We start from the raw sequence: 57,671 nt of genomic DNA, 5'->3' as shown, positions 1-57,671 counted from the left end.
GCCGCGATGGCGGGCAGATCCTTCAGATCCAGCGGCACCACCTCGCAATAGCTGCCGCCGGTACGGGATTTCAGTTCGTCGGCGGTGCCCTCGGCGATGACGACACCGTGGTCGATGACGATGATCCGGTCGCACAGGGCGTCGGCCTCTTCCAGGTACTGGGTCGTCAGCAGGGTGGTGATGCCGTGTTTGCGGAATCCGGCGACCAGATCCCACACGCCCTGCCTGCTGCGCGGATCGAGTCCGGTGGTCGGTTCGTCGAGGAACACCACGTCGGGGCGCACCACGAGTCCGCACGCGATATCGATACGCCTGCGCATGCCGCCGGAGTAGGTGCCGACCCGGCGGCCCGCCGCGTTCTCCAGATCGAATTCGGCCAGCAGTTCGTCGGCGCGGGCGCGGGCGGGCTGTTTGCGCAGACCCATGAGCCTGCCGAACATCACCAGATTCTCGTAACCGGTGAGCATGTCGTCCAGGGCGGCGAACTGCCCGGTCAACATGATGGCGCGGCGCACGGCGGCCGGATCGGCGACCACGTCGTGGCCCGCGACCGTCGCCCGGCCCTTGTCCGGGGCGATCAGCGTCGACAGGATGTTCACCGTGGTGGTCTTGCCCGCGCCGTTCGGGCCGAGGATGCCGAGCACCTCCCCCTGCGCGGCCACGAAATCCACACCGCGCAGGGCGTGTACGGCCCCGAAGGACTTCTCGATGCCTTCGACCACTACTCCGGTCTCGCTCACTGCTCTGCCTCCTGTGTCTGGCGGGACTTCCGCGCCGTGAAATGCTCGTCGAGCACGCGCGCGATGATCGGCAGCACGTGTGGTGCGGTCAGTTCGTCGTGGCTGACGTCCACGTCGAAGTTGGTGATCTCCCCGGTGACATACGGTCGCCAGCCTTCCGGGCCGAAGATGTCCGAAGTGTCCACGGTGGCACTGAAATACAGCACGTCACCGTCGAAAATCGGTCGCTGGTAACCGGTTCTGGTCCTGGCCGAGGCGTTGTAGGAACCGGCCATCCTTTCCAGGGTGTCGGCGTCGACCAGTTCCACTCCGCCCGTTCGTTCCCGGATGAGGTCGGCGGCTTCCTGGGCCGTGGCCTCCTCCGGCACGTCCTCGATGCCGAAGACCGCGCCGAAGGTACTGATGAACGCGCCCGCGGTGAGTTTCTCGATGCTGTCGCCGTCGATATCGGCGGTGTCGGCGTCGAGCAGGGCGACGATGCCGACCTCGTGACCGGCCTCGGTCAGTCGGGTGGCGATGGCGTGGGCGATGAGCCCGCCGAACGACCAGCCGAGCAGGTGGTAGGGCCCCTGCGGCTGTACGGCGAGGATCTCGCGCACGTACCGGTCGGCGAATTCGTCGATACTGCGCGCCGACGGTTCCTTGCCGCTCAGATCCGGGGCCTGGAGACCGTAGACCGGACGGCCGGGAGCCAGCGCTTCGGCGAAGCCCAGGTAGGTCCAGGCCATTCCGGACGACGGATGGACGCAGAACAGCGCCGCTTCGTCGCCGCCGGGCCGGATCGGCAGCAGGACGTCGAGTCCGAGCGCGTTCCCCGGCTGCGCCGTCGCGGCGGCCGCCTGTGCCATGGCCAGTTCCTCCTCGGCGCCCGCCCGGAGTGCCTCGGGGGTGCGGGCGAAGGCCGCCGCCGCGCCGAGCGCGTCCACCCAGAGGCGGGCGAGTTCGGCGACGTCGTCGCGGTCGAACAGATTCGCGGAGAATCCGAAACCGGCGGTCAAGCGGTCACCGACCACGACGGCGTTCACGTCGATCTCCGATTGCAGTGGCACGTCGGGGTATTCGGCGGCCGGGAGTTCGCCGAGTTCGTCGGTGGGCAGCCAGCCGAGACCTTCCAATCCGGCCGGGATATCGCCGGTCGAGTACCGGCCCAGGTAGTTGAATCCGATCCGGCCGGGCAACGTGCCCGGCAGCTGCCTGGCGGTTTCGGCGTTGAGGTAACGCAGCAGGCCGAATCCGATGCCCTTGTCCGGCACCGCGAGCAGCCGGTGCTTGGCCGCGCGGATGGCGGTGCCGAGGTCGGGACCGTCCGCGGCGGCGGCGTCGATACGCACCGGGTAGATGGTGGTGAACCAGCCGAGGGTTCGCGAGAGGTCGGCGCCGGGCACGATCTCCTGCTGACGGCCGTGGCCTTCGAGTCGGATCAGGACGCTGTCGTCGTCGGTCGCCGCGTCCCTGCCCGCACGCCACCGGCGCACGGCGAGAGCGAGGGTGGCGAGCAGGGTGTCCTCCACACCGCCGTGGAACAGGCCGGGCAGCGTGGTCAGCAACGCGGCGGTGACCTCTTCGGACACCTCCACCTCGAGCTGACTCAGGGTGCCCGCCCGATCGAGCACCGGGTCCAGGTCGCGGGCGCCGAAACGCGGATCCGGTCCGTCGATCACCCCGCGCCAGTAGTCGAGTTCGGCGACCCGGCTCTCCCGGTGCGCCTCCTCGGTGAGCGCGTGCGACCAGCGACGCATGGAGGTGCCGGTCTCGGTGAGCACCGGCGTGCTACCCGCGGAGACCTGGGCCCAGGCCGCCATCAGGTCGGGTACCAGGATCCGCCACGACACACCGTCGACCACCAGGTGGTGGGCGATGACGATCAGGCGTCCGGCCCTGGTGCGGTCACCGGCTTCGCCCACCGGATCCAGCCACAGGAATCGCAGCACCCGCCCGGCGGCCGGATCCAGCCGGTTCATCGCCGAATCCAGTTCGGTGATCGCGAATTCGCGCAGATCGACGCTATCGGCGTCGGCGGCGAATTCGACGCGGCGGATCATCGCGGCGACATCGACCGAACCGGGTTCGGCGACTTCGAGCGCGTGGTCACCGTGCGGCCCGCCGTTACCCTCCGGACGTATCCGCTGGTAGAGGCGGGAGCGGAGCATATCGTGCTTGTCGACCACGGCCGTGAGCGTCGCGACGAGCTGATCGTGGCGGATGCCCGCGGGCAGTTCGAGTACCGCGGTCTGGGCGAAACGGCGGTAGTCGCCGCCGCGTTCGAGCATGTAGCCGACGATGGGTGTCAGCGGCATCTCGCCGACGCCGCCGCCGGGCAGTTCATCGAGGGTGACGGCCTCGCCCGCCGCGTCCGCCGCCGTGGCGAGGGCCGCCACGGTGCGATGTTCGAAAACCTGCAACGGGGTCACCGTGACGCCCTGCCCGCGAGCCCGCGACACCAGCTGGATCGCCAGGATGCTGTCGCCGCCGAGCGCGAAGAACGAATCGTGCACGCCGACCTTGTCGCGGCCGAGCAAGGCCGCGAACACGTCGGCCAGGATCTCCTCGGTGGCCGTTGCCGGCGCGACGTATTCGGTCTCCTCGGCGGCGAACACCGGTTCCGGCAATGCCTTTCGATCCAGTTTGCCGACCGCGTTGAGCGGGATCGCGTCCATGACCACGATCGAGGACGGCACCATGTACCCGGGCAGCGTGTCGGCGGCGTAGGCGCGCAACGCCGCGACATCGAGTTCCACTCCCGGCTCGTGCACGACGTAGGCCGCGAGCGCGGTGGATCCGGCCGGACCTCGGACACCGAGCGTCACCGCGAATTCCACACCGTCGGCGCGACCGAGCACCGCGTCGATCTCGCCGAGTTCGATGCGCTGACCGCGCACCTTCACCTGGAAATCGGTGCGCCCGATGTATTCGAGCCGCATACCGGCCGCCGTGCCCGTCGCGCGAATCCAGCGCACCAGGTCGCCGGTACGGTACATCCGCTCCCCCGGCGCGCCATGCGGATCGGCGACGAATCTGGCGGCGTCGAGATCGGGCCGAGCGTGATATCCGCGTGCCAGCGCGGGGCCGGTGAGATACAGCTCCCCCGCCACCCCGACCGGAACCGGCCGCAGTCGCTCGTCGAGGACGAGCACCGCCGCACCGCGGATCGGGCCGCCGATGGTCACCGGTTCGCCGACCTTCAGCGGAGCCGAACCCGTTGCCCAGATGGTGAATTCGGTGGGACCGTACAGGTTGACCATGGTGCGCCCGACCGCCCAGCGCTCCACGAGTTCCGCGCCGACCGCCTCACCGGCCACCGCGAGCACCCGCACACTCGACACCCGCTCCGGATCCACCGTCGCCAGCGCCGAGGGCGTGATGACCATATGGGTGACCCGCTGCGCCTCGATCAGCTCCGCGAGCGCGTCACCGCCGTAAACCTCCGGCGGTGCGACAACCGCCGCGCCACCCGATCCGAAGGCCATGATCGCCTCGAAGATCGAGGCGTCGAAACTCGGCGAGGCGACTTGGAGGACACGGGAATTCTCGTCCACCCGCAGCGATTCCTGTTGGGCCGCGACGAGATCTGCGAGACCGCGATGGGAGACCGTGACGCCCTTCGGTGTTCCGGTCGACCCCGAGGTGTAGATCATCCACGCGGCATGGTCGGGGCGGATCGGGGCGCGCAGATCGCGCGAACGCACCGTGTGAGCGTCGGCGCGGGACCAGGTCGCGACGAAGTCGGGGTCGTCGAGTACCAGCCAGCACGCCGAATCCGGCAGTCCCGACCGGTGCGCGCCGACCGTGAGGCCCAGTGCCGCACCGGAATCGGTGAGCATGTGCTCGATCCGGTCGAGCGGATGTTTCGGATCGACGGGCAGGAATGCCGCGCCCGCCTTGGCCGCCGCCCACACGCCGGTCAGCAGTTCCGCGCCCCGGGTGAGTCCGAGGGCGATCACGGTCTCCGGGCCCGCACCCGCCTCGATGAGCACCCGGGCCAACCGGTTCGACCGTGCGTCGAGCTCGCGGTAACTGGTGGTGACACCGTCGACCACCAGGGCCGCGCGATCGGGATGGGCGGCCGCCGACTCCGCCAGCAGCCAGGGCAGCGGCACGGTGCCGACGGTGCGCGGGCCGCGTACCGGGACCAGCGCGGCGCGTTCGCCCGCGGCGAGGATGTCGATATCGGCGATCGTCAGATCCGGGTCGGCGACCACGGCGGCGAGCACCCGCTGCCACCGCTGCGCGAAGGCGGCGACGGTGGCCGGGTCGAATAGGTCGGTGGCGTAGGTGAGAACGCCGTCGATACCGGCGACGTCCGTGCCCGCGAAACGTTCACGCAGGTCCAGCGCCAGATCGAATTGCGCGGCGTCGCGATCCAGATCCTCGACCTCGATGCGCAGGCCGGACAGTTCCAGCACCGGTTCCACGAAATTCTGCAACGACAGCGACACCTGGAAGATCGGGTGGTGCGCCGTGGACCTGGCCGGGTTCAGCACCTGCACCAGCCGTTCGAAGGGCACGTCGGCGTTGGCGAAAGCATCCAGATCCGACGTCCGCACGCCACGGAGGAATTCGCGGAATCCGGCATTCGGGTCGACCGGCGTCCGCAACGCCAGGGTGTTGACGAACATGCCGACCAGACCGTCGAGCGCCGCCTCGCCGCGTCCGGCCACCGCCGTGCCGACGACCACGTCGTCGGTGCCGCCGAGGCGTGCGAGCAGCACGGCGAGCGCGGCGTGGATCACCATGAACAGGCTGACATCGGCGGCGGTGGCGAGTTCGGCCATGCCTCGGTGCAGCGCCGGATCCACCGTGATCGCCACGTCGGCGCTGCGCATGGACTGCACCGCCGGACGCGGACGGTCGCCGGGAAGTTCCAGCAGATCCGGTGCGCCGGTGAGAGATTCGGTCCAGTGGTCGATCTGACGCGCGGCCAGCGATTCCGGATCGGATTCCGCGCCGAGCAGTTCGCGGTGCCAGAGCGCGAAATCGGCGTATTGCACCGGCAGCGCGGTCATTTCGGCCTCGACACCCATGGCGCGGGCCGCGTAGGCGGTCATGAGGTCGGTGGCGAGCGGGGCCATCGACGTACCGTCGGCGCTGATGTGGTGGACGACGAGGACCACGACGTGCACCGGGGCTCCCGACGCGTCGCCCCCGGTGTCGCCGGCGGCGATGCCGTCTGCGGTACCTGTGGTGCCCGCAGCGACTGCGAGGGCTTCGGTGCTCACGGCGGCTGCGAGGGCCTCCGTGTCCTCGGCCGCTACGGTGGCTTTCCTGTCCCCGGCGGCTACGGTGGCATTCCTGCCCCCGGCAACTTCGGGGGATGCGGTACCGGCGGTGTCGTGGACGCGGAACAGTCCGACCCGCAACGGTGGTTGGGTGGCGAGGTCGAATCCGACGCCGGCGAGTTCCGCGATCCGCTCACGCAGGGCAACCGCGCCGTCGGCGTCCACCGAGCGCAGGGCCGGTGCCGCCACCTCGACGCCGACCACGACCTGGCGGGGCCCGTCGGCGTCGGAGGGGTACATGGTCCGCAGACTCTCGTGCCTGGCGACCACGTCGGACAGCGCCAGTCTCATGGCCTCGACGTCCAGGTCACCGGTCAGGCGCAGCGCGACCGCGATGTTGTAGGCGGGCGAACCGGGGTCGAGCTGGTTGAGCACCCACATCCGCTGCTGCGCGGGCGAGAGCGGGATACGGTCGGGCCGGATCCGGGGCGCGAGGCCGAAGCGGGCCCGCGCGCCCGCGCCCGCCGGGACGACGCGGGCCGCCAACTGGGCGACGGTCGGCGCGTCGAACAGGTCGCGCAGGGCGATCGTCGAGCCGAGCGCCGCGTTGATCCTGGCGATCACCCGGGTGGCGCTGAGCGAATTGCCGCCCAGTTCGAAGAAGGAGCGGTCGACGCTGACCCGTTCGGCGTCGAGCACCTCGGCGAACACTTCGGCGACGGCGTGTTCGACCGGCGTGCGCGGTGCCAGGTAGCGGCGCTGGAAACTCTCGAAGTCCGGCATCGGCAGGGCCTTGCGGTCCAATTTGCCGACCGGGGTGAGCGGAACGTCGTCGAGCACGATGAGGTATCCGGGCACCATGTATCCGGGCAGCGCGCCCGCGATCCGGGCCCGCAGCCGCTCGGTTTCGAATCCGACGCCCGCGCCGACGGACGCGCGCCAGGCCTGGGTCGGCACCACGTAGGAGACCAGGACGGTCTCCCCGGCCGGGCCGGGGGTGCCGATGGTCGCGGCGTATTCGACCTCGTCGTCGGCGGACAGCACGGCGTCGATCTCGCCGAGTTCGATACGCAGGCCGCGGATCTTGACCTGGAAATCGCTGCGCCCCAGGTATTCCAGTTCCAGAGTGCCGTTCCAGTCGACCCAGCGCACCATATCGCCGGTGCGATACATCCGTTCCCCGGCCGCGCCGTGGGGGTTGGCGACGAACCGGCCCGCGGTCATCGCGAAACGGTTGAAGTACCCGCGGGCGATGGCCGGACCCGCCAGGTACAGCTCGCCTTCGACGCCGACCGGCACCGGACGCAACCAGCCGTCGAGCACCATCAGTTCGGCGCCGCGGATCGGCCCACCCATGGTGACCGGTTCGCCGGCCTTCAACTCACCGGGACCGCTCGCCCAGATACTGAATTCGGTGGGCCCGTACAGGTTCGCCATCCGCCGCCCGACCGACCACTGCGCGGTCAGTTCCGCACCGGCCGCCTCGCCCGCGACCGAGAGCACCCGCAGATCGGGCAGTCCCGTCGGATCCATGGTGGCCAGCACCGACGGCGTGATCACCGCGTGGGTGACGCGCTGGGCGCGCAACAGCTGTTCGAGTTCGGAGCCGCCGTACACCTCCGCCGGGGACAGCACCAGCCGCCCGCCGACGGCGTGCGCGGTCAGCAGTTCGAAGACCGACGCGTCGAAACTCGGCGAGGCGACCTGCAACGCGCTGGCCGTCGGGTCCAGATCCAGCGTTTCCCGCTGTGCCGTCACCAGATTCGCGATACCGCGGTGGCTGAGCAGCACGGCTTTGGGTTTGCCGGTGGAGCCGGAGGTGTAGATCAGGTACGCGGTCTGATCCATCCGGATCGCGCCGCCGCGTTCCTCGTCGGTGATGGGGGCGTCGGACACGGTCATCACGCGCCGGATGGTGTTGAGATCGTCCAGCAGCAACCAGTCGATGGTGCTCGGCAGCGTCTCGCCGGTGGCCCGGACGGTGACGCCGATCGGGGCCTTGGAATCGGTGAGGATGTGCTCGATCCGTTCCACCGGGTAGTTCGGGTCCAGCGGCGCGAAGGCGGCGCCGGTCTTGGCCAGCGCCCACACCGCGACCACCGACTCCACCGAACGGGTCAGCGCCAGGACGACGAAGACCTCGGCCCCGATACCCCGGCGCAGCAGGACCCGCGCGAACCGGTTCGACCACGCGTCGAGTTCGCCGTAGGTCATCCGGTCACCGCCCGCGTCGATCGCGACGGCGTCCGGATCGATCCGCGCCCCGGCGCCGAGCACCTCGGGCAGGGTGCGCTGGGGTACCGACTCCGGCCCGCGCACCGGCAGCAGCGCGGCACGTTCGGCGGGGTCGCAGTGGTGCAGTCGCGCGACGAGCGATTCCGGCCGGTCGGCGATCTGGGTGAGCAGCAGCACGAATCGGTCGAGCAGTCGCCGCGCCGAGGATTCCGTCAGATGGTCGGCCAGGAATTTCACGGTGATGCGCAGGGTGTCGTTGCTGCCTGGCATGCCGTGCAGCGGAATCACCATGAGGTTCAACGGATACGGGGTGGCGTCGGTGCCCTCGACATCGAGGATGCGCATACCGGCGATATCCATCGACCGCGACAGTGCCTCGCGGTCGATCGGATACGACTCGAAAACCGTGAGTGTGTCGAACAATTCGGCGAGACCGACGGCCTGGTGGATGGCCGCGAGCCCGACGTGCTGGTGATCGAGCAGCCGCGCCTGTTCGGTCTGCACCCGCGCCAGCAGATCGCGCACCGACTCCGACGGGTCCAGACGCACCCGCACCGGCAGGGTGTTGATGAACAGGCCGACCATATCCTCGACACCGGCCAGTTGCGGCGGCCGACCGGAGACGGTGCCGCCGAACACCACATCGCCGCGTCCGGTGAGCATGGCGAGCAGCAGTGCCCACGCGGCCTGCACCGCGGTGTTGACCGTCGCGCCCGCGGCCCGGGTGGTGGCTTCCAGCCGCGCGATCAACTCGGCGGGCAGGTCGACCGAGACCATGCCGGATTCGGTCGAGTGGATATCGGCCAGGGTCGCGATGGCCCTGGTGGGCGCGTCGATTCCGGCCAACGCCGCACGCCACACGGCGACAGCGGCGTCCGAGCCACCCGGCGCGTTCCCGGCCGCGGCGTCGTCGTCCTGTTCGGCCAGCCAGGACAGGAATTCCCGGTAGGACGGTGCGGGCGGAAGCACGTCGGCGACAGCGGCGCCCGCGCCCGTCGCGATGTAGACGGTGAGCAGTTCGCGCACCAGCAGCGGCGTCGACCAGCCGTCGAGCACCAGGTGGTGATTGGTCATCAGCAGCGTGTAGGTCTCGGGGCCCGTGCACAGGAGCAGGAACCGCAGCAGCGGCGCGCGGGTGAGATCGAAACGGCTGTGCGCGTCGACCGCGATCAGGCGGTCGAGTTCACGCTCACGCTCGGCCGGATCGGCGAGGCGGGTGAGATCGATTTCCTGCCAGCGCACCTCGGCGCTGGACAGCACGAGCTGACGCGGTCCGTCCTCGGTCTCGACGAATACGGCGCGCAGATTCTCGTGACGGTCGACCAGAGTCTGTGCCGCCGTCCGCAATCGGGCCGCGTCGACCCGGCCCGCGAGCGTGAGGCGGGTCTGCACGGTGTAGCCGTCGGCGGTGTCGGTGTCGTACCAGGCGTGGAACAGCAGACCGTATTGCAGCGGCGACAGCGGCCACACCTCGGCCAGATTCGGGTAGGTGCGCGCCCACCCGTCGATCTGAGGCTGGGTCACGGTGGTCAGCGCGAAATCCGACGGGGTGTAGCCACCCGCGTCCGGCGCGCTCGCGTGCGCGGCCAGCGCGCCCAACGCCTCGGTCCACAGCCCGGCCAGTTCGGCGACCTGGTCCGCGTCCAGCACGCCGGAGGCGTAGGCCCAGGTGACCTCGAGCGCGGAGGCGCCCATGATCGCGTTGATGTCGACGACCGCGGGCAGCGGCGCGCGATCGTCCTGGGTCGAGGCGAACCGCCTTGGCATCCAAGCCTCGTCGGTTCCGCCCACGCTTCGCCCGAGGTAGTTGAAGCTGATCTGCGGAACGGGCGCGTCGGCCAGCGACGCCGACCCCTCGCGGTCCAGGTAGCGCAGCATGCCGTAGCCGACACCGCGATCGGGCACCGCACGCAACTGTTCCTTGGCCGCCTTGATCGCGGCGCCCGCCGCCGGACCGCCCGCGAACGCGTCGTCCAGGTCGATGCCGGTCAGGTCGAGGGCCACCGGGTAGACGCTGGTGAACCAGCCCACCGTGCGCGCGACATCCGCGCCGGGCAGCACGGATTCCTCACGACCGTGCCCTTCCAGCGTGAACAGCGCGCCGGTGCGGTCGCGCCAGCGGCCGACGGCCATGGTCAGCGCGGCCAGCAGTACGTCGTCCGCGCCGCAGTGGAATCGCGCGGGGGCGATATCGAGCACCGCGTCCGCGATCTCGGCGTCGACGGTGGTGGTCAGTTGCGCCATGGTGGAAACCACGTCGACGGTGGGATCTGCGGCGCGGCGGCCGATCGCGGGGTCGTCGGTCCGCAGGATCCGCTGCCACAGCGGCAGTTCCGCGCGTCGCGAGTCCGTCTGTTCCGCGATGGCGTGTGCCCAGCGGCGGAAGGAGGTACCGACCGGGTCGAGGGTGCCGCCGAACCAGGCGGTCGCCAGATCCGGGAGCAGCACGCGCCACGACACACCGTCGGTGACGAGGTGGTGCAGCACCAACCAGAGTAACGAACCCTCGGCCGGGCCCGACCCGGATTTCGGAGCCACCCAGTCTTGTCGCGGCGAACCGTCGGCGTGCCCGTCCTTGCCCGAACCGGATTCCGACGCCACCTCGCCTTGTCGCGGCGAACTGGCGTCGTGCCCGTCCAGCCCCGAAACGGATTCCGGCTCGCGCCCATCCGGATTCGGCGAGGTGACGTCCCCCGCTCGTTCATCGGTGGGCTGGATCAGCACGAACCGTGCGACGACACCCGCCGCCGGATCGAGCAGATCGGCGGCACGCTGCAAGGCGCGTTCGGTGAACTCCTCGAGGTCGCCCTCGGCGGTGACCACCTCGATCAGGTCGGCGGCGTCGACCGAACCGGGTTCGGCGACCACCCATTCCCGGTCGTCGCCGGATCGGCGCAGGGTGCTGCGGAGCATGTCGTGGTGGTCGATCAGGGTACGCACGGCACCGGTCAGCGGGGCCGGGTCGATATCCGCGGGCAATCCGATCAGCACGGCCTGGCTGTAGCGCTGCCAGGTGTCGCCGTGTTCGAGCATGGCGTGCACGATCGGGGTGAGCGCGACCGGTCCCACACCGCCACCGGGCAATTCGACGACGGCGCTGTCGGCCACGTCGGTCGCGGCGGCGGCCAGCGCGGCGACGGTCTTGCGTTCGAAGACGTCGCGGGCGCTGAACTGCATTCCCGCGGCCCGCGCCCGCGACACCAGCTGGATGGAGATGATGCTGTCGCCGCCGAGCGCGAAGAAATTCTCGTCGACGCCGACCGAATCCAGTCCGAGCACCTCGGCGAATATCGCGGCGAGGATCTCCTCGCGCGGTGTCGACGGCGCGCGGTGTTCGACGTCGCGCGCGCCGAAATCCGGTGCGGGCAGCGCCCGCCGATCGACCTTGCCGACCGGGGTGAGCGGCAGATGATCGAGCACCATCACCACCGAGGGCACCATGTACCCCGGAAGATTCTGCCCGACAGCGGCTTTGAGCGCCTCCGGCAGCAATTGCGCACCGGGCACCGGGAGTACGTAGGCCACCAGCGCGGTGACGCCCGCGGGGGTGGTCGCCCCCAGGGTCAGGGCGAAGTCCACACCCGGCTGCTTCTGCAACGCGGCGTCGATCTCGCCGAGTTCGATGCGATATCCGCGCACCTTCACCTGGAAATCGCCGCGCCCGGCGTACTCCAGTTCCAGCCTGCCGTCGCGGTGGCACCAGCGCACCAGGTCGCCGGTGCGGTAGAGCCGTTCACCCGGCACATAGGGATCGGCGACGAACCGGCTCGCGGTCAAGCCGTTGCGGCGGTGATAACCGCGAGCGACGGCGGGTCCGCCGAGGTACAGCTCACCCGCCGCGCCCGGAGCGACCGGGCGCAACCACGGATCGAGCACCACCGCGCGCACGCCGCGGGTGATACCGCCGATGGTGATCGGGGATTCGGGTGTCAGCGGCTCGCTCAGCGTCACCGTGATGGTGGTCTCGGTGGGTCCGTACCCGTTCAGCAGCCTCCGTCCCGACCATTTCGCGACCAGTTCCGGCGGGCAGGCGTCGCCGCCGACGATGACGGTGCGCAACTCGGGGAGGGTCGCCGGGTCGAGCGAATTCACCACGGCGGGAGTGACATTGAGATGGGTGGCACCGTAGTCGCGCAAAACCCGCGCCAGCTCCTCACCCGCGTAGGCCGCGGGTGGAACGACCGCGACGGTCGCGCCCGCCGCGAGCGCGACCAGCAACTCTTCGACCGAGATGTCGAAACTGGGCGAGACGGCATGGGCCACCACCGAATCGGCTGTGACCTCGAATCCGGCGCCGGAGTTCGCGACGAGATTCGCCAGTCCGCGATGGGAGACCATGACGCCCTTGGGCAGACCGGTCGATCCCGAGGTGTAGATGAGGTAGGCGGTCTGGTCGAGACGCAGAGCCGCCGTCCGGTCGGCGTCGATGATCGCGCCCGAATCCTGTTCATCGACAGCACTGTTGGTCGCATCGTCGTCGAGGACCAGCCAGGTCACCTTGTCCGGGAGCGAATCCCTGGCCGCGGCCACGGTCAGCCCGGCCACCACACCGCTGTCGTCGATCATGTACTCGATACGGTCGGCGGGGTATCCGGGATCGATCGGCACGAAGGCCGCACCGGTCTTGGCGACCGCCCACATGGCCAGCACCGACTCCGCCGAACGCGGAATCGAAATCGCCACGGCGCGTTCGGGTCCCGCGCCGGAGGCGATCAGCAGCCGGGCCAGCCGGTCGGTGTACTCGCCCGCTTCGCGGTAGGTCAGCATCCGGTCCCCGGCGCGGATCGCGACCGCGTCGGGCGCGAGCGCCGCGCCGTCGGCGAGGATTTCCGGCAGGGTGCGCGCGGGGACATCCTCGATGCCACGGGCGGGAACCAGTTCGGCGGATTCCTCGTCCGACAGCACCGGAACGGTCGCCACCGGCGCGTCGGGTCCCGCGACCAGGAAACGGTGCAGGAAGGCGAGGAAGCGGCCGTGCTGGGCGGTCAGTTCGTCGTCGGCGTAGAGATTCGGATTGGCCTGGAAGTCGATATGGGTGCTCTCCCCGCCGACGCCCGGATACAGGTTGAGGAACAGATCCTCGATGAGCCCCGAGGTGAGCACGTGCATACGCCCGGTGACCGGGCCCAGCGCGATCCTGGTGTCCATCATCATCAGGTTGACCGTCGGTCCGAAGGACGCGGCCTCGTCCACCGCCCAGCCGAGATCGCGGACGATGTCCTCCTGGCGATAGCGCTGCCTGCGCAGCGCCGAAGTCAACTCCGACTGCGCGGCGCGGATCAGCGCACCGGTGGTGACGGTGGTATCCAGGCGCAGCCGCAGCGGCACCACATTGGCGACCATGCCGCCCGAGCGACGCAGCGAGGCGGTGGTCCGGCCGGAGACCGGCAGACTGAGCATCACTTCCGGCGCGCCGGTCATCGCACCCAGGTAGGCGCCGAACGCGGCGACGACCACCGGCGCGACGCTGGAATTCTCCGATTTCGCCACGGCGTCCATGAGCGCGGCCGTCGCCGCGGGCAGTTCGCCGGTCATCAGGCTGGGGTGGGCGTCCACATCGGCCGCCCGGCCCGCGAGACTCACCGGTTCGGCCATACCCGCCAGGTGCTCGCGCCAGTGCTGACCGTCGGCCCGGAACCGGTCGGAGGCACGGTAGGCGAGGTCGGCGTCGATGATCTTGCGCAGGTCCTCGGCCTTGCCGCGCGGCTGCTCGCGTCCGTCGGCCATCGCCTCGTACAGTTCGGCGACCCGCTGGAGCAGGGTCATCGCGCCGAAACCGTCGAGCACGATGTGGTGGATGCGCTGGTACCAGAGCCAGTGCTGTTCACCGACCCGCAGCATCGTCATGGTGGCGAGGCGGTCGCGCATCAGATCCAGCGGTGCGCTGTATTCCGCGCGCATCCAGGCCTGCGCGGCCGCCATCGGATCGGATTCGCCACGGAAATCCACCACGACCAGATCGTCGTCGAGGGTCGGGTCGATGATCTGGTACGGGAAACCGTCCACGTCGATCAGCCGCAGATAGCCGGTGCCGAATTCCCGGCCCGCCAGCCGCGAGGCCGCGGCGAGCATTTCGAGATCGATCGGTCCGTCGAATTCGGTGTATTGCGCGATGGAAATCGGGGTCCGGCCGGCGAAATGCTGGGCGAACCAGATTCCGCGCTGCGCGGCGGACAGGGGGAAGGCTTCGGCGGGCAACGTGTCGTCCGACGTAACCGGCGAAAGAGAGCGCTGTGGCATGGGTGATTCCTGCGTACTCAGGCGAGGGTCATTGTGGACAGAGCGATACGCGCGCAGCACCGAGCCGGGGCATACGCGCTGTCGGCCGCGGGAAACCTGCTCGATCGGAATGGAACGAGCCGTCGGTCAGGTGATTCGACCAGCGTGCGCATGTATTGGGTCCCCTCGGAATTCTATCCCCGGCGGCGCTTCGGTATCCGATAATCGGCCTGCCGTGGCGGGATCTCGGTCCTGGCGCGTTCGCACCCGGATAATCGGCCGAAAGCCGGGAATCGACAGACGATTTTTCGTCGGTCGATTCCCGGTCGGTCAGCGGGTGGTTCCTGTGTCAGGACGCCTGGAGAACCGGCACGCGGTCGGCATCGGTGAGGGGGGCGTCCGAGCCGGTCATGTAGCGAACCAGGGTCGAGCGGTCATCGAGCACGAGCCAGTCGACCGAATCCGACAGCACGGCGCGGCGGGCCTTGGTGGTGACACCGATGTCGATGCCGAAGGGGACCAGATCCCCGTCCACCGCGGTCGCGCCGGTCTTGGCGACGGCCATGCGGGTGACGGCCGCCTCGATGGCGGGGTCGACCGCCACCGCGATCCGGGTGCCGGGACGCGCGCCCAGTTCCACCAGCACGCGGGCCAGGCGGTTCGACCAGGCGTCGAGCTCGCCGTAGGTGAGGTCGCAGTCGGCGGAGGACACCGCTACGGCGGCCGGGTCGATGGTCTCGACCAGCGCGAAGGCGTTGGTGCGGGTCTCGGTGGCTGCTGTGGCGTACATATCGTGTCCCCTTAGGAGAGTTTCTCGTGTCGTTCTCGGTATGCCTCTAATCTCCTCCGGAAAGACCTCCGTCGACAGGAACCCCAGTGCTGTCCCCCGCCCCTCCGAGGGTTACCGAATCCCCACCTTGGGGTCGCCTCCGAACCGCGCCGACCTGGGGTTTCTCCTGACACGACTTCGGGGGGTGGCGCGCGCCACCCCCCGAAGCACCCCCTGCTACACCGGTGTCGGCTCCGGCCGGACCGGTGCGTCCCAGTCGATGCGATAGCGCTGTTCGTGCCCCATCGTCTTCTCCGGATCCATCACCGTCCTGGTCATCAACGGCATCAGCAGGGTCATCATCGTGCGGGTGACCGGCCCCGGGGTCTTGCTGTGGTTGATCCGCGCCGCCCGCTTGGCCACACCTTCCACCCGTGCGCGCCGCAGCGCCTCGTACGCGGCGAAGGCCGCACCGGGTTCGGGCAGGTCACGCAAGCAGCGCGCCACCTGCACCGCACTCTCCACCGCCAGTGACGCGCCCTGCCCCGAACTGTTGGACGGCGCGTGCACCGAATCGCCGACCAGCGCCATCCGGCCCCGGTACCAGTGCCGTACCGGCGGCATGATGTGCAGCGCGCCGACCGTCTCCAACTGCTCGGCCGTGGTGCGCCGCGCGAGTTCGCCGCCGGGTGTGTCCTCGCCATAGGTCTCGCGGATGATCCGCAGCCAGCGCTCGGCCGGGATCGCGCGGGCCTCGGTGAGCGAGAGATATTGCTTGTGCGGCAGGTTCACCCCCCAGGCGATCCGGCGGTCGTCGTGACGCCAGTAGAGGTAATAGGCCCGTTTGCCGTAGGCGAAGGTCATGGTGTCGGGCTCGACGTCGAGATCGCATTCGGTCAGCGCCCCGAAGCCGAGCATGCCGGTGTAATCCGGACCCTTTGCCTCCGGATCGATCAGTCGGCGCACCGTCGACCGGATGCCGTCCGCGCCGATCAGCACGTCGGCGGTGGCGGTGGTGCCGTCGGCGAAGCGCGCGGTGACGCCGTGCGCGCCCTCGTCGACGTCGACCAGTCGTTTGCCGTATTCGAAGGCGACGCCCGCGGCGCGCGCGTGGTCGTGCAGGGTGCGGTGCAGTTCGGCGCGATCGACCACCTGTAACGGCGGCACATCGGACAGGCCGGGCAGGGCCAGGATCTTGCCGCTCATGGACAGGCGCATGCGCGACACCGGGGTGGCGATGGCGCGCACCGGATCGCCCGCGTCGATGACGTCGAGGGCGGCCAGGCCGTTCGGGGCCAGGGCGAGCCCGCTGCCGATGCCGTCGGACGGGCCGGGGTAGGCCTCGTAGACGCGGGGTTCGATACCGGCTTTGGACAGGGCGGTCGCGGCGACCGGTCCGGCGATGCCGCCGCCGATCACCAGTGCGGTACGGGTGGTGGACATGGGTGTCTCCTGAATTCGGTGAATTCCCCGAACCGTCGCGCGCACCACCCGGTTATCCTGTGGTTGCCAGCCTCGTGGCCGGGTGCGCTTCGCGCGGGCACGGTTCGAGACGGTTCGATCAGGCTCGGCGGCGGTGTTGCCGCACCCCGCCGGGCCTCGGTCTTCGCCCGGACGTCGCCGGGCGGTTTCCATTCGGTGCTCCGAGGTCTACTCCGGTGTCATCCCCCTCTCCACCTCGTCGATGACCTCGCCGGGGTCGATGCCCTCGGCGTGCATGTGCCGCCAGAATCCGATATCGGGGAAGGTTCCTTCGACGAGTTCGGCGCGCCAGGAACGCGCCCACTCCGCCTCCGCCTCCAGCATCGTGATGCCGTATTCGGATTCGATGACGAAAAGCCGGGGTAGCGCGGCCGCGCGCAATGCCGCCAATTCGGCCCGGCCCGCCGCGATCGCCTGCTCGAGCGCGGCGATCCGGACACCGAGCAGATCGACGACCTCGTCGGGCGGCAGCGTGCCGACGACCGACAATCCGGCCGTGAAGCGGGCAGGCTCGGGTTGCGGCGAGGAGATCAGTTCCCTCGCCCAGTCCGACATTTCGGCGCGACCGGCGTCGGTGATCCGATAGATCACGCGCTCGGGCCGCGCACCGTCGCGCTCACTGCCGACGACCTCGAGGAAGCCCGCCTTCGCCATGTTCTGCACGACGGTATACAGCGAGCCCCATTTGATGTCCATATCGCGGTCTTTGCCGCGTTCTCGCAGCTTGGAGGCGATTTCGTAGCGATGCATCGGCCCTTCGACGCTCACCGAGAGCACCGCGAGCGCCAGCAGATTGCCGACCTTGCGTTTCTTCGCCACGAACCCTCCTTACTCGTCTACGAATATACGTATACGAGTATATGGGCACAAGCGGAGCGAACGCGGCTACCTGCCGACCCTGGTCGTATCCTCCTCGTGCAGTTGTTCTTTGAGGAGTTTGGTCGCGATATTGCGCAATGCCTGATCGAGCAGCGCCCGGTCGACGGGGTCACGATCGTCCCAGGTGTCGAGCCTGGTGCTCAGCCAGCTCCGCCACGCGGCTTCCACCCGGTCGACCTCGGCCTGACCCGCCGAGGTCAGCCGCAGATAGCCGTCCTCGGCGTCGACGAGACCGCCGCCGATCACCTTCAGGAAGATCGGCTCGATCACCTCGTCGGGTACCCGGTGGGCGAGCGCGATCGTCTCCAGGCGCACGGTTCCCCGAATCTTGTTGTGCAGGAACACCTGCCCCACCGCCCATGCCTCGCCGCGGCTCAATCCGCTGCCCGCGTCGGCCAGCATGCGCGGCATGACGGGACCGGACCGGCGCGCTCGGCGCATGGTCGAGGACACCGAACGCTCCAGCAGCGCGACCCGGTCGGAGGTATTCGGCACCGAGAAACCCTCGCCCACATCGCCCGCGCCGACCCGCGCACTGTCACGCAGCGGCACCTCCTTCAGGAACCACGCGATCACGAAACCGAGCAGCGCGACCGGAACGACCCACAGGAAGACGAAGTCGACGGCGTCGGCGTACGCGTCGATGATCGGGGCGGCCTGTTCGGCGGGCAGATTGCGCAGGGCCTCCGGATTCGTGGCGACCTCGGGCGGTACCACCCCGACCTCGGTCAGCGCGTCGGACAGGCCCGGCGTCAGCTCGCTCGTGTACAGAGTTCCGAAAATCGCCGTGCCGAAAGCACTTCCGAGGGTTCGGAAGAAGGTGACACCCGAGGTCGCCGTACCGAGGTCGGCGTAGGGCACGGTGTTCTGCACGACGATGGTCAGCACCTGCATCGCCAGGCCGATCCCGAGACCGAGAATGAGCATGTAGAGCGATTCCAGCCACACGCTGGTGCCGCGCCCCATCGTCGACATCAGATACAACCCGAGCGCCATGACCGCCGTGCCGACGATCGGGAAGATCTTGTAGCGCCCGGTCACACCGACCACCTGTCCGGACACGATGGAGGTGACCAGCAGCCCGGCCACCAGTGGCAGCGTCCGCAGTCCGGACATGGTGGCCGAGACACCGTCCACGTATTGCAGATACGCGGGCAGGTAGGTCATCGAGCCGAGCATCGCGAATCCCACGATGAAACTCAGGATCGAACAGACCGTGAACACATTGCTGCGAAACAATTTCATGGGCAACATCGGTTCGACAGCCCGCAATTCCACCGCGACGAAGGCGGCGAGGAAGACGACGGCGACGACGAGAAGACCGATGATCTGCCACGAGGCCCACGGATACTCCTGCCCACCCCATTCCAGTCCGAGGATCAGGGCCGAGACACCGAGTGCGACCAGGCCGATACCCGCGTAGTCGATGATCGGCTTGGCCATCGCCCGCACGCGCGGGATGGTCCGCGCCGCCATCACGATCATGAGCACCGCCACCGGCACGTTGACGTAGAAGCACCAGCGCCAGCTCGCGTTGTCGGTGAACAGTCCGCCCAAGGTCGGTCCGATGACCGTGGTGACGCCGAAGACCGCGCCGAGCGCGCCCTGATATTTACCGCGTTCGCGCAGCGGGATGATGTCGGCGATCAGCGCCATCGCCGTCACCATGAGACCGCCCGCACCGATGCCCTGCACGGCGCGCGCGACGATCAGCAGCAGCATGCCGTTGGACAGCCCGGCGACCATCGAACCCGCGATGAAGATCACGGCACTGAGCTGGAAGATCAGTTTGCGGCCGAAGAGATCGCCGAGTTTGCCCGCGAGCACCGTCGCCACGGCCTCGGCCAGCAGGTAGGACGTGACCACCCAGGCCATATGCCCGGCCCCGCCGAGATCGGCGACGATCGTCGGCAGCGCGGTGGAGACGATGGTCTGATCCAGCGCGGCCATCAACATGCCGAGCACGATCGTCGCGAAGACGATATTTCTCCGCGCGCCCGTCAACGGAGTCGGAGCGGGTTTTTCGGCGACAGCCGCTGCACCGGTCATTGGGCCAGTATGGTCGGATGCCGCCCGTTATCCCGCCCAGCGACACGGTAGCGAACCGACGGTTCCCGGTTCGATCCGAGCGGTTCGACCGGCCGCACGCGAGGATCGGCCACCCGAAGACGGACGGGCGGCTCCGGGCGTGCGCGCCCTAGATCTGGTCCGGGCTCTCGACCAGGGCGACGGCGACCGGGACCAGCAACTCGACCAGCGCGTCGACCGGCGGCCGGGGCCGGGCGAGCAACCATTCCTGCGTCAGTCCGTTGATCGCGCCGATCAACGCCGTCGACGCCAGACCCGGCGCGCCGCGAACGCGTCCGCCGGGGACGACGATCGGCACCACCGTCGATTCGATGACCGCGGACCAGGCGTGTCGACGTTCGCGGCGATGCTGTTCCATCCGCTCGCTCACCCCGACGACCTCGATGAAGGCGACCTTGGCCCGATACGGGTCGGCGCCGATCGAACCGACGTAGGCGGAGATGATCGCGTGCATCGCGACGTGCGGGTCCATACGCGGATCGAGGTCCGACAGGCCGGCGACGACCGCGGCGGCGGCCTGGTCCTGGATGCGGTCGTAGGCCGCGACGAGCACGTCTTCCCTGGTCTCGAACTCTTCGTAGAACTGCCGCTTCGACAATCCGGCCGCGGCGCACACGTCGGCGAGCGAACAGTCGGTGTAACCACGCTCGGCGAACAGCCGGGTGGCCGCCTCCAGAAAGCGGAGCCGACGTTCGGCCTTCCGTTCGGCGACGGCGCGTCCGCCGTACTGCCTGCCCACGATCGTCACCCATCCACGGTATCCCCAGCGGCGCGCGCACCTCTCATCGGGAACGACGGGGATCGGCGCCGTGCCGGTGGTTGTGATCGAGGTCATGTTCGGTGCATACTCGCCTTCATTCTGAAACCAATTGGGCTCAGTTACTCGGCCCGCGGAACGAAGAGGTTCACCCTTGGCAAAGCACGCATCGAAGCTGCTGGCCCTCTCGGTCGCCCTCGCGGCCTGTCTGCCGTTCGTCCTCACCACCTCGGCGGCGGCGGATCCAGCACCGGACGCCCCGGCGATCGCGCCCGCGCCCGCCTTCCCCATCCCACCGATGCCGCCGGGTTTCGATCCCGCCTTCTACCGCCCCGCCGCCGACAGATTCGCCGATCTGGAGCCGGGGCAGCTGATCGCGGCGCGCCAGGTGAATCTGGCCAACCTGTCGCTACTGCCGGTCAATATCGACGCCTGGCAGCTCTCCTACCGGTCGACCGATACCAGGGGCGAACCGATCGCCGCCGTCGCGACGGTGATCAAGCCGCGTGGCGACATGCCCGACCGGCCACTGCTGTCGTATCAGATCGCCGAGGACTCCACCGGCAACTACTGCATGCCCTCCTACCAGCTACAGATGGGATCCATCCCGGCTCCCCTCACCGGATCGATACTGGTGGCCGCGCAATTCCTCGAAGTCCAGGCGGCGCTCGCCCAGGGCTGGGCGGTCGTCGTCCCCGACCATCAGGGCCCCGACTCCGCCTACGCCGCCGGTCCGCTGGCCGGGCGGATCACCCTGGACGGTATTCGCGCCGCACAGGATTTCGCGCCGATGGGGCTGCCGGGTGACAGCACCAGGGTCGGACTGATGGGCTATTCCGGCGGCGCCATCGCCACCGGCCACACCGCCGAACTGAAACGGAGTTACGCGCCGGAATTGAATATCGTCGGCGCGGCGGAGGGTGGCATTCCGGCGGATCTGTCGGCGGCGTTGAAATTGGCCAACCGGAATCTCTCCTCCGGGTTGATCATGGCGGGCGTGGTCGGCGTCTCGCGCGAATACCCGGCGCTGCGCGAATTCCTGGAGCGTCATTCGACCCCGCTCGGCCGTTTCATGCTGGCGGCCAAGGACCAACTGTGCGCGAGTTACCAATCGGCGCTCTTCCCGTTCGGCGACAATCTCGGCATGCTCGACGCCGATCCTTTCAGCGATCCCGGCGTGGTCGAGACCCTGGCGAAAACTCGTATGGGACAGCAGGTTCCGGATATGCCGATGTTTATGTTCCAGGCGAATATGGATTGGCTGATCCCGGTCGGCCCGGTGAACACCCTCGTCGACACCTACTGCGCGGACCCGACCGCGCGGGTGCGGTACATCCGGGACCACTTCAGCGAACATCTCACCCTCGATCCCATCGGCGCGCCGAGCGCGCTGCTGTGGTTGCGGGACCGCTTCGCGGGTGTGCCGGTGGCGCAGGGCTGTTCGACCACTGACGTCGGGTCGATGATGTTGGACGCCGACACCTGGCGGGTCTGGGAAGAGGTCGCGGGCGTGACGCTGGCCGCGGCGTTCGGAGCGCCGATCGGCGCCGGGCGCTGACATCGCGACGGCGCGGGAAGGTCGTTTCGGCGCGGAAACGACCTCCCCGCGGCGTATCGTGCGTGCCGGTCGGCATTTCGCCACTTCCCCCAGAACTTACTCCAGAGTAAGGTTGCGGCCATGGCGTGGAAACCTACTGAGATCCCGGATCAGACCGGGCGCACCTTCGTGATCACCGGTGCGAACGGCGGCCTCGGCACCGAAACCACCAAGGTGCTGGCGGCCAAGGGGGCGACCGTCATCATGGCCTGCCGCAACGCGGCCAAGGCCAAGCGGGTCGCCGACGCGATAACGGGCGATGTGCGCACGGCCGCACTCGACCTGGCCGATCTGGGTTCGGTGCGTGAATTCGCCGAGAACACCGCCGACTTCGATGTATTGATCAACAACGCGGGCCTGATGAACGTCCCGTTCACTCGCACGAAGGACGGTTTCGAAACCCAATTCGGCGTCAACCACCTGGGCCATTTCGCGCTGACCGGGCTGCTGCTCGACCGCATCGGCGACCGGGTCGTCACGCTGGCGAGTATCGCCCACAAGCAGACCCCGAAATTGTGGATCGACGACCTGAATTACGAGAACCGTCGCTATCAGCGCAATCTCGCCTACGCGCAGGCGAAATTGTCGAACCTCATGTTCGCCAGGGAACTACAGCGCAGGCTGGGCGAAGCCGGTTCCGCCAAACGCTCCTACGGTGTGCACCCCGGCGTCTCGGCGACCGATCTGTTCACCCGCACCGAAACCGTGGTCGATCGGATCAGCAAACCGTTCATCCGGCTGATCGGCCACGCTCCGGCGAAGGCGGCGCATTCGACCCTGTTCGCCGCGACCGTCCCCGACGCCGACCCCGAAACCTATTGGGGTCCGACCCGGCTGATGCAGAGCCAGGGACCGGTGGAGGCATCGCCGTCGACCGAACTCTCCAAGAACCGGGAGCTGTGGACGCGGCTGTGGGAGGAATCCGAACGCATGACCGGGGTCACCTACAAGTTCTGAGGGGCCCCTGACGCCGTCCCGCTCGCCCGCGGGACGGCCGTCGACCTCACCACCTGGTCCTACGGCCCGCGTAGTAGACGGGTACCGTGGTAGCCGTGTCCGCTCCTCCCCGCCGCTCGGCACACAATCGCCCGGCCCTCATCACCCTGGTGATCGTGGCCGCGCTCGCCTGCCTCGCGCTGGGCTGGTGGCAGTGGGAACGGTTCGAGTCGGCCAGCGGGACCGGACAGAATCTCGGGTACGCGCTGCAATGGCCGCTGTTCGCCGGATTCGCGGTTTTCGCCTATTTCCGGTTCGTCCGACTGGAACGCGAGGGCGACGAACCGGCCGACGCCGCGCCCACCCGGACACGGATGAGACAAGCGGCCCCGCGCGAAATTCCCGCGGGCATCCTGCCCGACCGGCCGACAGCCGCCCGCTCCGACGACCCGGTACTGGCGGAATACAACCGCTACCTGGCCGAATTACACGCCGACGATATCGACGTCCAGGTCCGTAAGGCCGGCCTCGACGCTCGCGACACCGAGAGGAGCGCCGGTTGAGCGCCAGCGAGAACGCCACCGAGGCCGGCGAAGCCACCGCCTCGAACCCGACCCTCGATAAGGCCGTCGAGTCCCCCGCCACCGGCGCGAAAACCGCCAAGATCGCGAGCGCGCTGCTGCGCTATCGCGTGCTCGCCTGGGTGACCGGCCTCTGGCTGCTGCTGCTGACCGGCGAGATGATCGCCAAATACGGCTTCGACGTGCACACCCCCAGCTGGATCGCCGTCGTCCACGGCTGGGTGTACTTCGTATACCTGCTGCTCACCGCCGACCTCGCCGTCAAGGTCCGCTGGCCGATCGGCCGCACCGTCGGCACCCTCATCGCGGGCACCATCCCGCTGCTCTCGTTCTACGTCGAACATTTCAACGCGAAGAAGGTCAAGCGCGACTACGCCCTCTGAGCGTCCGCGGTTCCGGCCGCCTCGGCGGCGGCGAGCCAGGCGTCGGCGCGGGTCGGCGGCGGCGAGCCAGGGCGGTGACGCAGGTCGCCGTTGACGCGAGCCAGACGTCGACGCCCCGGCCCACGCTCCTACCGCGAGCCGACGCCGTAAGCGTCGGCGGGCTCAGTCCTCTGCCAAGGCCGCGAGCGCGGGCAGCAACAATTTCAGGGCACGGCCGCGATGGGAGGTCGCGTCCTTCTCGGCGGAAGTCAACTGCGCGGCGGTCACCGTTGCGCCGTCGGGGACGAACAGCGGGTCGTAGCCGAAGCCGCCGTCGCCGACCGGAGCGCGATTGATCGACCCCGGCCATTCGCCGCGCACCACGGTCTGCCTGCCGCCCGGCACGACCAGCGCGCAGGTCGAGACGAATCGCGCACCGCGTCGCTCATCAGGGACATCACCGAGTTGGGCCAGCAGCAGGGCATTGTTGGCCCCGTCCGCGCCGTGGCGACCCGACCAGCGTGCCGACAGCACGCCCGGCATCCCGTTGAGCGCGTCCACCTCGATACCGGAATCGTCGGCCACGCAGGCCAATCCGGTGGCGGCGGCGCCGTCGCGGGCCTTGGCCACCGCGTTCTCCTCGAAGGTCGCCCCGGTTTCGGGAGCCTCGTCGTAGGGCGGCACATCGTCGAGTCCGACGATCTCGATCCCCGCGACACCGGCGACCTCGAGGATGCGACGCAATTCCTTCAGCTTCTTCGCATTACGACTGGCGAGCAGAACGCGAGTCATCACTTCTTCTTCGAGGTCTCGGCGGGTTCGGGGAGGACGCCGGGGTACGGCAGGGCCAGAGCTTCCTTCTGCACGGCGAACAGTCGATCGCAGCCCGCGAGTGCCGAATCGAGCAGTTTGTCGAGCGTGGAACGCGGGAAGGTGGCGCCTTCGCCGGTGCCCTGCACCTCGACGAGGGTGCCGGTATCGGTGGCGACCACATTCATATCCACCTCGGCGCGCGAATCCTCTTCGTACGGTAGGTCCAAACGCACCCGGCCGTCGACGACGCCGACGCTGACCGCGGCGATGGCGCACGAGATCGGCTGCGGATCGGCGAGGCGGCCCGCGGCCGCGAGATAGGTGACCGCGTCGACCAGCGCGACATACGCGCCGGTGATGGCCGCCGTGCGGGTACCGCCGTCGGCCTGGAGTACATCGCAGTCGATAGCGATGGTGTTCTCACCGATGGCCGCCAGATCGATGCAGGCCCGCAGCGAACGCCCGATCAGTCTGCTGATCTCCTGGGTGCGACCACCGACCTTGCCCTTCACCGATTCCCGGCCGGAGCGGGTGTGGGTGGCGGCGGGCAGCATCGCGTATTCGGCGGTGAGCCAGCCGAGTCCGGAATCGCGCCGCCACGGCGGCACGCCGTCGTTGACGCTCGCGGTGCACATCACCCGCGTCTGCCCGAATTCCACCAGCACCGAACCGGCTGGATGCCTGGTGAATCCACGGGTGATCCGTACCTCGCGGAGCTCATCGTCCGCCCTGCCATCGGCTCGTCTCGACACGGGGGTAAGCGTACTGGTTGATATCTTTCGCGCCCGCGCCGCGCCGCGCCCCCGAATATTTCACCGGAGCGCGGCAGTCAGATATCGAACGTTTCGCCCGGTGCGACCGCGTGCACGGGACCGGAGAACACCGCCTTCGCCTCGGCGATCACATCCTCGCGCGAAGTCCATGGCGGAATATGGGTCAGCAGCAATTCCTTGACGCCCGCCTCGGCCGCGATCAGCCCCGCCTCGGTACCCGAAAGGTGAATTCCGGGCGGGCGATTGGCCGGATCGTGGGTCCAGGACGCCTCCGACATCAGAATGTCGGCTCCCTGCGCCAATTCACGTACCGAATCGCACATCGCGGTATCGCCGGTGTAAACGAATACGCGCCCCGCGGCGGTGACGAAACGCAATCCGTAGGATTCCGGCGGGTGGTACATCCGGCGGGCGGTAACCGTGTGGCCCGGCCCGAATTCGACCGTCTCCCCCTCGCGCCACAACCGATGGTCGATCACATCCGACCAGTCGTCGCATTCGCCGCCGACCTCGGCCGACGCGTTGCCGATGCGCACCGCCGCGTCCGAAGGACCGCGCACGATGGCCCGCCCCACCGGCGGAGTCGGATGGTAGCGCCGCCACACCAGCAGCCCGGGTAGGTCCAGACAGTGATCGGCGTGCAGGTGGGTGAGGAAGATGTCGATCTCGCCCGGGTCGGCGTGACGCTGGAGCGCGCCGAGAACACCGGGGCCGAAATCGATGACGACCGGTGACATGCCCGGACCGCTCAACAGGTATCCCGACGCTGGGGAGTCCGGGCCGGACACGCTGCCCGAGCACCCGAGGACGGTAAGGCGCATTCCCTCATGCTGCCACGACGAATTCTCGGTCACGAAAGGATCCCCCAAATTCCTGAGCGGGCCGCACTCTCACCGTGGCGACGCAATGACTCCGGACTGATCCCCGCGACGTTTTCGGCGTGCATCACCAGAGAGTACCCAGCCCGCAAACACTCCACCCATCGCCCCGAAAAGATGCCCCTGCCAAGATATTCCAGGTGGCCCGGGCAGCACGCCCCACAATAGCGATCCGTAGACGAAGAGAACCCCGATCCCGATCATGATGTGGCGGACGTTGCCCGCGAACCACCCGCGACAGATCAGATAGGTCAACCAGCCGAAGACCAGCGACGACGCACCGATGTGCACACTGTTGTCCGCGCCGGTCAGCCAGGTGCCGACGCCCGCTACGAGCCAGATGATCCCGGTGGCGGCGAGCCCGCGCAGGACACCGGAGAGCAGGACGAGGAACCCCATGATCAGCAGCGGCAGGGTGTTGCTCATCAGGTGATCCCAGCCGCCGTGCAGCACCGGGGCCCAGACGATGCCGGACAGCCCGTCGACCTCGCGCGGCTCGATACCGGCCGCGTCCAGATCACCGCCGCCGATCTGATCGACGCCCTCGATGACATACAGCAGGACGACGAATCCGCAGATCAACGCCGCGGCACGGAGCCACGGCTGTCCCGCGGCGGCGAAACCGCGCTGCCGCGCCGGGTTCGTCGCCGGTACCGGTACCGGCGGTGTGCCGCCCGGTGTCGAGAACCGGGCACGCAGTGCCGCGATCCGATCGGAGTCGAAGGACGACCCCTGCCCCGCACCCCCGGTCATGGCATACCTCCTCGTGAGCGCGGATCCTGCGCTGTCCTTCGAGGGTACCGACCGGGACGAATCCCGCCGGGTAGTGCGACAACACGCCCGCGCGGCGACCGAGCGGGCGTGTCGGAACGAACGGTCAAGCCCAGAGCTGGCCGTCGAGACGTTCCTCGGCCTCTTCCAAGGTGCCGTCGTAGGCACCGGTCGACAGATATTTCCAGCCGCCGTCCGCGACCACGAAGGCGATATCGGCCCGCGTACCCGCCTTGACCGCCTTACGGGCCACGCCGAGCGCGGCGTGCAGGATCGCGCCGGTGGAGATTCCGGCGAATATCCCCTCTTCCAGCACCAATTCGCGGGTCCGCTTGACGGCGTCGAAGGGGCCGACGGAGAACCGCGTGGTCAGCACCGACTCGTCGTACAACTCCGGGATGAAACCCTCGTCGATATTGCGCAGCCCGTAGACCAGTTCCCCGTAGCGGGGTTCGGCGGCGACGATCTCGATCTCCGGCACCTTCTCGCGCAGGAATCGGCCGGTTCCCATCAGCGTGCCCGTGGTGCCGAGGCCCGCGACGAAATGGGTGATCTCGGGCAGGTCGGCGAGAATCTCCGGGCCCGTCGTCTCGTAGTGCGCGAGCGCGTTGGCGGGATTGCCGTACTGGTACAGCATCACCCAGTCCGGGTTTTCGGCCGCGATCTCCTTGGCCAGCGCGACGGCCTGGTTCGATCCGCCCGCCGCCGGGGAATCGATGATCCGCGCGCCGAACATGGTGAGCAACTGCCTGCGCTCGACCGAGGTGTTCTCCGGCATGACACAGACCAGTGCGTAACCCTTGAGTTTGGCCGCCATCGCCAGCGAGATACCGGTATTTCCGCTGGTCGGCTCCAGGATCGTGCAGCCGGGCGTGAGCAGGCCGTCGGCCTCGGCCTGTTCGATCATCCGCAGTGCGGGCCGGTCCTTGATCGACCCGGTGGGATTGCGGTCCTCGAGTTTGGCCCACAACCGCACGTGATCCTCGCCGTCCCATCGGGGCGAGAGCGTGCGCAACCCGACCAGCGGGGTGTCGCCGAGGGTCGCGATCAGCGATTCGTAGCGCGCCACGGCGGTGATCAGCCTCCGGCGACGGCGGGCAGGATGGTCACCGAAGCGCCCTCGGGCACCTCGGCCGCGAGACCGCCGGTGAAACGCACATCCTCGTCGTCGACGTAGATGTTGACGAAGCGGTTCAGTTTGCCGTCCTTGAGCAGGCGTTCGGCCAGTCCGGGATGGTTGGCGTCCAGGTTCTCGATCAGCGCCGACAGTGTCGAGCCGTCGGCCTGCACGCGCTTCTCGCCTCCGGTGAGGCCGCGCATGATGGTCGGGATGGACACGGTTACCGACATGGGTACTCCTCGATTTCGACCGTACTGGCCACTGGGTTGAACACACCGGCCGAACTGCACCGGTCGAGCACTGCTATTCGGGGTCGACTGCTATTCGGGGTCGTAGGCGTCGACGATCCGCACCGGTTCCTCGGTGACCTCCCCGTCGACGATCCGGTAGCTGCGCAGCTCGTGCTGTTCCGGATCGCGGGTGGAGATCAGCACGTAATGCGCGAAGGGCTCGGAGGCGTAGGAGATGTCGGTGCGGCTCGGATACGCCTCGGTGGCGGTATGCGAGTGGTAGATCACCACCGGCGTCTCGTCCGCGTCGTCCATCGCGCGCCAGACCTTCAACTGCTCGCCGGAGTCGAACCGGTAGAAGGTCGGCGAACGCTCGGCGTTGATCATGGCGACGAAACGCCGCGGGCGATCCGAACCGTCCGGGCCCGCGATGATTCCGCACGCCTCGTCCGGATGGTCGGCCCGGGCGTGCGCCACCATCGCCTCGACGAGGTCGGCCTTGATCACCAGCACGAGTCACCCTTCCACGGTCGGCACACCGCCGTATCGGCACGCCGCCGACCGGCACACACTGCCGACGTATTCGCCATCGACAACGAGTCAGAATATTCGGCTATTCCCCGCCCGCGCTCCCCCGGTCCCCGTTTCCGAGGGCCACGTCACTTCGCGAGTCCGGTGTACCGGTCGGCGGGTCGACGGAAACTCACCGCGGAAACAGATCTGTGTAGGCGGGGATGCCTGCGACCGAGACCGCGCGCAGGATCGCGTCGACCACGGCGCGTTCGACGCAGACCGCGGCCGCCGTGCACACCGCGTCCAGGATCAGCAGATCCGCCGGGAACGCGGGCGGGACCGGTACCGACGGCAGCACCACCGCACCGGTGGACAGCGCGAAGAGGGTGTCGCCGTCCAGCGGCGAATGGGCGGGACGGATGGCGCGGGCCAGACCGTCGTGCGCGGTCATCGCCATGCGGCGGCAGCCGCTCGGATCCAGTGCGACGTCGGTCGCGACCACGCCGATGGTCGTATTGAGCACCGTGCCCTTCACCGGCAGCGCGTTCGCCTCCGCCAACTGTTGTTTCGTCGGCGGGCGCAGGCCGAAGAACTCGGGTCCGTCGGTGCCGACACCCCACGGCAGTCCGGTGCGCGGATCGAAGACCGAGCCGACCGGGTTCGCGACGATCAGCGCAGCCACCGTCACCCCCGCGGCCGGACCGTCCTTGAGCACGATGCTCGCGCTGCCGATCCCGCCCTTGATCGAATCGGCGCGCGCACCGACGCCCGCGCCGACCGAACCCCGCGCGAAATCCGACGATGCCGACGCGGCGGCCCGGTACCCGAAATCGGCGGTCGGCCGCACATCCCACGCGCCGACCGGAAGGTCGAAGATCACCGCGCCCGGCACGATCGGCACCACCCGGCTCGCGTCCGACGGATCCATCGGGATGCCTTCGCCGTGTTCCTCCAGCCACCGCATCACGCCGTCAGCGGCGGCGAGACCGTAGGCGCTGCCGCCGGTCAGCAGGATCGAATGCACTCGGCGCACAGTGTTACTCGGGTCGAGCAGATCGGTTTCCCTGGTTCCAGGGCCGCCGCCGCGCACATCGACCGCCGCCGTCGCACCACCGGGCGCGCGCACGACGGTGCATCCGGTCGCCGCGCCGGAACCGAGCGTCGCGTCGGCGTCGAGGATGTGGTGGTGACCGACGAGCAGTCCGGTCAGCATGGGATTTCTGCGGCCCGGAGGCCGCGTGGTTCGCGGCCCCTGTGTCTCGCGCCCGAACACCCGAGACTCGCGACGGTGATATCGGCGGCCCGGGGGCCGCGTGGTTCGCGGCCCTCATGTCTCGCGCCCGAACACCCGAGACTCGCGACGGTGATATCGGCGGCCCGGGGGCCGCGTGGTTCGCGGCCCTCATGTCTCGCGCCCGAACACCCGAGACTCGCGCCTTCGGCGCATGCGCTTCGGCCGTTCGGGCGCGAGACGGCCGCGAACCAGGAGCTCGTCGGGCTCGCTCCGTGTGGGGTGCGTTGGTTCGGTATGGCTCGTGTCGGCGGGCCGAGGTCTGGCGTAGGGAGTCTTGAGTCCAGGTCGGCCGGGGGTGGACGTCGAGGGGTGGATCGGGTGCTCGTAGGCCTCGCGCCGGGGGTGGCGGGGTGAGATGGGAGGGCGCGATGCGCGCCTGGGAGCGTGCGGTCTCGGGATGACATCGCTACGGGGCCAGGGCCTGGAGCAGCGAGTCCTGCATCCAGGTCAGCCAGTGGTAGACGTCGAGGTGGGGGCCGCGGGGGTCGTCGGGATCGAGTTGTTCGGGGGTGTCGGCGTCGATACCGAGGACGGTGCCCAGGGCCAGGCGGACGTCGGTCAACGCGGTCAGCCAGGCGTCGGCCTGTTCCGGGGTGAGGACGATCTTGCCGCCGTCGCTGGGGACGGTCTCCAGCACCACGGATCCGGCGGCGAGCTTGCTGTCGATGATCTCCGGCTCGTGCAGGCCGCGCAGCGCGCTGTTGAGGTCGGCGCGGTCGGCGTCGGGGGAACCCGGCTCGCTGCGATGGAAATCGGGCAGCAGCCGGTGCAGGCGGGGATCCTCGGGCGGGACGGTGTTGCCGGTCCGCAATCCGGTGAGGGCGGCGAGTTCGTCGTCGGGGGCCGACCGGGCTCGCTCGGTGAGCAATCCGGATACCGCGCCGACCAGCGACCGCAGTACACCGGCCTCACGCGCGTCCATCTCGGATCGCAACTTGAGGCCGCCCAGTGAGTTCTTCCTGCTCCACTTACGCACGGCGCACGCTCCAGTTCGGCACGCCGTCGAGGGTAGTCCTTACGCTCAGTCGTCCCGCTGCATGGTGGCCCACAGACCCGCCGCGTGCAGCCTGCGCACGTCCTGCTCCATCTTGTCGCGCGACCCCGACGACACCACGGCCTTGCCCTCGTTGTGTACCTGCAGCATCAATTCGGTCGCCTTCGCCTTGGTGTAGCCGAAGAGCTTCTGAAAGATGTAGGTGACGTAATGCATCAGGTTGACGGGGTCGTCCCAGACCACCGTCACCCACGGACGGTCTTCCGCCTCCAGGATCTCGGTGTGTTCCACCGTTTCCGGAGTCGCCTGTGCCGCCGACAGCGTTGCTTCTGTTTCGCACAAGCCCATGATGTCCAGGGTACGACTCACCCCCCGATCCACAACACCCGTCCCGCCACCTCCGCACGGGTCAGCGAACCGGTAGCGGCACCACATCCGCGTCGTTCCCCGCACCGGGTGTCGGCTGTCTACAGTTGCTCGGGTGGAGATCCGCGACGACCTCGCCAGCACCGCGTTGCTGACCGATCAGTACGAATTGACCATGTTGGCCGCCGCCCTCGCCGACGGGTCGGCGCACCGCCGCTGCACCTTCGAGGTGTTCGCCAGGCGGTTGCCCAACGGCCGCCGCTACGGCGTCGTCGCGGGGACGGGCCGACTGCTCGACGCCCTGCCACGATTCCGTTTCGGCGAGCGGGAACTCGAGGTCGTCGCCCCGTTCCTCGATCGGCGCACCGTCGACTGGCTGCGCGACTACCGCTTCACCGGCGATATCGACGGCTACCGCGAAGGCGAACTGTATTTCCCCGGTTCGCCGATCCTGTCGGTGCGCGGCAGCTTCGCCGAATGCGTCGTCCTGGAAACCCTCGCCCTGTCCGTGCTCAACCACGACAGCGCCATCGCCTCGGCGGCGGCGAGAATGGTCAGCGTGGCCGCGGGCAGACGGACCATCGAGATGGGATCGCGGCGCACCCACGAACTGGCAGCGCCGTCGAGTTCGCGGGCCGCGTATCTGGCCGGATTCGACGCGACCTCCAATCTGGAGGCGGTGCGCGGTTTCGGCATCCCCGGCGCGGGCACCAGCGCGCACGCCTTCACTCTGCTGCACAGCGGCGCGGACGGGGCGCACGAGGCCGAGGCGTTCCGCAGTCAGGTCGCCGCGCTCGGCGTCGGGACGACCTTGCTGGTCGACACCTTCGACATCACCCGTGGCGTCGCGACGGCCGTGGAGGTGGCCGGTCCGGAACTCGGCGGCGTGCGTATCGACTCGGGTGATCTCGGCGTACTGGCGCGACAGGTCAGGGATCAGCTCGACGCGCTCGGCGCGAAATCGACCCGGATCGTCGTCTCCGGCGATCTCGACGAATACGCCATCGCCGCGCTGCGCGCCGAACCGGTCGACGTGTACGGCGTCGGAACCTCGCTGGTCACCGGGTCCGGTGCGCCGACCGCGGGCATGGTCTACAAACTCGTCGAGGTCGACGGTGTTCCGGTCGCCAAACGCAGCAGTCACAAGGAGTCGCGCGGGGGTACCAAGAAGGCCGTGCGGCTCGCGCGCTCGACCGGGACGATCATCGAGGAGATCATCTATCCCGCGGCGGGCCCGAAACCGAAGACGTCCGGATCGGACGTCCGCGAACTCCAGGTTCCGCTGGTCGGCGCGGGCCAGGTGCTCGACAACCTGCCGACGCTGACCGAGAGCCGCGATCTGGTCGCGCGCGGGCTGGTCAGCCTGCCGTGGGAGGGGCTGAAACTGTCCGCGGGCGAGCCCGCCGTCCCGACGACGTTCGTGGGCTGAGCAGACCGCACCACCACCGCGCCGCGCCGCCGCCGACCAGGGCGACGGCGCCCAGTCCGACCATCGTGACCACCCAACCGAAATTCGCGAGCGACAACGACAACGCGGCGAACACCGCCCAGTACGCCGCGAAACCCGCCCCGATTCTCGCCGTGGTCACGGAGTCGCCCGATCCGACTCACTCACCTCGCGCGCCCGCTGTTTGCGTTTGCCCGCCAGTATCACCACGTAGACGGCGACACCGACGAACAGGAATCCCTTGACCGCCGACTCGATCCAATCGAAGACGCTGTCCGGGCGCGCCCCGATCATCCATCCCATCGTGGCGTACGCGCCGTAGCCGATCACGACGGCGGCCAGGATCCGCACCGTGTTCTTGCTCATGAAGCCTCCTCTGCTCTTCCACCGAGTGAACGGCGGCACAAGGTAATAGCCTCGCGGCGTAGTCTTCGTTTACACCGGGCGAAAGGTAATGCGTCATGAATCGGGCGTTGATCATCGTCGATGTGCAGAACGACTTCTGCGAGGGCGGCTCGCTCGCCGTCGATGGCGGCAGCGCGGTCGCCGAACGCATCAGCCACTATCTGACCGGCGCGAACTACGCCGCCGTCGTCGCGACCCGCGATTACCACATCGATCCCGGCGCGCATTTCTCCGAGCGGCCCGACTACGTCGATTCGTGGCCGCCGCACTGTCGGGTCGGCACGCCCGGCGCGGAATTCCATCCGAATCTGGACACCTCGCCGATCGAGGAGATCTTCTCCAAGGGCGAGTACTCCGCCGCCTATTCGGGTTTCGAGGGCGCGGCCGCCGACGGCGCGACTCTCGCGGACTGGTTGCGCGCCAGGGATATCGGCGAGGTCGACGTCGTCGGGATCGCCACCGATCACTGTGTCCGCGCCACCGCGTTGGACGCGAACGCGGCGGGGTTCGACACCAGGGTGCTGCTCGATCTCACCGCGGGCGTCTCCCCCGCGACCACCGCCGACGCGCTCGACCGGCTCCGCGCCGCCGGGATCGTCCTGTCCGGCACGATCGGATAACGCGACCGTTCGCGAGGCGGCGGGGCCGGTCCGCCGACAGTGTCGGTGCCGCGCAGTAGGCTGCTCGCGTGCCCGAACTGCCGTCCGTCCCGGAGCTGTTGTCCACCGCCGTGCAGGCGCTCGGAGGTAAGGAACGCGACGGGCAGGTGACGATGGCGACGGCGGTCGACCACGCCATCGATACCAAGGAGCACCTCGCGGTGCAGGCGGGGACCGGCACCGGTAAATCCCTCGCCTATCTCGTGCCGAGTCTGCGGCACGCGGTCCGCACCGGGCGCACCGTCATCGTGTCGACGGCGACGATCGCCCTGCAACGGCAGTTGGTCGACCGCGACCTGCCCCGGCTCGCCGACGCGCTGAGCGGCAAACTCGGCAGGCAGGCGAAATTCGCGATCCTCAAGGGCCGCAACAACTATCTCTGTCTGAACAAGATCAACAGCGTGCTGCCGGAGGAGCCCGCCGAGGCCGAACTCTTCGACGCCTTCGCCATCTCCCGGCTCGGCCGCGAAGTGCAGCGGCTCAACGAATGGGCTTCCGACACCGAGACCGGCGACCGCGACGAACTCGCCCCTGGCGTGACCGATCGGGCCTGGCGCCAGGTCAGCGTGTCGTCGCGCGAATGCCTCGGCAAATCGCGTTGCTCGTTCGGCCAGGACTGCTTCGCCGAACGCGCGCGCGCCGAATCCGCGCAGTCCGACATCGTGGTCACCAATCACGCCCTGCTCGCGATCGACGCCATCAGCGGAATCCAGATCCTGCCCGAACACGATGTCGTCGTCATCGACGAGGCGCACGAACTCGTGGATCGTGTCACCGGCGTGGCCACCGCCGAGTTGGCTCCCGCCGCCATCAGCGCGGCCGCCCGTCGCTGCACCAAACTCATCGATGAACGCGAAGTCGATCGTCTGGAGGGCGCGGCCGAGGCTTGGCACGAAATCCTCGATGAACTTCCCGGCGCGCGGTGGGACACCATGCCCAACGGCGTCGCCCCCGCGCTCGCGCTGGTTCGCGACGCCGCGTGGAACGCCCGCACGGCACTGAACCCGCCGGGCAGCAGCGGCGCGCAGGGCGATCAGGACGCCGCTGCCGCCCGCACCCAGGCCCTGGCCGCGATCGATGAAGTGCACGACAGCGCGGTGCGCGCGCTCACCGCCTTCGACGAACCCGATCCGGCCGCGCGCCGCGACGTGATCTGGCTGGCCGCCGACGATATCCGTGGCGTGGCGCGTAAAACGCTGCGGATGGCCCCGCTTTCGGTCGGCGGACTGTTGCGTGCCCGATTGTTCGGCACCGCGACGGTGGTGCTGACCTCGGCCACGCTCCAGATCGGCGGCAACTTCGACGGACTCGCGATCACCTGGGGCCTGCCCGCGCGCTCCTCGGCACGCTCGGACACCGGCGCCGCGAACGGCGCCGAGGCGCCATCGGACGCCGACACGGTGCGCTGGAGTTCCCTCGACGTCGGCTCGCCGTTCGACCACGCCAAATCCGGAATCCTCTACGTGGCCAAACACCTGCCCGCGCCCGGCCGCGACGGCCTCGCCCCCACCTACCTCGACGAGATCGAGCGGCTCATCACCGCGGCGGGCGGACGCACCCTCGGGCTGTTCTCCTCGATGCGCGCCGCCAAGGCCGCCACCGAGGCGCTGCGCGAGCGGATCGACACCCCCATTCTGTGTCAGGGTGACGATTCGACCGGGGCCCTGGTGCGCAAATTCGCCGACGATCCGGAGACCTCGTTGTTCGGCACGCTGTCGCTGTGGCAGGGCGTCGACGTCCCCGGGCCGTCGCTGAGTCTGGTGATCCTCGACCGTATTCCGTTCCCCCGGCCCGACGATCCGCTGCTGACCGCACGCCAGCGCGCGGTCGAATCGCGTGGCGGGAACGGATTCATGGCCGTCGCGGCGAATCACGCGGCCCTGCTGCTCGCACAGGGCACCGGACGCCTGTTGCGCAGCGTCGATGATCGCGGTGTGGTCGCCATCCTCGATTCCCGTTTGGCGACAGCACGATACGGCGGGTATCTGCGCGCGTCGTTGCCGCCCTATTGGGAGACCTCGAACCCGGAGGTGGTCGTCAAAGCGCTACAGCGCTTGACGGCGAACTGAATCCCGGCCGACACACCGCGCGCCCCTCCCCCCGTTCGCTTCCGCGCAGAAGTAGATTCGACCCGATGCTCCGGCGCGACCCACAGGGCCCGCGTCGGAGATGTCGGCCATCCCCGCGCCACGCCCTGCACGCGGCGCGGGGATCGCTATCGCATATTCCCTTTCGCACTCGGGCCGCCCGTGAGAACGTGACCGGATGGAGCCTCAACCCGACGCCGATGTGCTCGGCGAATTCCTGATCAGCGCAAGGTCTTTGGATGAATACCGGGCAATCTTCGCACTCACCGACACCGAACTGCGTGACCGCAGGATTCTCGACTGCCCCGGCGGAGCGGCGAGTTTCACGACCGAGGCGAGCGAACTCGGTGCATCTGTCACCGCCGCGGATCCGATCTACGCCCGCCCGCCCGCCGAGCTGCGCGCGCTGGCACTCGCCGAGACCGATCGCGCGAGCGCGTGGGCGCGCGCACATCACGACGGCTACCAGTGGGACTGGTACGGCTCACCCGACCGGCATCACGCGATGCGCGCCGCCGCCGCGGCCGGATTCGGGACCGACATCACCACCAACCCGCACCGCTACATCGCCGCGAGCCTGCCCTCACTGCCTTTCGCCGACAACAGTTTCGACCTCGTCCTCAGTTCGCACCTGCTGTTCAGCTACACCGATCGCCTCGACGCCGAATTCCACGTGGCGGCGCTGCTCGAGTTGTCACGGGTCGCGAGCGGCGAGACCCGGCTCTACCCGCTGGTCGACAACCTCGGTCGGCCACAGGACGAGCTGTTGATTCATCTTCGAAGAGAACTGCACGACAAGGGGATCGAAACGAGTCTGCGCGCCACCGAATACGAGTTCCATCACGGCGCGACGTCACTGCTGGTGCTACACGCCCCTGCGGGAGCTGACGCCGATCCCCGGCTCGAGCGGGTCCGGCCGGGCGACCGGAATCCCTATTCGGCCAGGAAGAAGAAGTAGCCGAGGAGTACCACCGTCAGCACCCACATCGCGGGATACACATCTCTGACCCGTCCCTTCGCGACCATCACGACGGGATAGAACAGCATGCCGATGGCCAGGCCGTTGGCGATCGAATAGGTGAGCGGCATCATCACGACGGTGATGAAGGCGGGTATCGAATACTCGAGCTGGTTCCAATCGATCTCGCCGAGCGCCCGCGACATCAGGACGCCGACCACGATCAACGCGGGCGCGGTGATTTCCGGCGAACCCGCCACGACCGCGAACACCGGTAGCAGAACATCGCGACGAGGAACCATCCGGCCGTGGAGATCGCCGTCAATCCGGTCCGGCCGCCCGCAGACGCCCGCGGTCGATTCCACATACGCGGTGGTGGTCGACGTGCCGATGACGGCGCCCGCCATGGTGCCCACCGAATGCGCGGCGAACGCGCTGGCCGCGCGCGGCAGTTTGCCGTCCTCGTCGAGCAGACCCGCCTGGTTGGCGACGCCGATCAGGGTACCGCCGCAGTCGAAGAAGTCGACGAAGAGCATGGTCAGGATGACGACGGCCATCTGAGCGGCGATCCCGTCGGGCAGGTCGACCAGACCGGTGACGATGCCGAGTCCGGCCGTCAGGACGATGCCGTAGAGCACCGCTCCGTGCCATCCGATGACCAGGAAGACGACGAACATGCCGATGCCCGCGCCGACCGCGAATCTCATCGGCATCGGTATCGCGTTCAGGATGCGCTCGCGGACCTTGGTGACCGCGAGCACGAAGAACACGACGCCGGAGATGAAGGTCCCCGACAGCGCGACCTGCCACGGAATACCCATCTCCAGCACCACCGAGTACGCGAAGAAGGCGTTGAGCCCCATTCCCGGCGCGAGCGCGATCGGATAGCGGGCCCACAGCCCCATCACGAGTGTGCCGAAGACCGCGGTGGCCGCAGTGGCGGTGAACACCGCTTGGATGGGGATGCCCTTGTCGCCGAGCGCGCCCTGGTCGCCGAGTACCGCGGGATTCACCGCGAGCAAGTAGGACATGGCAAGGAACGTCACCGTTCCGGCCATCAGCTCGCGCCGCATGGTGGAACCGTTCTCGCTGACGCCGAAGTACGCGTCGACACGACCGCGGGTACGGGTCAGCACATCGGTGGCCCTGATCTCTCACGGTAGCCGACGATTCGCCGGACGGTGATCCGTCCGGCGTCGCGTCCGGATCAGGCGTTCGGCGCCGCCACCAGCCCCAGTTCGGCGTCCGAGGCGAGCAACTCGTCGTGCGGCAGTACCCGGACCGTGTAGCCGACCGCACCCGACAGCGGAACGGGCGTCCGCACCGAGAACAGTTCCAGCCCGGAATCCGAACCGACGTGCGACATCGCGACCACGGTGGTGTCGGACAGATCGTCGGCCGTGGAGACGCGACCGAGGACGGCCTGCACCGCGACATCGGAGACCGAGAGACCACCGAGATCGATCCGCGCGGTCAACGACAGCTCGGCCCCGATGACGGGGGTGTCGGGCAGGCCCGCACTGTCGACGTTGACCACCTTGACCGAGGGCCACGCGGCTTCGACCCGCCGCCGATACTCGGAAACGGCGCGCGCGCCCGCGAATTCGTCATCGGTGGCCGCGCGATAAGCGGCGGCCGCCTGCGCGTAGTACTGCACGGCGTAGTCGCGAACCATGCGGGAGGCGAGCACCTGCGGGCCGAGGGTCTGCAAGGTGTGGCGGACCATCTCGACCCAACGCACCGGCATGCCCTGCTCGTCGCGATCGTAGAAACGGGGTGCGACGGTGCGCTCGAGCAGTTCGTAGAGCGCCGCCGCCTCCAGATCGTCACGGCGATGTTCGTCGGACACGCCGTCGGCGGTCGGGATCGCCCAGCCGTTCTCCCCGTCGTACATCTCGTCCCACCAGCCGTCCCGGATGGAGAGATTGAGTCCGCCGTTGAGTGCCGATTTCATGCCGGAGGTACCGCAGGCCTCGAGCGGGCGCAGCGGATTGTTCAGCCACACATCGCATCCCCAGTAGAGGTAGCGGGCCATCGACATGTCGTAATCGGGCAGGAAGACGATGCGGTGACGCAACTCCGGGTCGTCGGCGAACCGCACCACCTGCTGGATCAGCGATTTGCCTCCGTCGTCGGCCGGATGACTCTTACCGGCCACCACCAGCTGCATCGGTCGTTCCGGATCGAGGAGCAGCGACCGCAGCCGCTGCGGATCGCGCAGCATCAGCGTCAGGCGCTTGTAGGTCGGCACCCGACGCGCGAATCCGATGGTCAGCACGTTCGGATCGAAAACCTGCTCGACCCAGCCCAATTCGGCCTCGGCGGCACCGCGTTCGAGCCAGGAGGCCCGCACCCGACGGCGCACTTCGTCGATCAGGGTGGCGCGCAGGGTGTTCCGGGTCGACCAGAGTTCGCCCAACGGCGCGTCACGCAGCCGCTCCCAGCCGCGCGCCTCCTCCACCAGTTCCGCTCCGACATGCTCACGCGCCTTGTCGAGCCATTCGCGCGCCGCCCAGGTGGGGGCGTGTACGCCGTTGGTGACCGATCCGATCGGCACCTCGGACGCGTCGAATCCGGGCCACAGCGCGGAGAACATCGAACGGCTGACTTCGCCGTGCAGTTTCGACACACCGTTGGCACGCTGGGCGAGTCGCAGACCCATATGCGCCATGTTGAAGAATTCGGGATCGGTCTCGCGCCCGAGCGACACGATCCGGTCCACCGAAAGCCCCGGCAGCAGCGCGGATTCCGATTCGCCGTGCGCCCCGCCGAAGTAGCGGCGCACCAGCGGCATCGGGAATCGGTCGATGCCCGCGGGCACCGGGGTGTGGGTGGTGAAGACGGTGCCCGCGCGCACGGCGGCCAGCGCGGTGTCGAAATCGAGTCCGCCCGCGACGTATTCGCGGATCCGTTCGACGCCGAGGAACCCCGCGTGCCCCTCGTTCATGTGGAAGACATCGGGATCGGGCAGCCCCTGGGCGTTGGTGTAGGCACGAACCGCCCGCACCCCGCCCACCCCGGCCAGAATCTCCTGTTTGATGCGATGGTCCTGGTCGCCGCCGTAGAGCCGGTCGGTGACCGCGCGCAGTTCCGGATCGTTCTCCGCGATATCGGAATCCAGCAGCAGCAGCGGCACCCGGCCGACCTGGGCGATCCACACCCTGGCCCGCAGCACCCGCTGATCCGGGATCGCGACGTGCACGAGCACGGGCGAACCGTCGGCGGTGAGCAGACGCAGCGGCAGGCCCTGGGGGTCGAGCGCCGGATAGTGCTCGAGCTGCCAGCCGTCCGCCGACAGCGACTGACGGAAGTAACCGGACCGGTAGAGCAGCCCGACCGCGATCAGCGGCAGCCCGAGGTCCGAGGCCGCCTTGAGGTGGTCGCCCGCCAGGATGCCGAGACCTCCCGAGTAGTTCGGCAGTACCTCGGTGACGCCGAACTCCATCGAGAAGTAGGCGATGCCGCGCACCCCGGGTTCGGTTCGCTGGAACCAGCCGGGCGAGTCCAGGTAGCCGCGCAGATCGGCGGCGGCCTCGTCGACCCGACGGGTGTAGTCCGCGTCGGCGGCCAGTTCGTCGAGCCGCGCGGCGGGCACCTCGCCCAGCATCCTGACCGGGTCGTGGCCGACGTCGCGCCAGCGTGCCGGATCCAGTTCACGGAACAGATCCTGCGTCGGCCAGTGCCATGACCAGCGCAGATTCGTGGAGAGTTCACCCAGGGCCGCGAGTCGCTCGGGCAGATGGGCACGGACGGTGAAACGACGAAGTGCCTTCACCAGGCGAACCATACCGAATATTCGACTACCCCTCTCTCCCGGCGACGCAGGTCACTCGCGCGCGCCCCGAGCCCCGTCGACCGGGCCCGGATACCGGGAAGCGGTGGGTTCGCTCGTCGGCCGCGACGGGTCATCGGGCCGCCGGTGCGAGCCCGCCTGGCCGCTGATCACGTCCGCGCGGCCCGCTGGCGGTAGGTTGGTCCCCGTGACCGGCCGCATCGCCATCGATGACACCTCCCCGTCCGCTGGACCTGGACACAGACCGGCCAAGGCCGCCGTGGGCGAGGTTTTCCCGGTGCGCGCCGTGGTGTGGCGCGAAGGCCACGACGCCGTCGCCGCCACGCTCGCGGTGCGCGCGCCGGGTGCTTCCCGGGTGACCAGGATCCGGATGGCGCCGGATCCGGAACCCGACGTGTTCAACGCGCTGTTCGTCCCGAACGTGATCGGTGCGTGGACCTTCCGTGTCGAAGGCTGGAGCGATCCGATCGCCACCTGGCGACATGCCGTCGAGGCGAAACTCTCGGTCGGTCAGAGCGCCGTCGACCTCGCCAACGATCTCGAACGCGGCGCGCGGTTGTTCGAACGCGCCGCGCAGGCCGTCCCCAAGAAGCAGTTCGAGCGCCTACGCGCGGTCGCGGTCGCGTTGCGCGCCGACGAACAGCTGCCGGCGCGGGTCGCGCCCGCCTTCTCCGAGGAGGTGGCCGAGATCCTGCGGGCCACTCCGTTGCGGGATCTGGTCACCAGGGGTCCGCTGCACACGGTGTCGGTCGAGCGGACGCGCGCGCTCTTCGGTTCCTGGTACGAATTCTTCCCGCGCTCCACCGGCGGGCGCGACGCCGACGGCACACCGGTGCACGGCACCTTCGCCACCTCGATCAAGGATCTGCCGCGCATCGCCGCGATGGGGTTCGATGTCGTCTACCTGCCGCCGATCCACCCGATCGGCACGGTGAATCGCAAGGGCCGCAACAACTCCCTGACCGCCGAACCCGACGACGTCGGTTCGCCGTGGGCGATCGGATCCGAGGACGGCGGCCACGACGCGATCCATCCCGCGCTCGGCACCGAATCCGATTTCGCCGAATTCGTCGCCGCCGCCGCGCGTTCGGGCATGGAGGTGGCGCTGGACCTGGCGTTGCAGTGCGCACCCGATCACCCCTGGGTGGCCTCGCATCCCGAATGGTTCACCACCCTGCCCGACGGCACCATCGCCTTCGCCGAGAATCCGCCGAAGAAGTACCAGGACATCTACCCGATCGATTTCGACAACGATCCCGACGGCCTCTACGCCGAGGTGTTGCGTGTGGTGCGGCACTGGATCTCGCTGGGCGTCAAGATCTTCCGCGTCGACAACCCGCACACCAAACCCGCCGATTTCTGGGAGTGGCTGATCTGCACGGTGCGGCGCAGCGATCCCGATGTGGTCTTCCTGTCGGAGTCGTTCACCCGCCCCGCCCGTCTCTACGGCCTGGCCCGGCGCGGCTTCAGCCAGTCCTACACCTATTTCACCTGGCGGGTGGCCAAGTGGGAGCTGACCGAATTCGGCAACGAATTGGCGGCCAAGGCGGACGAGGCAAGACCCAATCTGTTCGTCAACACCCCCGATATCCTGCACGAAAGCCTCCAGCACGGCGGGCCGGGCATGTTCGCGATCCGCGCGGTGCTCGCGGCGACGCTGGCCCCGACCTGGGGTGTGTACTCCGGTTTCGAACTCTTCGAACACCAGGCGGTGCGGCCGGGCAGTGAGGAATATCTGGATTCGGAGAAATACGAACTGCGCCCGCGACCGTTCGCCGAGGCGCTGGCGCGCGGAGAATCGCTGGAGCCGTGGCTGACCAGGCTCAACGAGATCCGCCGCAACCATCCGGCACTGCAACAGTTGCGCTGCCTGAGTTTCCATCACGTCGACAACGACGCCCTGCTGGCGTATTCCAAATTCGATCCGGCCACCGGGGACGCGGTGCTCGTCGTGGTGAATCTGAACCCCTACGGCGCCGAACAGGGATTCCTCTCCCTCGACCTGCCCGCGATCGGTCGCGAATGGCACGACCACCCGGTGGTCGTCGACGAGGTCAGCGGTGAGGAATACCACTGGGCGCAGACGAATTACGTCCGCCTCGATCCCGCGCGCGCGGTCGCCCACATCATCGCCCTGCCCCCGGTGCCGCAGCAGGCACGCACCGAACTGGCCTACCGGAAGTCGTTCACATGAACCGCACGGCCACCATCAACCGCCGCGATCTGATGTTGCTCGCCGCGGGCACCCACGCCGACCCGCACACCGTGCTCGGCGCGCATCCGCATCCGGACGGCACGGTGGTGCGCGTCCTGCGCCCGCACGCCGAGTCGGTCGCGGTACGGGTCGGCGACACCGAACATCCGCTGACGTCGATGGGGCACGGTGTCTTCGCCGCGCCGCTGCCGTATCCGGAGATCATGGACTACCGCGTCGTGACCACCTATCGCGGCGGCCAGCGGGTGATCGGCGCCGACGGCTACCGCTTCCTGCCCACCGTCGGCGACCTGGACCTGCACCTCATCGGCGAGGGCAGACACGACCGGCTGTGGGAGGTGCTCGGCGCCCACCCGCGGCACTACACGACACTGGACGGCGAGGTCGACGGCACCTCGTTCGCGGTGTGGGCGCCCAATGCCCGCGGCATCACCGTCGTCGGCGATTTCGACGGCTGGAGCGGCAACTCCGCGCCGATGCGCGCGCTGGGTTCCTCCGGGGTGTGGGAGGTCTTCGTGCCCGGCGTCGGCATCGGCGCCAGGTACAAGTACCGGGTACACGGTGCCGACGGCCGGACCGTCGATCACGCCGACCCGCTTGCCTTCGCCACCGAACTCCCGCCCGCCACCGGATCCGTGGTCGCCGCGAGCGCACACGAGTGGCGCGACCGCGACTGGATCGAACGCCGCGAACGCGCCGACCCGACGCGCGCGCCCATGAGCGTCTACGAAGTGCACCTCGGCTCCTGGCGACCGGGCCTGTCCTACCTCGAAGCCGCAGACCAGCTCGCCGATTACGTGACCGCGGCCGGGTACACCCATATCGAACTGCTCCCGGTGGCCGAACATCCCTTCGGCGGCTCGTGGGGGTACCAGGTCACCTCGTACTACGCGCCCACCTCGCGCTTCGGATCGCCCGACGATTTCCGCGCGTTCGTCGACCGCATGCACGCCGCCGGAATCGGCGTCCTGCTGGACTGGGTGCCCGCCCATTTCCCGCGCGACGACTGGGCGCTGGCCCGATTCGACGGCACTCCCCTCTACGAGCACCCGGACCCGCGTCGCGGGGAGCAACTCGACTGGGGCACCTACATCTTCGATTTCGGCCGCAACGAGGTCCGCAACTTCCTCGTCGCCAACGCGCGGTACTGGATCGAGGAGTTCCACATCGACGGGCTGCGCGTCGACGCCGTCGCCTCCATGCTCTACCTGGACTACTCGCGTTCGGAAGGCGAGTGGGAACCGAATGTGTACGGCGGCAGGGAGAACCTGGAAGCCGTCGACTTCCTCCAGGACCTCAACGACACCGTGCACCGGCACCATCCCGGTGTCGTCACCATCGCCGAGGAATCCACCACCTGGCCCGGCGTCACCCGTGGCACCGACGTCGGCGGGCTCGGGTTCTCGATGAAATGGAATATGGGCTGGATGCACGACACGCTCGGATTCCTCGGGCGCGATCCCATCCACCGCAACTGGCACCACAACGAGATCACCTTCTCGCTGATGTACGCGTGGAGCGAGAACTACGTTCTGCCCATCAGCCACGACGAGGTGGTGCACGGCAAGGGCACGCTGTGGACCCGCATGCCCGGCGACGATTTCGCCAAGGCCGCGGGCGTCCGCGCGCTGCTCGCATACATGTGGGCGCATCCGGGCAAACAACTGCTGTTCATGGGCCAGGACTTCGGTCAGTTCCGCGAGTGGTCCCACGATCGCGGCCTGGACTGGGCCGAGCTGGACAATCCGCTGCACCGCGGCATCTCCGACGCGGTGTCGGCCATGAACAGCGTCTACCGGGCGCATTCGGCCCTGTGGAGTCAGGACACCAATCCCGGCGGGCATTCCTGGATCGAGGCGAACGACCGGGAGAACAATGTGCTCGCGTTCCTGCGCTACGGGTCCGACGGTTCGGTCATCGCCTGCGTGTACAACTTCTCCGGTGCCGTTCACGGCGAATACCGCGTCGGACTGCCGTCCTCGGGTGAGTGGACCGAGATCCTCAATACCGACGCGGCCGATTACGGCGGCTCGGGTGTCGGGAACATGGGCTCGGTGAAGACCGACGACACACCGTGGCACGGCCGTCCGGTCTCGGCGACGGTGGCCTTGGCTCCCAACAGCGCGGTCTGGTTGGCCGGACCGCCCGCCTGATCCGGTGACGCACAGCCGGGCGAGTGCACTCCGACAGCTGCCCCGGCTCCACATCCCGCGCCGACGAGAACGGCCCCGCTATCGCACAGCGACGCGGGGCCGAATTCGAGATCAGTAGAGCGCGGCGGCCAGTTTGCGACGGGCCGCGACGACGAAAGCTTCCGCCGGATCGAACAGTTCGAAGAGTTCGAGCAGGTGGGTACGGGCCTTCGTCCGGTCGTCGCCCGCCGTGCGTTTGATCACACCGATCAGCCGCTCGAAGGCCGCTTCCGGCTGCTGGCCGAGCAGTTCGAGATCGGCGGCGCCGATCGCGAGATCGACATTCGTGGGATCGAGGTCCGCGTCGGCGATGGTCGATTCCGGCACCTCCTGCGCGCGGGCGAGGAATCGCAGCTGCCGCAGCGCGTTCTTGGCCTCCGCGTTGGCGGGTTCGGCGGCGATGATCGCCTCGTACGCGGCTTCGGCGCCCGCCATGTCACCGCGTTCGAGCGCGTCCTCGGCGGCGGTGAAGCGCGGATCCTCGACGGGCTCGGGCTCGCCGGGCTCGCCGCCCTCGAGTTTGCCCGCGACGGCATCGATCACCGCGTCCAGCCACTGCCGCACCTGTTCCTCGGGCTGCGCGCCCTCGAAATCGGCCAGCGGCTGTCCGCCCGCGATCGCGACCACGGTAGGAATGCCCTGTACCCGCAGCGCTTGCGCGATCTGCATATTGCTCTCGGCCTCGACGGTGGCCAGATCCCAGGTGCCGCCGTCGGCCGCGGCGAAACGTTCCAGCGTGCGGACGAGTTCGACGCTGCCGGGGCTGCGCTGCGAGTACAGCACGACGACCACGGGCACCTGCGTCGAACGACGCAGCACCTTGGTCTCGAAATCCGCCACCGAGACCGCGTGATCGGCGCCCGCGCTACCGGCGGGGGGTTGCTTCAGACTGGACAGATCCACTGCCCCGGACATGGCGGCGGCAGCGGCTGGCGAAGGACGACGTGCGGCAGGTCGAGTCACGGCATCCAGTTTGTCACGACGCCGCGCCGGCAGCTGCCGCGGTGCCGGTCGAGTCGACGGTTTCGAGCGTGCCGAGCCTGCCGGTGCGCACCGCCCAGACCTCGAAGACCACGGTGAAGAACGGCGGGATGCTCGACAGCAGAGCCAGGATGGTGGTCAGCCAGTTCCAGCGCAATTCGCGCGCGGCCATCAGCGCGCTGATCAAGAACAGGACGAAGACGGCGCCGTGGATCGGTCCGAAGATCTTCACGCCGATCTCGTTGCCCGGATCGGGAATGTACTTGAACGCCATTCCGATCAACAGGCCCAACCACGACAGTGCCTCGAGCACCGCGAAGAATCGGAACCTACCGGCAACGCTGCGCAGATCGAAGTAACCCATGGCGCCCATTGTGCCGCAAATACTACGACGATACGTAGTTGTACCCGTCACATCGGACGAAACGGACACCGCCGCCGGAGGATCCGGCGGCGGTGTCCAGACATCTACCTCGGCGAAAGAGTGTTCGCGGAGGCTTTACTCAACTCTCAGGCCGGAACGCGGACGATCAGCGCGTCACCCTGACCGCCGCCACCGCACAGCGCGGCCGCGCCGACGCCGCCACCGCGACGCTTCAGCTCCAACGCCAGGTGCAGCAGGATGCGCGCACCGGACATACCGAGCGGATGGCCGACGGCGATCGCGCCACCGTTGACGTTGACCTTCTCCTGATCGATGCCGAGCTGGCGCGCCGAGGCGATACCGACCGCCGCGAAGGCCTCGTTGATCTCGATCAGATCCAGATCCGACGGCGAGATGCCCTCGCGCGCACAGGCCTTGGCGATGGCGTTGGCGGGCTGGGCCTGGAGGGTCGAATCCGGGCCGGACACCACGCCCGCGGCGCCGATCTCGGCGATCCAGCTCAGCCCCAGCTCCTCGGCCTTGGCCTTGCTCATCACCACGACGGCGGCGGCGCCGTCGGAGATCTGCGACGCCGTACCCGCGGTGATGGTGCCGTCCTTGCGGAACGCGGGCTTGAGCTTAGCCAGCGATTCCGTCGTGGTGTCGGCCCTGATGCCCTCGTCCTCGGTGATCAGCACCGGATCACCCTTACGCTGCGGCACCGCGACCGGCACCACCTCGTCGTCGAAGACGCCGTTCTTCCAGGCCGCCGCCGCGCGCTGATGCGAGGCCGCCGCGAACGCGTCCTGGTCCTCGCGGGCGACGTAATCCCTGTCGTTGCCCAGCTCGGTCAGCGCGCCCATCGGCTGGTCGGTGAAGATGTCGTACAGGCCGTCGTATGCCATGTGGTCGCGTAACGTGACGTCGCCGTACTTGAACCCCTCGCGGCTCTTCTCCAGCAGATGCGGTGACTGGCTCATCGACTCCTGGCCGCCCGCGACGACGATCTCGAACTCGCCCGCCCGGATCAACTGGTCCGCGAGAGCGATCGCGCTGATACCCGACAGACACACCTTGTTGAGGGTGAGCGCGGGGACATCCATCGGAATGCCACCGGCGACCGCGGCCTGCCTGGCCGGAATCTGTCCCGCGCCCGCGGTCAGCACCTGACCCATGATCACGTAGTCGACCTGCTCGGGCGAGACGCCGCCCTTCTCCAGCGCCGCCTTGATTGCGAAGCCGCCCAGGTCGGAACCGCTGAAGCTCTTCAGGCCGCCGAGCAGGCGACCGATGGGGGTACGCGCACCGGAGACGATGACGGTTGTGGTCACGGGGAGCCTCGAATTCAGTAGATCGGGTCGGACGGACCGGGCCCACCGGGGAGCACCGTCGCGGCACGACGACAAAGCCTTGTACTCAACGGTAGCTTGCCCACACCGGGCGTGTCTCCGGAGGTCCGCGCTACCGTCGAGTAGTGAGCACTGCACAGGAGACGTCCGAATTCATCCCCGGCGACTACGTCATCGCCGTCGACCACGTCGGTATCGCGGTCCCCGACCTCGACACCGCAATCGCCTGGTATTCCGAAAATCTCGGCATGATCGAGACCCACCGGGAGGTGAACGAGGCCCAGGGCGTGCACGAGGCGATGCTTTCCCTGCCCGCGGCGTCCGATTCCGCGACTGCCCTACAGTTGCTGGCGCCCTTGGACGCGAACTCCACCATCGCCAAGTTCATCGATCGCAGCGGCCCGGGTCTCCAGCAACTCGCCTACCGCGTCACCGATATCGAGGCCGTCTCCACGCACCTGCGCGACCGCGGCGTACGTTTGCTGTACGACGCCCCCAGGCACGGAACCGCCGATTCCCGCATCAATTTCATCCACCCGAAGGATGCTGGCGGTGTGCTGATCGAATTGGTCGAACCGAACCCGAATGTTACGCACTAGTATCAAGATCGGAGCAGGAAAACTGATCCGAATCACATTCGCGGTCGAGTCACCATCATCTGGCCGTAGGCTGTAGTTTGTGTGCCATGTCGTCACCTGAGTCCGATCGCAATCGCTTCGTTGCACTGCCCTTCACCGTTGTGCGCAAGGGTTATGCGCAAGACGAGGTACGCAACTACTTCGACCGCTTCGACGCGGAGCTGAGGGTCACCGCCACTGACCGCGATGCCGCTGCGGCGCAAGCACGTAACCTCGCAAGCCAACTGGAGGACGCGCGGGACGAGATCGACGAACTCCGTAAGGAGGTCGACCGACTCTCGGTTCCGCCGACCACCGCCGAAGGCATGTCCGACCGTATCTCGCGCATGCTGCGATTGGCATCCGACGAAGCCTCCGAGGTCCGCGCGCTCGCGCAGGCCGAGGCCGCAGAAATGGTGTCGATCGCCGAGCAGCAGGCCACGGAGATGCGCGGCAAGTACGAGTCGCTGCTCGCGGAGACGAAGGAGAAGCGAGAGGCGCTCGATATCGAATTCGAGCAGACCCTCGCGAACGCGCGTACCGAGTCCGGCAAGATCATCGAGGCCGCCCAGGCCGAGGCCGACCGCCTCGGCAAGGAAGCCGATGCCAAGCGTAAGGCCAACCAGCAGGACTTCGAGGTCACCATGGCGGAGCGGCGTACCAAGCTGACCCGCGCCATGGAGGAGCTCGAGGCCACCAGCCGCGCCGAGGCCGCCCAGCGCATCAAGGATGCCACCGACGAGGCCAACCGCCTCATCACCTCCGCCACCCAGACCTCCGAGCGCAAGATCGCGCACGCGAAAGAACTGGCCGAGGAGATGCGCGTGCTGCGCGGCCGGGTGCTCGCCCAGCTGCTCGGTATCCGCGGTCAGCTCGATTCCGTGCCCGCGATGCTCGCCGCGGTCAACCGTGAAAGCGAACTGCTCGACGGTGTTCCGGATCGCAAGTCGATCGGCAGTGGCAACGCCAAGTCCGTCGGCGGTTCCCGCGCGAAGGCCATCCAAGAAGCGGCCAACGACGAGGACATCGACGCCGACGAGCGCGAGAACGCCGAAATCTCCAACTGACGTCCGAGCGCCTCGGGCGACGACGCACGACCAGCACCAGAGCTCATCCGAAGGCCGTCCCTCCCAGGGGCGGCCTTCCCTAATTCCCGGACACGTACGCCGTGGGCAGTGCCGCCGACGAAGCAGACCGGGGACGCCGCGAGATGCGGCGGGTCATCGCCCCGGTCACATACCGCCTCGATAGTGCGAGTCCGCCCGGACGGCCGAGTAGGTCAGGACCACCGGCGGGTGATGCGACGGGTTCTCCGGCCGTTCCAGCACCCCTGATGCCAATGCCTGCGATCGTCCTCACCACCGTCGGCCTGCCAGGCGACGATATGGGCCACCCCGGGCGGGATCTCGTGATCACAGCCGGGACACCGGTAAGTCTTGACCGCACGGCTCCCGGGAATGCTGCGCACGATATAGGTCTCGTCGCGGTCGGGACCGGATTCGGTGCGGCCGAAGACGTCGCCGAGCGGCGCGGATCGCCGATCCTGACTGCTGGCGGGAGGTTTCCGGCGGGGCATGTCGTCCAGGATATTCGCGACCTCGGCCCGGGAGATCTCAGCCCTCGATCGGCACCAGGGTCGCGCGGACCGGGTTGTGGTCCGACAGACCATCGGCACTGTCCACCATCGCGTCGCTCGCCACCGCGCCGCGGACGACCACGTGATCGATGAATTGGGACTTCGATGCCGAGTCGCGCGGCCGCGTCGGCAACCCGTCGGCGGGCAGCGGGACCACCGTGAATTCCGGTCCGAGTCGCTCCGCCACCGCCTCGCGGTCGATATTGAAATCGCCGAGGAGAACCACCGGCCCGGTCGCGTCGTGCGCGAGCTCACGCAACCGCCCCAGCTGCTCCCAGCGCCGCTGATCGCCGGTCACGTGGGTGGCGAGCACCGTGAAACCCGAGACCGCGATGACGAGCACGCCCTTGCCGTGGTCGCACTCGAAGGCTTCCGCCGCGATGTGGCGGGCCGAATCCCGCACGGCCAGAACGAGGTGCTCGACACGGTCATCGAGCGCGGTCGGCCCGCGCCGCAACTTCGGCACCCGCGGGTAACGCAGTGTGTGGAAGGTCCGGTCCGGCATGGCCGCACGCAGGCTCGCCAACTGATCACCGCTGACCTCCTGGAGGGCGATGATCTGTTCCTGGCGCTTGCCGAGCCTGTCACTGATCGAGGCGATGCGGTCGGACTCGTCCGGCCACCTGGTGGAGACGTCCTCGTACCAGTTCTCGGCGTGGACGCGATGCAGCACATTCCAGGTGGCGACCGTGATCATGAATCTCTTACTCGGGATATCGGGAAGTGGGATCAGAACAAACGGAATTCGTTGCTCTCCGTACCACGCAGCGCGTCGTAATCGAGGGTGAGACAACGGATACCACGATCCTCGGCGAGCGTGCGGGCCTGTGGCTTGATCTGCTGCGCCGCGAAGACACCGGCGACCGGCGCGAGCAACGGATCACGGTTGAGCAATTCCAGGTAGCGGGTCAACTGTTCGACACCGTCGATCTCACCGCGGCGTTTGATCTCCACCGCGACCGTCGCACCCGTGGCGTCACGGCAGAGCAGGTCGACCGGACCGATCGCCGTCATGTACTCGCGTCGGATCAATGTGTAGCCCTTGCCGAGCGTCTGGACGTGTTCGGCCAGCAGTTCCTGAAGATGGGCCTCGACACCGTCTTTCACCAGTCCGGGATCGATCCCGAGTTCATGCGAGGAGTCGTGTTCGATCTCCTCGATGGTGATGCGTAGTTCTTCGCCGGCCTTGTTGGTCACCACCCAGTAGGCCTTGGCACCTTCGGGCACGTCATCCGGACGTTCCTGCAAACGGCACGGCGGGCTCATCCAGTTCAACGGCTTGTACGATCCGCCGTCGGAATGCACCAGCACCGAACCGTCGGCCTTGATCATCAACAGACGGCGGGCCATCGAGAGGTGGGCGGTCAAACGACCGACATAATCGACCTGGCAACGAGCTATCACGAGGCGCACCGGTCGAGTCTAGGGCCTAAGGTCGGCCGACCACCCGGTGCCCGACCGATAAATCGACACCCGACATCAGCCGGGCAATTCGTCCACGAACGCAGAGTCGTGGAACGCGGAAAGGCCCCCAACTGTGTTGGGGGCCTTTCGCAATGATGTTCCGGCGGTGTCCTACTCTCCCACACCCTGTCGAGTGCAGTACCATCGGCGCTGGCAGGCTTAGCTTCCGGGTTCGGAATGGGACCGGGCGTTTCCCTGCCGCTATGGCCGCCGTAACTCTATGAAACTATCCACACAACAGCGCCGACACCCCACCACACTCCGTGTGTGCACGAACCCGGGATCCACACTCCCTGCACCGTTTTCACGGTCGAGACAGTGTCTTCCGGGTTCGCATACACACCGAAAGTGTTTTCGGGTGTCTGCCGCAGTGTCTGTGTGTTGTTTCAGATACCGCACAGTGGACGCGTAGCTTCTTTGTTGGTAAGTCCTCGGCCTATTAGTACCAGTCACCTACACCCGTTACCGGGCTTCCAGTTCTGGCCTATCAACCCCATGGTCTGTAGGGGGCCTTAACCACTCGAAGGTGGTGAGAAACCTCATCTTGGAACAGGCTTCCCGCTTAGATGCTTTCAGCGGTTATCCCTTCCGAACGTAGCTAACCAGCAGTGCCCTTGGCAGGACAACTGGCACACCAGAGGTTCGTCCGTCCCGGTCCTCTCGTACTAGGGACAGCCTTCCTCAAGTTTCTGACGCGCGCGGCGGATAGAGACCGAACTGTCTCACGACGTTCTAAACCCAGCTCGCGTGCCGCTTTAATGGGCGAACAGCCCAACCCTTGGGACCTACTCCAGCCCCAGGATGCGACGAGCCGACATCGAGGTGCCAAACCATCCCGTCGATATGGACTCTTGGGGAAGATCAGCCTGTTATCCCCGGGGTACCTTTTATCCGTTGAGCGACACCGCTTCCACTTGCCGGTGCCGGATCACTAGTCCCGACTTTCGTCCCTGCTCGAGCTGTCGCTCTCACAGTCAAGCTCCCTTGTGCACTTGCACTCGACACCTGATTGCCAACCAGGCTGAGGGAACCTTTGGGCGCCTCCGTTACATTTTAGGAGGCAACCGCCCCAGTTAAACTACCCACCAGGCACTGTCCCTGAACCAGATCATGGTCCGAGGTTAGAAGTCCAATACGATCAGAGTGGTATTTCAACGATGACTCCACAAACACTGGCGTGCCCGCTTCACAGTCTCCCACCTATCCTACACAAACCGTACCGAACACCAATACCAAGCTATAGTGAAGGTCCCGGGGTCTTTTCGTCCTGCCGCGCGTAACGAGCATCTTTACTCGTAATGCAATTTCGCCGAGTCTGTGGTTGAGACAGCTGAGAAGTCGTTACGCCATTCGTGCAGGTCGGAACTTACCCGACAAGGAATTTCGCTACCTTAGGATGGTTATAGTTACCACCGCCGTTTACCGGGGCTTAAATTCTCAGCTTCGCCATTACTGGCTAACCGGTCCTCTTAACCTTCCGGCACCGGGCAGGCGTCAGTCCGTATACATCGTCTTACGACTTCGCACGGACCTGTGTTTTTAGTAAACAGTCGCTTCTCACTGGTCTCTGCGACCACCACCAGCTCAGGAAGCAAGTTCCGTCACCAGCGTTGGTCCCCCTTCTCCCGAAGTTACGGGGGCATTTTGCCGAGTTCCTTAACCACAGTTCTCTCGATCGCCTTAGTATTCTCTACCTGACCACCTGTGTCGGTTTGGGGTACGGGCCGTGTACCAACTCACTAGAGGCTTTTCTCGGCAGCATAGGATCACTGAATTCGCCTCAATCGGCTACGCATCACCTCTCAGGCACATGAGACACGGATTTGCCTATGTCTCGCCCTACAGGCTTACACCAGTACAACCACTGACTGGCCCAGCTACCTTCCTGCGTCACCCCATCGCTTGACTACTACAGCCAGGATCGTATGCAGCCACATCCGGCCTCCCGAAGGAGGTCCATCCGCTTTTGGATACTTAGCACAACTGATTCACCATTTGGCGCGGATACACGGGTACGGGAATATCAACCCGTTGTCCATCGACTACGCCTGTCGGCCTCGCCTTAGGTCCCGACTCACCCTGGGCGGATTAACCTGGCCCAGGAACCCTTGGTCATTCGGCGGACGAGTTTCTCACTCGTCTTTCGCTACTCATGCCTGCATTCTCACTCCTGTAGCCTCCACGGCTGGATCACTCCGCCGCTTCCATGGCCACAGGACGCTCCCCTACCCATCCACACCACTGCACAACCCCCCGCAAGGAGAAGTGAATGTATTGCGTGAATGCCGCGGCTTCGGCGGTGTACTTGAGCCCCGCTACATTGTCGGCGCAGGATCACTTGACCAGTGAGCTATTACGCACTCTTTCAAGGGTGGCTGCTTCTAAGCCAACCTCCTGGTTGTCTTCGCGACCCCACATCCTTTTCCACTTAGTACACGCTTAGGGGCCTTAGCCGGCGATCTGGGCTGTTTCCCTCTCGACTACGAAGCTTATCCCCCGCAGTCTCACTGCCACGCTCTCACACACCGGCATTCGGAGTTTGGCTGATTTCGGTAAGCTTGTAGGCCCCCTAGACCATCCAGTAGCTCTACCTCCGGTGTGAAACACGTGACGCTGCACCTAAATGCATTTCGGGGAGAACCAGCTATCACGGAGTTTGATTGGCCTTTCACCCCTACCCACAACTCATCCCCTCAGTTTTCAACCTAAGTGGGTTCGGGCCTCCACGACGTCTTACCGTCGCTTCACCCTGGCCATGGGTAGATCACTCCGCTTCGGGTCTAGAACATGCGACTCGAACCGCCCTATTCGGACTCGCTTTCGCTACGGCTACCCCACACGGGTTAACCTCGCCACATGCCACTAACTCGCAGGCTCATTCTTCAAAAGGCACGCCATCACCCACCACCCACTAAAGGATGCACAGGCTTTGACGGATTGTAAGCGCACGGTTTCAGGTACTATTTCACTCCCCTCCCGGGGTACTTTTCACCTTTCCCTCACGGTACTAGTCCGCTATCGGTCACCAGGGAGTATTCAGGCTTACCGGGTGGTCCCGGCAGATTCACAGCAGATTTCACGGGCCCGCTGCTACTCGGGCATCATCCACAACAGCCGCTCGGTTTTCGTCTACGGGACTCTCACCCTCTACGACAGGCCGTTCCAGACCACTTCGACTAACCCAACGGTTTCTGACTGTTGCTCGACTCGGCAGAATCGAGAAGAATGACCCCACTACCCCACACGGACAACCCCTGCCGGGTATCACATCCGCATGGTTTAGCCTCATCCGCTTTCGCTCGCCACTACTCACGGAATCACTGTTGTTTTCTCTTCCTGTGGGTACTGAGATGTTTCACTTCCCCACGTTCCCTCCACACACCCTATATATTCAGATGCGGGTAACACGACATCACTCGTGCTGGGTTTCCCCATTCGGAAATCCTCGGATCTCAGCTCGGTTGACAGCTCCCCGAGGCTTATCGCAGCCTCCTACGTCCTTCATCGGCTCCTGGTGCCAAGGCATCCACCGTACGCTCTTAAACACTTACTAACAAAGATGCTCGCGTCCACTGTGCAGTTCTCAAACAACACACAAGATCCAGATAACCGCCACCACCATGCCCACCCAACCCCCATCCGAAGAAAAAAAGGAAGAATGCGGTCTGCGTGACCACCAGATCTCGTCGTTATCGTTTCCCATGAAAGAAACACTCGCGTGTTCTCTCAGGACCCAACAGTGTGCCGATATATTTCGAACGCCGGCCCTCCACTGAGGAAGAACCATACGACGACGAAGATTGCCAGTGTTCCACCCATGAGCGTCCGCCGGAAAACGAATGTTCCCGAAACGGTCTCTGACGCAACCACACTCACCTATGTGACGGATTACGTAGAAGTGCTCCTTAGAAAGGAGGTGATCCAGCCGCACCTTCCGGTACGGCTACCTTGTTACGACTTCGTCCCAATCGCCAATCCCACCTTCGACGGCTCCCTCCCACAAGGGGTTAGGCCACCGGCTTCGGGTGTTACCGACTTTCATGACGTGACGGGCGGTGTGTACAAGGCCCGGGAACGTATTCACCGCAGCGTTGCTGATCTGCGATTACTAGCGACTCCAACTTCACGGGGTCGAGTTGCAGACCCCGATCCGAACTGAGACCGGCTTTAAGGGATTCGCTCCACCTCACGGTATCGCAGCCCTCTGTACCGGCCATTGTAGCATGTGTGAAGCCCTGGACATAAGGGGCATGATGACTTGACGTCGTCCCCACCTTCCTCCGAGTTGACCCCGGCAGTCTCCTGCGAGTCCCCGGCATAATCCGCTGGCAACACAGGACAAGGGTTGCGCTCGTTGCGGGACTTAACCCAACATCTCACGACACGAGCTGACGACAGCCATGCACCACCTGTACACCGACCACAAGGGGGCCTACATCTCTGCAGGTTTCCGGTGTATGTCAAACCCAGGTAAGGTTCTTCGCGTTGCATCGAATTAATCCACATGCTCCGCCGCTTGTGCGGGCCCCCGTCAATTCCTTTGAGTTTTAGCCTTGCGGCCGTACTCCCCAGGCGGGGTACTTAATGCGTTAGCTACGGCACGGATCCCGTGGAAGGAAACCCACACCTAGTACCCACCGTTTACGGCGTGGACTACCAGGGTATCTAATCCTGTTCGCTACCCACGCTTTCGCTTCTCAGCGTCAGTTACTTCCCAGAGACCCGCCTTCGCCACCGGTGTTCCTCCTGATATCTGCGCATTTCACCGCTACACCAGGAATTCCAGTCTCCCCTGAAGTACTCTAGTCTGCCCGTATCCCCTGCAAGCTTAAGGTTGAGCCCCAAGTTTTCACAGAAGACGCGACAAACCGCCTACAAGCTCTTTACGCCCAGTAATTCCGGACAACGCTCGCACCCTACGTATTACCGCGGCTGCTGGCACGTAGTTGGCCGGTGCTTCTTCTACAGGTACCGTCACTTGCGCTTCGTCCCTGTCGAAAGAGGTTTACAACCCGAAGGCCGTCATCCCTCACGCGGCGTCGCTGCATCAGGCTTCCGCCCATTGTGCAATATTCCCCACTGCTGCCTCCCGTAGGAGTCTGGGCCGTGTCTCAGTCCCAGTGTGGCCGGTCACCCTCTCAGGTCGGCTACCCGTCGTCGCCTTGGTAGGCCATTACCCCACCAACAAGCTGATAGGCCGCGGGCCCATCTCGCACCGATAAATCTTTCCACCAAGGAACATGCATCCCCAGGTCATATCCGGTATTAGACCCAGTTTCCCAGGCTTATCCCGAAGTGCGAGGCAGATCACCCACGTGTTACTCACCCGTTCGCCGCTCGTGTACCCCGAAGGGCCTTACCGCTCGACTTGCATGTGTTAAGCACGCCGCCAGCGTTCGTCCTGAGCCAGGATCAAACTCTCCGTTGAAGACTCACGAAACACCCCGAAAGGCGAATCAGAAATATCTAACCAGAGTCCGAAAACCCAGCAAAACAAAACGCCAACAAAAAAACTTTTGCTGACTAATATCCAACCCATCTCATACGGGGGTACGAAAGGGCCGGAACCAAATAAAACATTTGGCACTGACATTCATCGACACACTATTGAGTTCTCAAAGAACACACGCACACACCATCTCACAAGCAATCTGCTCGATCAATCAGCGAGGCAACTTAACCAGCTTAGCGCAGCCAATCACCCGAAACCAAATCCAGGATCTCAACCGAACCAGTGCGATCGCCAGGCGCTCCTCGTACTACCTCGTTTCCCTGTCCCAACGTTTCCGTTGAGCGTTCTCAGCGTCTCCGCTGAGCCCCGGGTCGGTGTCCGTGTCGCTCTGACTTGGATAAAGTTACGTGTCGGCGTGCACGATGTCAAATCGCCTGGT

Annotated in this window: 38 protein-coding genes and 3 rRNA genes (1 of these 41 running past the window's edge); 12 read left to right on the top strand and 29 right to left on the bottom strand. The window is 67.1% G+C overall.

Features of this window, described 5'->3' with window-relative positions:
- From OG225_RS00205 to OG225_RS00175, 7 genes are all read right to left on the bottom strand, one after another.
- On the bottom strand, positions 1–740 hold the 5' portion of the coding sequence (locus OG225_RS00205; protein WP_216913682.1) for an ATP-binding cassette domain-containing protein. Its footprint begins 229 nt before the window's first position; only the first 740 of its 969 coding nucleotides appear in the window; it begins with the start codon at positions 738–740; the stop codon falls past the left edge of the window.
- On the bottom strand, positions 737–14,431 hold the full coding sequence (locus tag OG225_RS00200) for an amino acid adenylation domain-containing protein (RefSeq protein WP_405179886.1): 13,695 nt from the start codon (positions 14,429–14,431) through the stop codon (positions 737–739). The genes OG225_RS00205 and OG225_RS00200 overlap by 4 nt, the downstream gene beginning before the upstream one ends.
- 328 nt (positions 14,432–14,759) lie before the next feature.
- Positions 14,760–15,200: an AMP-binding protein gene (locus OG225_RS00195; RefSeq protein WP_405179885.1), complete on the bottom strand. Its 441-nt coding sequence runs from the start codon at positions 15,198–15,200 to the stop codon at positions 14,760–14,762.
- A gap of 216 nt (positions 15,201–15,416) precedes the next feature.
- Positions 15,417–16,622 (bottom strand): FAD-dependent oxidoreductase, encoded by a 1,206-nt coding sequence (locus OG225_RS00190; protein WP_405179884.1) that lies wholly within the window; start codon positions 16,620–16,622, stop codon positions 15,417–15,419.
- Between the two features lie 207 nt (positions 16,623–16,829).
- Positions 16,830–17,480: a PadR family transcriptional regulator gene (locus tag OG225_RS00185; RefSeq protein WP_405179883.1), complete on the bottom strand. Its 651-nt coding sequence runs from the start codon at positions 17,478–17,480 to the stop codon at positions 16,830–16,832.
- Between the two features lie 66 nt (positions 17,481–17,546).
- A complete protein-coding gene (locus OG225_RS00180; RefSeq protein ID WP_405179882.1) occupies positions 17,547–19,589 on the bottom strand; it encodes an MDR family MFS transporter in 2,043 nt (680 codons plus the stop codon).
- A 148-nt stretch (positions 19,590–19,737) separates the two neighbouring features.
- Positions 19,738–20,463 (bottom strand): TetR/AcrR family transcriptional regulator, encoded by a 726-nt coding sequence (locus tag OG225_RS00175; protein ID WP_405179881.1) that lies wholly within the window; start codon positions 20,461–20,463, stop codon positions 19,738–19,740.
- A 100-nt stretch (positions 20,464–20,563) separates the two neighbouring features.
- Between OG225_RS00175 and OG225_RS00170 the strand changes: the two genes are divergently transcribed.
- The 4 genes from OG225_RS00170 to OG225_RS00155 all read left to right on the top strand — a co-directional run bounded on the left by OG225_RS00170 (position 20,564) and on the right by OG225_RS00155 (position 23,882).
- Positions 20,564–21,943 (top strand): lipase family protein, encoded by a 1,380-nt coding sequence (locus tag OG225_RS00170; RefSeq protein ID WP_405183138.1) that lies wholly within the window; start codon positions 20,564–20,566, stop codon positions 21,941–21,943.
- 120 nt (positions 21,944–22,063) lie between these two features.
- Positions 22,064–22,939, top strand: coding sequence for an oxidoreductase (locus OG225_RS00165; RefSeq protein ID WP_405179880.1), 876 nt, complete (start codon positions 22,064–22,066; stop codon positions 22,937–22,939).
- Positions 22,940–23,034: 95 nt separating this feature from the next.
- Entirely contained in the window at positions 23,035–23,481 is a 447-nt protein-coding gene (locus OG225_RS00160; protein WP_405179879.1) for a transcriptional regulator, read from the top strand.
- Between the two features lie 101 nt (positions 23,482–23,582).
- Positions 23,583–23,882: a DUF3817 domain-containing protein gene (locus tag OG225_RS00155; protein ID WP_308165430.1), complete on the top strand. Its 300-nt coding sequence runs from the start codon at positions 23,583–23,585 to the stop codon at positions 23,880–23,882.
- Between the two features lie 162 nt (positions 23,883–24,044).
- Here OG225_RS00155 and rdgB read toward each other — a convergent pair whose 3' ends face one another.
- The 10 genes from rdgB to clpS all read right to left on the bottom strand — a co-directional run bounded on the left by rdgB (position 24,045) and on the right by clpS (position 31,595).
- The gene (gene rdgB, locus OG225_RS00150; protein WP_405179878.1) at positions 24,045–24,653 is read right to left on the bottom strand and encodes an RdgB/HAM1 family non-canonical purine NTP pyrophosphatase; all 609 of its coding nucleotides are present in this window, start codon (positions 24,651–24,653) and stop codon (positions 24,045–24,047) included.
- Positions 24,653–25,426: a ribonuclease PH gene (gene rph / locus OG225_RS00145; RefSeq protein WP_216913705.1), complete on the bottom strand. Its 774-nt coding sequence runs from the start codon at positions 25,424–25,426 to the stop codon at positions 24,653–24,655. Before rph ends, rdgB begins: the two co-directional genes overlap by 1 nt.
- A 77-nt stretch (positions 25,427–25,503) precedes the next feature.
- Positions 25,504–26,268: a cyclic nucleotide-degrading phosphodiesterase gene (locus OG225_RS00140; protein ID WP_405179877.1), complete on the bottom strand. Its 765-nt coding sequence runs from the start codon at positions 26,266–26,268 to the stop codon at positions 25,504–25,506.
- Between the two features lie 69 nt (positions 26,269–26,337).
- Positions 26,338–27,078: a rhomboid family intramembrane serine protease gene (locus tag OG225_RS00135; RefSeq protein ID WP_405179876.1), complete on the bottom strand. Its 741-nt coding sequence runs from the start codon at positions 27,076–27,078 to the stop codon at positions 26,338–26,340.
- A gap of 124 nt (positions 27,079–27,202) precedes the next feature.
- Positions 27,203–28,165 carry a PLP-dependent cysteine synthase family protein gene (locus OG225_RS00130; protein ID WP_109523483.1) on the bottom strand — a complete coding sequence of 321 codons (963 nt, stop codon included), beginning with the start codon at positions 28,163–28,165 and terminating at the stop codon, positions 27,203–27,205.
- A gap of 8 nt (positions 28,166–28,173) precedes the next feature.
- On the bottom strand, positions 28,174–28,446 hold the full coding sequence (locus tag OG225_RS00125) for a MoaD/ThiS family protein (protein WP_216913713.1): 273 nt from the start codon (positions 28,444–28,446) through the stop codon (positions 28,174–28,176).
- A 90-nt stretch (positions 28,447–28,536) separates the two neighbouring features.
- Positions 28,537–28,959 (bottom strand): Mov34/MPN/PAD-1 family protein, encoded by a 423-nt coding sequence (locus OG225_RS00120; RefSeq protein ID WP_405179875.1) that lies wholly within the window; start codon positions 28,957–28,959, stop codon positions 28,537–28,539.
- 190 nt (positions 28,960–29,149) lie between these two features.
- On the bottom strand, positions 29,150–30,172 hold the full coding sequence (locus tag OG225_RS00115; RefSeq protein WP_405179874.1) for a P1 family peptidase: 1,023 nt from the start codon (positions 30,170–30,172) through the stop codon (positions 29,150–29,152).
- Positions 30,173–30,659: 487 nt separating this feature from the next.
- Positions 30,660–31,229: a DUF2017 domain-containing protein gene (locus OG225_RS00110; protein WP_109523487.1), complete on the bottom strand. Its 570-nt coding sequence runs from the start codon at positions 31,227–31,229 to the stop codon at positions 30,660–30,662.
- A gap of 45 nt (positions 31,230–31,274) precedes the next feature.
- Entirely contained in the window at positions 31,275–31,595 is a 321-nt protein-coding gene (gene clpS, locus OG225_RS00105; RefSeq protein WP_109523488.1) for an ATP-dependent Clp protease adapter ClpS, read from the bottom strand.
- 133 nt (positions 31,596–31,728) lie between these two features.
- On the opposite strand from clpS, the gene OG225_RS00100 reads away from it, so the two are divergent.
- A complete protein-coding gene (locus OG225_RS00100; RefSeq protein ID WP_405179873.1) occupies positions 31,729–33,042 on the top strand; it encodes a nicotinate phosphoribosyltransferase in 1,314 nt (437 codons plus the stop codon).
- Positions 33,043–33,198: 156 nt separating this feature from the next.
- On the opposite strand, the gene OG225_RS00095 is transcribed toward OG225_RS00100, so the two are convergent.
- On the bottom strand, positions 33,199–33,426 hold the full coding sequence (locus OG225_RS00095; RefSeq protein WP_405179872.1) for a hypothetical protein: 228 nt from the start codon (positions 33,424–33,426) through the stop codon (positions 33,199–33,201).
- 95 nt (positions 33,427–33,521) lie between these two features.
- Between OG225_RS00095 and OG225_RS00090 the strand changes: the two genes are divergently transcribed.
- From OG225_RS00090 to OG225_RS00080, 3 genes are all read left to right on the top strand, one after another.
- Positions 33,522–34,085: a nicotinamidase gene (locus tag OG225_RS00090; RefSeq protein ID WP_405179871.1), complete on the top strand. Its 564-nt coding sequence runs from the start codon at positions 33,522–33,524 to the stop codon at positions 34,083–34,085.
- Between the two features lie 68 nt (positions 34,086–34,153).
- A complete protein-coding gene (locus tag OG225_RS00085; RefSeq protein WP_405179870.1) occupies positions 34,154–36,193 on the top strand; it encodes an ATP-dependent DNA helicase in 2,040 nt (679 codons plus the stop codon).
- 196 nt (positions 36,194–36,389) lie between these two features.
- Positions 36,390–37,169 (top strand): methyltransferase domain-containing protein, encoded by a 780-nt coding sequence (locus OG225_RS00080; RefSeq protein WP_405179869.1) that lies wholly within the window; start codon positions 36,390–36,392, stop codon positions 37,167–37,169.
- Here OG225_RS00080 and OG225_RS00075 read toward each other — a convergent pair.
- Positions 37,145–38,305 (bottom strand): NCS2 family permease, encoded by a 1,161-nt coding sequence (locus tag OG225_RS00075; RefSeq protein WP_405179868.1) that lies wholly within the window; start codon positions 38,303–38,305, stop codon positions 37,145–37,147. The two genes, OG225_RS00080 and OG225_RS00075, sit on opposite strands and share 25 nt — an antisense overlap.
- 71 nt (positions 38,306–38,376) lie before the next feature.
- Positions 38,377–40,944 carry an alpha-glucan family phosphorylase gene (glgP, locus tag OG225_RS00070; protein ID WP_405179867.1) on the bottom strand — a complete coding sequence of 856 codons (2,568 nt, stop codon included), beginning with the start codon at positions 40,942–40,944 and terminating at the stop codon, positions 38,377–38,379.
- Between the two features lie 205 nt (positions 40,945–41,149).
- Between glgP and OG225_RS00065 the strand changes: the two genes are divergently transcribed.
- Together OG225_RS00065 and glgB are read left to right on the top strand one after the other, a co-directional pair.
- Complete coding sequence (locus OG225_RS00065; RefSeq protein ID WP_405179866.1) at positions 41,150–43,156, top strand: maltotransferase domain-containing protein; 2,007 nt, start codon at positions 41,150–41,152, stop codon at positions 43,154–43,156.
- Positions 43,153–45,330, top strand: coding sequence for a 1,4-alpha-glucan branching protein GlgB (gene glgB, locus OG225_RS00060; RefSeq protein WP_405179865.1), 2,178 nt, complete (start codon positions 43,153–43,155; stop codon positions 45,328–45,330). The genes OG225_RS00065 and glgB overlap by 4 nt, the downstream gene beginning before the upstream one ends.
- A gap of 111 nt (positions 45,331–45,441) precedes the next feature.
- Here the strand turns inward: glgB and OG225_RS00055 are convergent, their stop codons facing one another.
- The 3 genes from OG225_RS00055 to OG225_RS00045 form a co-directional block, all read right to left on the bottom strand.
- On the bottom strand, positions 45,442–46,284 hold the full coding sequence (locus OG225_RS00055; protein WP_405179864.1) for a tetratricopeptide repeat protein: 843 nt from the start codon (positions 46,282–46,284) through the stop codon (positions 45,442–45,444).
- 61 nt (positions 46,285–46,345) lie between these two features.
- Positions 46,346–46,714, bottom strand: a complete 369-nt coding sequence (locus OG225_RS00050) for a DUF3817 domain-containing protein (RefSeq protein ID WP_405179863.1) — start codon at positions 46,712–46,714, stop codon at positions 46,346–46,348.
- 146 nt (positions 46,715–46,860) lie between these two features.
- The gene (locus OG225_RS00045) at positions 46,861–48,045 is read right to left on the bottom strand and encodes an acetyl-CoA C-acetyltransferase (RefSeq protein WP_405179862.1); all 1,185 of its coding nucleotides are present in this window, start codon (positions 48,043–48,045) and stop codon (positions 46,861–46,863) included.
- A gap of 143 nt (positions 48,046–48,188) precedes the next feature.
- On the opposite strand from OG225_RS00045, the gene mce reads away from it, so the two are divergent.
- Positions 48,189–48,662 (top strand): methylmalonyl-CoA epimerase, encoded by a 474-nt coding sequence (gene mce, locus OG225_RS00040; RefSeq protein WP_405179861.1) that lies wholly within the window; start codon positions 48,189–48,191, stop codon positions 48,660–48,662.
- A gap of 86 nt (positions 48,663–48,748) precedes the next feature.
- Positions 48,749–49,747, top strand: a complete 999-nt coding sequence (locus tag OG225_RS00035) for a hypothetical protein (protein ID WP_109523499.1) — start codon at positions 48,749–48,751, stop codon at positions 49,745–49,747.
- A 212-nt stretch (positions 49,748–49,959) separates the two neighbouring features.
- Here the strand turns inward: OG225_RS00035 and OG225_RS00030 are convergent, their stop codons facing one another.
- The 6 genes from OG225_RS00030 to OG225_RS00005 all read right to left on the bottom strand — a co-directional run bounded on the left by OG225_RS00030 (position 49,960) and on the right by OG225_RS00005 (position 57,208).
- Entirely contained in the window at positions 49,960–50,256 is a 297-nt protein-coding gene (locus OG225_RS00030; protein WP_109523500.1) for an ATP/GTP-binding protein, read from the bottom strand.
- A 37-nt stretch (positions 50,257–50,293) separates the two neighbouring features.
- Positions 50,294–51,013, bottom strand: a complete 720-nt coding sequence (locus OG225_RS00025; protein WP_405179860.1) for an endonuclease/exonuclease/phosphatase family protein — start codon at positions 51,011–51,013, stop codon at positions 50,294–50,296.
- A gap of 32 nt (positions 51,014–51,045) precedes the next feature.
- The gene (nucS, locus tag OG225_RS00020) at positions 51,046–51,729 is read right to left on the bottom strand and encodes an endonuclease NucS (protein WP_405179859.1); all 684 of its coding nucleotides are present in this window, start codon (positions 51,727–51,729) and stop codon (positions 51,046–51,048) included.
- Positions 51,730–51,878: 149 nt separating this feature from the next.
- Positions 51,879–51,995: ribosomal RNA gene (rrf, locus tag OG225_RS00015) — 5S ribosomal RNA — on the bottom strand.
- A gap of 204 nt (positions 51,996–52,199) precedes the next feature.
- A 23S ribosomal RNA gene (locus tag OG225_RS00010) occupies positions 52,200–55,333 on the bottom strand.
- 356 nt (positions 55,334–55,689) lie between these two features.
- A 16S ribosomal RNA gene (locus OG225_RS00005) occupies positions 55,690–57,208 on the bottom strand.
- The 16S, 23S and 5S rRNA genes sit together here, the layout of an rRNA operon.
- Positions 57,209–57,671 lie beyond the last annotated feature (463 nt).

It is taken from the genome of Nocardia sp. NBC_01377 (assembly GCF_045040005.1).
GTDB classification, from domain to species: domain Bacteria; phylum Actinomycetota; class Actinomycetes; order Mycobacteriales; family Mycobacteriaceae; genus Nocardia; species Nocardia noduli.
Note: the sequence above shows the minus strand (reverse complement) of the source record. Positions and strands in the feature narration are given on the sequence as shown.

Excerpts from the sequence above, each read along its gene's own strand:
- glgB (WP_405179865.1), top strand. The coding sequence starts at position 43,153 with ATGAACCGCACGGCCACCATCAACCGCCGCGATCTGATGTTGCTCGCC.
- OG225_RS00200 (WP_405179886.1), bottom strand. The coding sequence starts at position 14,431 with ATGCCACAGCGCTCTCTTTCGCCGGTTACGTCGGACGACACGTTGCCC.
- OG225_RS00030 (WP_109523500.1), bottom strand. The coding sequence starts at position 50,256 with ATGCCCCGCCGGAAACCTCCCGCCAGCAGTCAGGATCGGCGATCCGCG.
- OG225_RS00080 (WP_405179869.1), top strand. The coding sequence starts at position 36,390 with ATGGAGCCTCAACCCGACGCCGATGTGCTCGGCGAATTCCTGATCAGC.
- OG225_RS00125 (WP_216913713.1), bottom strand. The coding sequence starts at position 28,446 with ATGTCGGTAACCGTGTCCATCCCGACCATCATGCGCGGCCTCACCGGA.
- OG225_RS00050 (WP_405179863.1), bottom strand. The coding sequence starts at position 46,714 with ATGGGTTACTTCGATCTGCGCAGCGTTGCCGGTAGGTTCCGATTCTTC.
- OG225_RS00165 (WP_405179880.1), top strand. The coding sequence starts at position 22,064 with ATGGCGTGGAAACCTACTGAGATCCCGGATCAGACCGGGCGCACCTTC.
- OG225_RS00090 (WP_405179871.1), top strand. The coding sequence starts at position 33,522 with ATGAATCGGGCGTTGATCATCGTCGATGTGCAGAACGACTTCTGCGAG.
- OG225_RS00025 (WP_405179860.1), bottom strand. The coding sequence starts at position 51,013 with ATGATCACGGTCGCCACCTGGAATGTGCTGCATCGCGTCCACGCCGAG.
- OG225_RS00135 (WP_405179876.1), bottom strand. The coding sequence starts at position 27,078 with ATGACCGGGGGTGCGGGGCAGGGGTCGTCCTTCGACTCCGATCGGATC.
- OG225_RS00095 (WP_405179872.1), bottom strand. The coding sequence starts at position 33,426 with ATGAGCAAGAACACGGTGCGGATCCTGGCCGCCGTCGTGATCGGCTAC.
- OG225_RS00195 (WP_405179885.1), bottom strand. The coding sequence starts at position 15,200 with ATGTACGCCACAGCAGCCACCGAGACCCGCACCAACGCCTTCGCGCTG.
- OG225_RS00115 (WP_405179874.1), bottom strand. The coding sequence starts at position 30,172 with ATGCTGACCGGACTGCTCGTCGGTCACCACCACATCCTCGACGCCGAC.
- OG225_RS00035 (WP_109523499.1), top strand. The coding sequence starts at position 48,749 with ATGTCGTCACCTGAGTCCGATCGCAATCGCTTCGTTGCACTGCCCTTC.
- clpS (WP_109523488.1), bottom strand. The coding sequence starts at position 31,595 with ATGGGCTTGTGCGAAACAGAAGCAACGCTGTCGGCGGCACAGGCGACT.
- rdgB (WP_405179878.1), bottom strand. The coding sequence starts at position 24,653 with ATGACTCGCGTTCTGCTCGCCAGTCGTAATGCGAAGAAGCTGAAGGAA.
- OG225_RS00055 (WP_405179864.1), bottom strand. The coding sequence starts at position 46,284 with ATGTCCGGGGCAGTGGATCTGTCCAGTCTGAAGCAACCCCCCGCCGGT.
- OG225_RS00190 (WP_405179884.1), bottom strand. The coding sequence starts at position 16,622 with ATGTCCACCACCCGTACCGCACTGGTGATCGGCGGCGGCATCGCCGGA.
- OG225_RS00175 (WP_405179881.1), bottom strand. The coding sequence starts at position 20,463 with ATGACCTCGATCACAACCACCGGCACGGCGCCGATCCCCGTCGTTCCC.
- OG225_RS00140 (WP_405179877.1), bottom strand. The coding sequence starts at position 26,268 with ATGCGCCTTACCGTCCTCGGGTGCTCGGGCAGCGTGTCCGGCCCGGAC.
- OG225_RS00180 (WP_405179882.1), bottom strand. The coding sequence starts at position 19,589 with ATGACCGGTGCAGCGGCTGTCGCCGAAAAACCCGCTCCGACTCCGTTG.